At 51.4% G+C, this 57671-nt stretch carries 50 protein-coding genes and 1 pseudogene (2 of these 51 cut by a window edge); 17 read left to right on the top strand and 34 right to left on the bottom strand.

Features of this window, described 5'->3' with window-relative positions; genetic code table 11:
* Positions 1-635, top strand: the 3' portion of a protein-coding gene (gene istB, locus NSQ24_RS06670) for an IS21-like element helper ATPase IstB (protein ID WP_024985201.1). The gene continues 145 nt to the left of window position 1, outside the view; the window shows 635 of its 780 coding nt (coding positions 146-780); the start codon falls outside the window, past its left edge; its stop codon occupies positions 633-635.
* 188 nt (positions 636-823) lie between these two features.
* On the opposite strand, the gene NSQ24_RS06665 is transcribed toward istB (NSQ24_RS06670), so the two are convergent.
* The 5 genes from NSQ24_RS06665 to NSQ24_RS06645 form a co-directional block, all read right to left on the bottom strand.
* Positions 824-1507, bottom strand: coding sequence for a hypothetical protein (locus NSQ24_RS06665; protein ID WP_171505784.1), 684 nt, complete (start codon positions 1505-1507; stop codon positions 824-826).
* A 26-nt stretch (positions 1508-1533) separates the two neighbouring features.
* Complete coding sequence (locus NSQ24_RS06660) at positions 1534-2136, bottom strand: hypothetical protein (protein ID WP_172920417.1); 603 nt, start codon at positions 2134-2136, stop codon at positions 1534-1536.
* A 382-nt stretch (positions 2137-2518) separates the two neighbouring features.
* Positions 2519-3262, bottom strand: a complete 744-nt coding sequence (gene istB, locus NSQ24_RS06655) for an IS21-like element helper ATPase IstB (protein ID WP_025846873.1) — start codon at positions 3260-3262, stop codon at positions 2519-2521.
* The gene (istA, locus tag NSQ24_RS06650; RefSeq protein ID WP_251256056.1) at positions 3259-4767 is read right to left on the bottom strand and encodes an IS21 family transposase; all 1509 of its coding nucleotides are present in this window, start codon (positions 4765-4767) and stop codon (positions 3259-3261) included. The genes istB (NSQ24_RS06655) and istA overlap by 4 nt, the downstream gene beginning before the upstream one ends.
* A 111-nt stretch (positions 4768-4878) precedes the next feature.
* On the bottom strand, positions 4879-5058 hold the full coding sequence (locus NSQ24_RS06645; RefSeq protein WP_339167483.1) for a hypothetical protein: 180 nt from the start codon (positions 5056-5058) through the stop codon (positions 4879-4881).
* Between the two features lie 199 nt (positions 5059-5257).
* Here NSQ24_RS06645 and NSQ24_RS06640 point away from each other — a divergent pair, with 199 nt between their 5' ends.
* Together NSQ24_RS06640 and NSQ24_RS06635 are read left to right on the top strand one after the other, a co-directional pair.
* Positions 5258-5632 (top strand): DUF423 domain-containing protein, encoded by a 375-nt coding sequence (locus tag NSQ24_RS06640; protein ID WP_024983513.1) that lies wholly within the window; start codon positions 5258-5260, stop codon positions 5630-5632.
* Positions 5633-5845: 213 nt separating this feature from the next.
* On the top strand, positions 5846-6466 hold the full coding sequence (locus NSQ24_RS06635; protein ID WP_003388177.1) for a DUF6143 family protein: 621 nt from the start codon (positions 5846-5848) through the stop codon (positions 6464-6466).
* Between the two features lie 112 nt (positions 6467-6578).
* Here NSQ24_RS06635 and NSQ24_RS06630 read toward each other — a convergent pair whose 3' ends face one another.
* The 3 genes from NSQ24_RS06630 to NSQ24_RS06620 form a co-directional block, all read right to left on the bottom strand.
* Positions 6579-7007 carry a DoxX family protein gene (locus NSQ24_RS06630; protein ID WP_339167481.1) on the bottom strand — a complete coding sequence of 143 codons (429 nt, stop codon included), beginning with the start codon at positions 7005-7007 and terminating at the stop codon, positions 6579-6581.
* Between the two features lie 217 nt (positions 7008-7224).
* On the bottom strand, positions 7225-8454 hold the full coding sequence (locus NSQ24_RS06625) for an MFS transporter (RefSeq protein WP_339167479.1): 1230 nt from the start codon (positions 8452-8454) through the stop codon (positions 7225-7227).
* Entirely contained in the window at positions 8451-9380 is a 930-nt protein-coding gene (locus NSQ24_RS06620) for a winged helix-turn-helix domain-containing protein (RefSeq protein WP_339167477.1), read from the bottom strand. The genes NSQ24_RS06625 and NSQ24_RS06620 overlap by 4 nt, the downstream gene beginning before the upstream one ends.
* Before the next feature lie 255 nt (positions 9381-9635).
* Here NSQ24_RS06620 and NSQ24_RS06615 point away from each other — a divergent pair, with 255 nt between their 5' ends.
* Positions 9636-10817, top strand: a complete 1182-nt coding sequence (locus NSQ24_RS06615; RefSeq protein WP_339167476.1) for a TolC family protein — start codon at positions 9636-9638, stop codon at positions 10815-10817.
* Positions 10818-10981: 164 nt separating this feature from the next.
* On the opposite strand, the gene NSQ24_RS06610 is transcribed toward NSQ24_RS06615, so the two are convergent.
* The 11 genes from NSQ24_RS06610 to NSQ24_RS06560 all read right to left on the bottom strand — a co-directional run bounded on the left by NSQ24_RS06610 (position 10982) and on the right by NSQ24_RS06560 (position 23098).
* Positions 10982-11944 (bottom strand): metal-dependent hydrolase, encoded by a 963-nt coding sequence (locus NSQ24_RS06610; protein ID WP_172920419.1) that lies wholly within the window; start codon positions 11942-11944, stop codon positions 10982-10984.
* 214 nt (positions 11945-12158) lie between these two features.
* A complete protein-coding gene (locus NSQ24_RS06605; protein ID WP_003388183.1) occupies positions 12159-12596 on the bottom strand; it encodes a DUF350 domain-containing protein in 438 nt (145 codons plus the stop codon).
* 20 nt (positions 12597-12616) lie between these two features.
* Positions 12617-13858 (bottom strand): glutathionylspermidine synthase family protein, encoded by a 1242-nt coding sequence (locus NSQ24_RS06600; RefSeq protein ID WP_031932163.1) that lies wholly within the window; start codon positions 13856-13858, stop codon positions 12617-12619.
* A 3-nt stretch (positions 13859-13861) separates the two neighbouring features.
* Positions 13862-14125, bottom strand: a complete 264-nt coding sequence (locus NSQ24_RS06595) for a hypothetical protein (protein ID WP_003388186.1) — start codon at positions 14123-14125, stop codon at positions 13862-13864.
* An 11-nt stretch (positions 14126-14136) separates the two neighbouring features.
* A complete protein-coding gene (locus tag NSQ24_RS06590) occupies positions 14137-14586 on the bottom strand; it encodes a hypothetical protein (protein WP_003388187.1) in 450 nt (149 codons plus the stop codon).
* Positions 14587-14791: 205 nt separating this feature from the next.
* Positions 14792-16588 carry a M3 family oligoendopeptidase gene (locus NSQ24_RS06585; protein ID WP_024983519.1) on the bottom strand — a complete coding sequence of 599 codons (1797 nt, stop codon included), beginning with the start codon at positions 16586-16588 and terminating at the stop codon, positions 14792-14794.
* Between the two features lie 395 nt (positions 16589-16983).
* Complete coding sequence (gene mobB / locus NSQ24_RS06580) at positions 16984-17502, bottom strand: molybdopterin-guanine dinucleotide biosynthesis protein B (protein ID WP_339167473.1); 519 nt, start codon at positions 17500-17502, stop codon at positions 16984-16986.
* 3 nt (positions 17503-17505) lie between these two features.
* Positions 17506-18765, bottom strand: a complete 1260-nt coding sequence (gene glp, locus NSQ24_RS06575; RefSeq protein WP_171505776.1) for a gephyrin-like molybdotransferase Glp — start codon at positions 18763-18765, stop codon at positions 17506-17508.
* A 50-nt stretch (positions 18766-18815) separates the two neighbouring features.
* Entirely contained in the window at positions 18816-21164 is a 2349-nt protein-coding gene (locus NSQ24_RS06570; protein ID WP_003388191.1) for an FdhF/YdeP family oxidoreductase, read from the bottom strand.
* 242 nt (positions 21165-21406) lie between these two features.
* Positions 21407-21772 carry a DUF2294 domain-containing protein gene (locus tag NSQ24_RS06565; RefSeq protein ID WP_003388192.1) on the bottom strand — a complete coding sequence of 122 codons (366 nt, stop codon included), beginning with the start codon at positions 21770-21772 and terminating at the stop codon, positions 21407-21409.
* 51 nt (positions 21773-21823) lie between these two features.
* Positions 21824-23098, bottom strand: coding sequence for an OFA family MFS transporter (locus NSQ24_RS06560; protein ID WP_003388193.1), 1275 nt, complete (start codon positions 23096-23098; stop codon positions 21824-21826).
* A 382-nt stretch (positions 23099-23480) separates the two neighbouring features.
* Here NSQ24_RS06560 and fdhD point away from each other — a divergent pair, with 382 nt between their 5' ends.
* Entirely contained in the window at positions 23481-24284 is an 804-nt protein-coding gene (gene fdhD / locus NSQ24_RS06555) for a formate dehydrogenase accessory sulfurtransferase FdhD (protein ID WP_339167472.1), read from the top strand.
* Between the two features lie 28 nt (positions 24285-24312).
* On the opposite strand, the gene NSQ24_RS06550 is transcribed toward fdhD, so the two are convergent.
* On the bottom strand, positions 24313-24981 hold the full coding sequence (locus NSQ24_RS06550; RefSeq protein WP_339167471.1) for a molybdenum cofactor guanylyltransferase: 669 nt from the start codon (positions 24979-24981) through the stop codon (positions 24313-24315).
* A 108-nt stretch (positions 24982-25089) separates the two neighbouring features.
* Between NSQ24_RS06550 and NSQ24_RS06545 the strand changes: the two genes are divergently transcribed.
* From NSQ24_RS06545 to NSQ24_RS06520, 6 genes are all read left to right on the top strand, one after another.
* Positions 25090-26790, top strand: a complete 1701-nt coding sequence (locus NSQ24_RS06545) for a methyl-accepting chemotaxis protein (protein ID WP_339167469.1) — start codon at positions 25090-25092, stop codon at positions 26788-26790.
* A gap of 193 nt (positions 26791-26983) precedes the next feature.
* Entirely contained in the window at positions 26984-28804 is a 1821-nt protein-coding gene (locus NSQ24_RS06540; RefSeq protein WP_339167467.1) for a sigma 54-interacting transcriptional regulator, read from the top strand.
* A 143-nt stretch (positions 28805-28947) separates the two neighbouring features.
* Positions 28948-30030, top strand: coding sequence for an ABC transporter ATP-binding protein (locus NSQ24_RS06535; protein WP_003388199.1), 1083 nt, complete (start codon positions 28948-28950; stop codon positions 30028-30030).
* A gap of 110 nt (positions 30031-30140) precedes the next feature.
* Positions 30141-30941: an ABC transporter permease gene (locus NSQ24_RS06530; RefSeq protein ID WP_141334252.1), complete on the top strand. Its 801-nt coding sequence runs from the start codon at positions 30141-30143 to the stop codon at positions 30939-30941.
* Between the two features lies 1 nt (position 30942).
* A complete protein-coding gene (locus tag NSQ24_RS06525) occupies positions 30943-31722 on the top strand; it encodes an ABC transporter permease subunit (RefSeq protein ID WP_024983525.1) in 780 nt (259 codons plus the stop codon).
* Between the two features lie 51 nt (positions 31723-31773).
* Positions 31774-32847: a spermidine/putrescine ABC transporter substrate-binding protein gene (locus tag NSQ24_RS06520; protein WP_024983526.1), complete on the top strand. Its 1074-nt coding sequence runs from the start codon at positions 31774-31776 to the stop codon at positions 32845-32847.
* 298 nt (positions 32848-33145) lie between these two features.
* On the opposite strand, the gene NSQ24_RS06515 is transcribed toward NSQ24_RS06520, so the two are convergent.
* Together NSQ24_RS06515 and NSQ24_RS06510 are read right to left on the bottom strand one after the other, a co-directional pair.
* Positions 33146-33616 carry an NUDIX domain-containing protein gene (locus tag NSQ24_RS06515; protein ID WP_003388201.1) on the bottom strand — a complete coding sequence of 157 codons (471 nt, stop codon included), beginning with the start codon at positions 33614-33616 and terminating at the stop codon, positions 33146-33148.
* A gap of 154 nt (positions 33617-33770) precedes the next feature.
* Positions 33771-35135, bottom strand: coding sequence for a putrescine aminotransferase (locus tag NSQ24_RS06510; RefSeq protein ID WP_327926048.1), 1365 nt, complete (start codon positions 35133-35135; stop codon positions 33771-33773).
* Positions 35136-35441: 306 nt separating this feature from the next.
* Between NSQ24_RS06510 and NSQ24_RS06505 the strand changes: the two genes are divergently transcribed.
* Entirely contained in the window at positions 35442-35876 is a 435-nt protein-coding gene (locus NSQ24_RS06505; protein WP_003388203.1) for a DNA starvation/stationary phase protection protein, read from the top strand.
* A gap of 109 nt (positions 35877-35985) precedes the next feature.
* Here the strand turns inward: NSQ24_RS06505 and NSQ24_RS06500 are convergent, their stop codons facing one another.
* The gene (locus tag NSQ24_RS06500) at positions 35986-36666 is read right to left on the bottom strand and encodes a hypothetical protein (RefSeq protein WP_243014821.1); all 681 of its coding nucleotides are present in this window, start codon (positions 36664-36666) and stop codon (positions 35986-35988) included.
* Between NSQ24_RS06500 and NSQ24_RS06495 the strand changes: the two genes are divergently transcribed.
* Positions 36655-37428 carry a sulfite exporter TauE/SafE family protein gene (locus NSQ24_RS06495; RefSeq protein WP_003388205.1) on the top strand — a complete coding sequence of 258 codons (774 nt, stop codon included), beginning with the start codon at positions 36655-36657 and terminating at the stop codon, positions 37426-37428. The two genes, NSQ24_RS06500 and NSQ24_RS06495, sit on opposite strands and share 12 nt — an antisense overlap.
* Positions 37429-37482: 54 nt before the next feature.
* Here the strand turns inward: NSQ24_RS06495 and NSQ24_RS06490 are convergent, their stop codons facing one another.
* Both NSQ24_RS06490 and NSQ24_RS06485 read right to left on the bottom strand, forming a co-directional pair.
* The gene (locus NSQ24_RS06490; RefSeq protein ID WP_339167463.1) at positions 37483-39423 is read right to left on the bottom strand and encodes an ABC-F family ATP-binding cassette domain-containing protein; all 1941 of its coding nucleotides are present in this window, start codon (positions 39421-39423) and stop codon (positions 37483-37485) included.
* Between the two features lie 280 nt (positions 39424-39703).
* Positions 39704-40735: a LacI family DNA-binding transcriptional regulator gene (locus NSQ24_RS06485; RefSeq protein WP_122958367.1), complete on the bottom strand. Its 1032-nt coding sequence runs from the start codon at positions 40733-40735 to the stop codon at positions 39704-39706.
* A 325-nt stretch (positions 40736-41060) separates the two neighbouring features.
* Between NSQ24_RS06485 and NSQ24_RS06480 the strand changes: the two genes are divergently transcribed.
* Positions 41061-42113 carry a 2,3-butanediol dehydrogenase gene (locus tag NSQ24_RS06480; protein ID WP_024983531.1) on the top strand — a complete coding sequence of 351 codons (1053 nt, stop codon included), beginning with the start codon at positions 41061-41063 and terminating at the stop codon, positions 42111-42113.
* A 420-nt stretch (positions 42114-42533) separates the two neighbouring features.
* Here the strand turns inward: NSQ24_RS06480 and NSQ24_RS06475 are convergent.
* From NSQ24_RS06475 to NSQ24_RS06440, 8 genes and pseudogenes are all read right to left on the bottom strand, one after another.
* Positions 42534-42944, bottom strand: a pseudogene (locus NSQ24_RS06475) (chromosome condensation regulator); the annotation flags it as partial.
* A 789-nt stretch (positions 42945-43733) separates the two neighbouring features.
* Positions 43734-44948: an IS256 family transposase gene (locus NSQ24_RS06470; RefSeq protein ID WP_251247396.1), complete on the bottom strand. Its 1215-nt coding sequence runs from the start codon at positions 44946-44948 to the stop codon at positions 43734-43736.
* Between the two features lie 179 nt (positions 44949-45127).
* On the bottom strand, positions 45128-45586 hold the full coding sequence (locus NSQ24_RS06465) for a hypothetical protein (RefSeq protein WP_243014611.1): 459 nt from the start codon (positions 45584-45586) through the stop codon (positions 45128-45130).
* A 152-nt stretch (positions 45587-45738) separates the two neighbouring features.
* Positions 45739-46239: a hypothetical protein gene (locus NSQ24_RS06460; protein ID WP_172920234.1), complete on the bottom strand. Its 501-nt coding sequence runs from the start codon at positions 46237-46239 to the stop codon at positions 45739-45741.
* Positions 46240-46261: 22 nt separating this feature from the next.
* Positions 46262-51772: an RHS repeat-associated core domain-containing protein gene (locus NSQ24_RS06455; protein ID WP_279041794.1), complete on the bottom strand. Its 5511-nt coding sequence runs from the start codon at positions 51770-51772 to the stop codon at positions 46262-46264.
* Positions 51773-51794: 22 nt separating this feature from the next.
* Positions 51795-53516 carry a hypothetical protein gene (locus tag NSQ24_RS06450; protein ID WP_172920236.1) on the bottom strand — a complete coding sequence of 574 codons (1722 nt, stop codon included), beginning with the start codon at positions 53514-53516 and terminating at the stop codon, positions 51795-51797.
* 1 nt (position 53517) lies between these two features.
* A complete protein-coding gene (locus NSQ24_RS06445) occupies positions 53518-53712 on the bottom strand; it encodes a BhlA/UviB family holin-like peptide (RefSeq protein WP_003392110.1) in 195 nt (64 codons plus the stop codon).
* Between the two features lie 87 nt (positions 53713-53799).
* Entirely contained in the window at positions 53800-54258 is a 459-nt protein-coding gene (locus NSQ24_RS06440) for an ArpU family phage packaging/lysis transcriptional regulator (RefSeq protein ID WP_024985526.1), read from the bottom strand.
* A 185-nt stretch (positions 54259-54443) separates the two neighbouring features.
* Between NSQ24_RS06440 and NSQ24_RS06435 the strand changes: the two genes are divergently transcribed.
* Positions 54444-54893, top strand: coding sequence for a helix-turn-helix transcriptional regulator (locus tag NSQ24_RS06435; protein ID WP_003392113.1), 450 nt, complete (start codon positions 54444-54446; stop codon positions 54891-54893).
* 116 nt (positions 54894-55009) lie between these two features.
* Here the strand turns inward: NSQ24_RS06435 and NSQ24_RS06430 are convergent, their stop codons facing one another.
* Positions 55010-56470 carry an IS1182 family transposase gene (locus NSQ24_RS06430; protein WP_327927883.1) on the bottom strand — a complete coding sequence of 487 codons (1461 nt, stop codon included), beginning with the start codon at positions 56468-56470 and terminating at the stop codon, positions 55010-55012.
* A 478-nt stretch (positions 56471-56948) separates the two neighbouring features.
* On the opposite strand from NSQ24_RS06430, the gene NSQ24_RS06425 reads away from it, so the two are divergent.
* Together NSQ24_RS06425 and NSQ24_RS06420 are read left to right on the top strand one after the other, a co-directional pair.
* Positions 56949-57470 (top strand): ImmA/IrrE family metallo-endopeptidase, encoded by a 522-nt coding sequence (locus NSQ24_RS06425; RefSeq protein ID WP_003392115.1) that lies wholly within the window; start codon positions 56949-56951, stop codon positions 57468-57470.
* A 31-nt stretch (positions 57471-57501) separates the two neighbouring features.
* A protein-coding gene (locus tag NSQ24_RS06420; protein WP_031933486.1) for a hypothetical protein crosses the window boundary here: on the top strand, positions 57502-57671 show its 5' portion. The gene runs 244 nt beyond the window's last position; only the first 170 of its 414 coding nucleotides appear in the window; the start codon lies at positions 57502-57504; the stop codon falls past the right edge of the window.

Below are 57671 nucleotides of genomic sequence, written 5' to 3'. Positions count from 1 at the left end.
TCATGGCCAAGAGGGATCGGTTTATCCGCATGAAAACGCGATTGGCTCATTTACCCTACCATAAAACGTTGGAGCAATTCGATTTCAGTTTCCAGCCCTCCATTGATGAAAGACGGATTCGTGATTTGGCAACCCTCCGGTTTGTACAACAACAAGAGAATCTCATTTTACTTGGTCCGCCAGGGGTCGGCAAGACTCACTTGTCTGTTGCTTTGGCTCTCGAAGCTATCAAACAAGGGTTGACGGTTTACTTTACAACTGCTCATGATTTGGTTCAGACGCTCCAGATTGCTCATCAAAACAATAGCATCAAACAAAAAATGCGAGCATTTATAAAACCGAATGTACTCATCATTGATGAAATTGGATATCGCAAAATGGATGAAACCGCAGCTCACTTTTTCTTTCAAATTGTATCAGAACGTTATGAATCCGGCTCAATTATCCTTACTTCGAACAAATCCTATGGTTCGTGGGGAGAGATATTTGGGGATACAGTACTTGCTACAGCCATCCTTGATCGATTATTGCATCACTCCCACACGATCAACATTAAAGGGGAAAGTTATCGCATAAAGGAGAAGAAAAAAGCAGGTTTCTTTCGACCCGAGTCAACCGAAGATAAAACAGAATAAACGGAATTTTGGTCGCCACCCGCCCCCCTCAGAGGGGGCATCATTCAGACAAACCTATTGCCTATAATGGGGAAAATTCGAGTGCAGATAATGGGGAATTTTCATTTGCAGTTGACATACGGGTTATATACGAAGCTGGATCTATTAAAATGTTAGAAAAAAATTTTACGTAATTATCGTTTCATTACTCATCTATTCTTTTTTGCCCTAATCGTTTCATAAGTTGTAGCTTCATAAACTTCACCAACATATCGGTCTAATGGTCGCTCAGTACGATCATCTATTGTATAACCCAACCACTTTCCATAAACATCATATCTTTTAGCTTGAGCATAAAAATAAATAGTATAATCACCTACTTCGTCTACTGAAACACTTGTTTCCGTACCTTTAGTGTATTCAATTGTTTCCGAGGTCACATAGTTGTAGTCAAAGTGCCCCTCTATTTCAGTAAGAAACTTGTATCCTCCTTGTACTCTTGCTCCTGTATCTATTGAATGCGAAGTTTCATTGATCTTCTTTATAGTTTGGAGGAATTTATAATTTATCTTTGTCCCTCTTGCCACTTCTACGTCAGCTTTATGAACTAAAAAATACTCCCTATCATAACCATTTTGTTTAGCTCTTATTGAACCGCGTACAAATCCATCTTGCTTATATACTATAGTCGAGGAAGCAGGTTGTACCGAATTTGATTTTTCAAAACTTGGAAGCTTACTTCCTGAATCGTAGTTTAGATGTCCTACTGAGTAGGACCCAACTTCACGATCAATATCTTTTGCGAATACGTTTGTACCAGAAGCGAAAATACCCAAGGCAAAAGTAACAGACAATAAACTACTGAGAACTGCTTTTTTCTTTACTTTAAACAATTGAATTCTCCCTTTCTCTCTAATATTTAGAAACTTCCATTTAAGAAAGTATCTAACTGAGTTACAAAATCTACTAAAGAGTTGGAACCTTCATCAAAGTCAGCATTAGCAAAAAGTGTACAGCTTATGCTATATCCTTTTTTTTCAAAACTATATTGATATACATTAATAGAGGGATAAATATCGGAATAATATTCCTTAAGTTCATTATCAAGCGAATTATATCTGGCATTGCTATAGTAGATACTATGCTGCCACTGTTGGTGCTGAGATCCAAGGCGGGAACTAATGCTTAGAAGTACAATAGTTCCATTTGTTTTGTTTTTATAAATATAGTTTTTTTGTCTTCCAAAAATAGATTTAGTGATATCCTCTTGCTGTGGACCTAGAATAGTATCTGGAACAGTTAATATGTTATCGTTTCCTTTTAATAGTTCTTCATAATTGTCTGGTTTGAAATTCTCTTCCATTTCCTTTGTCATACTTTGGAATTTTTCCCTGCTTTCCTCTGTCAAAACATCCCCAGCATTAACCATTTGGGCTTTTGTAACAATTCCATAAGTATATCCACCTATAATAAATGCTGATATATATCCACCTATCAACAATACCAACTTATATTTCCTCATATATAGCCACCTCTGACTTGGTAAGCGTAACCGCGGCCTACCTAGGAATCTTTCTTTTTCAATTATAAAAACGGAAAATATTGTGATCATAACCTGTTTTTATTATATATTCCTATTAAATCCAATTATCTATTTTTTGTTAAGTTTTGTCAATCGTAAGAATAAAAAAATTAGAAAACTCCTCCCCATCCCCCACAGAAAAAAGGCGTCCCTTCCCCGGACGCCGCCATCGTCACTGAAATCCGTATCCTATTTTGTTGCATTTACTTCTGGATCATGTCGCGTGTGAATGTCAATCAAAATGTTGACCACCGTGCTCATCAAAAAATTGACCACCATGGCAAAAATCAATCCACCCGTCGGGTGGGTAACTTTTTCATGATCACGATCTTTGAATGCTCTGCTTAAAGCGATAGCTGTCTCCATTCATTGCAAAGATATGGGCACGATGGGTAAGCCGATCAACCAGGGCTGACGTCATTTGCTCATCTTTGAAAATCTGTGTCCATTCCGTAAATTCCAGATTACTGGTAATGATCATGCTTCCTTTCTCATAGCGGGCCGCACAAAATTGGAATAATAACTCCGCCCCGGTCCGACTCAGAGGGACAAACCCGACTTCATCCAAAATAATCAAATCTGTTTTCAACCATTGCCTCTCTAGCTGGAGGATTCGCTTTTGGGACTGAGCTTCCATAAGCTCGTTACATATTTTAGCGGCAGTCCAAAACTGAACGGAATAGCCATGATGGCAAGCTTCCTTCCCGAGTGCAATGGAGAGATGAGTTTTGCCAGTGCCAGAGTTTCCGATAAACATGATGTTCTCTGCCTTTTCGATGTACTCACAACGAGCCAGTTGAAGCAATTTGGGCTTATTGAGGGACGGAATCGCCGAGAATTCAAATTGATCGAGCGTTTTCATAGAAGGGAATTTGGCGTGCTTGATGCGACTCGCGATTTGGTTAGCATCCCTTTGCTGAACTTCTTGCTCTAGTAGGGCTAAGAGGAACTCCTCGTAGGGAATTTGCCGTTCAGCAGCATCATGGGCGATTTCCTTATAGACACGTTTAATCGCAGGTAAGCGAAGGCGTTTCGCGTAGGTTTCAAGCAGGAAACTCGTACTCAATGAACCACACTCCTTTTCTGTAACAAACGATTGTACTGGCTAAGATCTGGGGCCTTTACCTGAATACGTGGAACAGAGCTATCCTCCGCCAACGAGAGTTGGGGCAAACGGTGTTCCGGCAATGTTCGCTGAAACAATAATTGCCTTACGGCATCATACTGGAACATCCCTTTTTGGCAGGCCTCCCCCAGTGCTTCTTCGACGAGAGAAGTATCGAATTCACGGTGCAAAAGCAAGAGTCGAACGAACTCCTTCATCCCTCCTGGTCGGTTACGGCACTTGTCCAAGAACTTTTGGTAAATGGCGGGTAATCCTGCCTGATGCAATGGTCTAGCATAAAGAACTGCTCCTGGGCGAATAAGAAGTAAATCCAGATAATGATCGTATTGCAAAATCTCCTTTCCTTTTTCCAAGCACCGCTCATGCGTCGCAATCAGGCTTTTTCCGTGATACACCTCAATTTTTTCAGCAAATACTCGGCAAATAAGTTGGGTCGATGCATAGGAAACCGGGACGGAATAGGCATTTTTTTCAATGTGGATCATGGATAGCGTATTGCTTTTCACGGGTACAACACGGAAACAATCCAATGGCCGTGGAGGCAATGGAAGCATGATGGGCAACTCTTGAACAAATGCTTCTCCAACCGTTAGGGAAGACCGGGGAACGGTTGTATTCTCGTAAGAGATACATTTTTCGAGGAGGATTTGATTTAGCTCCTCCAGAGAAGAAACACTAGGAACAGGTGCAAAAAATTGCCTCTGGGCAAACTGTACGAGGTTTTCCACTTGGCCTTTTTGATGCCCTTTTCCCGGATCACAGAAATAGCTTTCAAACAGGTAGTGGGCACGTAGCTGAATAAATCGCTCTTGTTCCTCGCGATTTTTGCCTTCCAATACCTTCTTAACGGCTGTTGTCAGGTTGTCGTATGTGATGACTTGGGGAACAGCACCGAAAAATTCAAAAGCATCTACATGACCTTGGAGAAGAGCCTCTTGCTTCTGATGAGCAAATGTCTTGATGAAAATCTTTCTGCTGTATGTGCAACGCATACAAAAGACTTGAACCTTCACTTGTTTCCCTTGTAAATGAACCGTAACCTCACCCCAGTCAAATTGGGCAAATCGCCCTGGCGGGAAATCAAGAGGGACAAATGCTTTAGGAGGAGAAACCCGCAACTCTCTGACGTAGCGTCGTACAGTAGATTCACCGCCGGTGAATCCATGTTCGTCAACGAGTCTCTGGTAAATACGTTTGGCAGTATGACGCTGCTTCGGGGGAGCCTGTTCATCTTGACGCAGCCATTCCAAGATGATGGGCTTGACAAAATCAATGACTGGCTTCGGCTTCGGTTTTGAAAGCTGGTATACAGGGATTTCCGTTGATGTCAAGGCTTTTCGTATCACTTGACGCGAGTAGCCAGTTTCGCGAGAAATTTGACGAATCGACTTCCCTAGCAGAAAGTGTTGTTTCCTGATAAACTCATAATTAGCCATCTGAAGCATTTCCTTTCCTCCTATATCTTGTTGTCTAGACAACTACAAGATACAGGAAAGAGGTGCTCAGGTGGTCAACTTTTTTATGAGCGATGTACCACTAGGTGGTCAATTATTAGATTAGCATTCACAGTCGCGTACACCCGTATAAATAAGTGCAGCGGAAAATACCAGCATCGTGATAATCCCCAGACCATCCACGACGGGATCCAGGCCGGAGAGGAAGGAACCTTCCAGAGGCGTTTTCAGAAAAGCATAGCCTCCGACCAAGCCGCCAAGAAGCGAGAGCCATTTGTTCATCTGTGCGTCACCTCCCGTTCACCCAGCTCTAACTTCTGCTGGATTTACTACACCCTATGCGAGAGGTGGCCAAGCGGTTTAGACAGAAGTACAAGGCGTGTTCATCAATTTGCAATTGGGCATTGCTCTTCCTGTAAGGTACAATAGAAGCAGCGAGTCAGTTGAATTGACCATTTCCTCTTCAAAGGAGCGATATACGTTGCGTACCTTCTTATTGCTTGGCGCGATCAACGGTTTTTTGTCCGTTGCACTCGGCGCGTTTGCAGCCCATGGCTTGAAGCAAAAGCTGGATGAGTATTTGCTGGGCGTCTTTCAGACCGGCGTTACCTACCAGGCCACACATGCTCTCGCCTTGATCGCGGTTGCCTTGCTCATCAAGTTTTTCCCCGGTTCCTCCACATTGACCTGGGCAGGCTGGTGCTTCTTTTTCGGCATTGTCCTGTTTTCCGGCAGTCTCTATGCCCTCAGCTTGACCAACATCAAGGTGCTGGGTGCGATTACCCCGTTCGGGGGCGTGCTTTTCCTGGTCGGCTGGGCGCTGCTTGCCATCCAGGCGTGGAAAACAGCTTCTTAACCTACTCATTGTCTTTACACCATGCGGCTTCTTCTTCGACGGAGAAGCCGTTTTCCATTCTGCAACAGAATTCGGACTGCCGCGCCTCCCTGTTCGCCAGGCTGCCGCGATTTTGAGCAGACGCGGAATTGACATCTTCAGCGAAAATGCCTAGCACGGCACCCGGGCCTTTGCCATATCCTGTAGGTGAGTTTCCCCGAAGGAGCGAACCGGATGGCAAAACACCCGTTTTCTCATCAGCCGCCTTACTTTTACGGCATGACAGATATGTACATGCAAATGGGCTTTTACCCCTATCCAGGACAGACAGCCGAAGAACATCCCGATGCGAACGTTGGCATCCCTTTGCCCATGGCCATGGCCATGCAATGCAAATACTACCTCGGCCAGACCGAACCATTGACAGCGGGGGGCGGCACTTCTGCCTGGGCGGCGCTGGTCAATCCGCTCCGCTCTGAAGTCCATCTGTTCGTAAATGAGTATGTAATCACGAACCGCTCTGCCGCCTATCCGGCTGAAGCACAGCTTTGGTTCGGCAAAGCCGCTTCTCTCGGCAATCCTACCGTATCCCAGTTCGTCACACCCGGATTTGTGCAGCTCTCCCCCTGTCCACAGCCCCAAGGTCAGATCGTCTACGATACCGGCCCGCTTCCCATGAACGGCACTGCCTCGGCTACGCGGGTCGTCTCTCCCAGCTCATCCGTCGCCGCCGAAAAAACCGGCCATTGGATACTGGGTCCCGGTACAGCTCTGCTATTTTATTTTCCCGGGGAGGGAGAAGCTGTCGATTTGATCGTTTCGCTCGGATGGTGGGAGCAGCCGATGTACCGATAAAAACCGCTACACGTTGGCGGTTTTTTCGCGTCTTCATGCACATCCCAATCCAAGTCGCAGAACAGTCGGGAGGCCTTTGAAACGATAAAAGCTGTTGCCAGAAAACGACTCATTAGTCCGTTGCTATCCGCGGCTTCTGCCTTCGACCACCCAGGTAGAGAGTTGACGCCAGCAGCACCAGATCAAGCTCATACCCGCTTTTGCCTCCGCTTCCTATCAAGCCGTTTTGCCATTTTACCGTAACAATGGCACCGATCATGATGGCTGCCAGCGCCCATGCCGCATAGCGGGTGGCGATACCGAGGATCAACGCCATTCCTCCGAGCAGTTCCACGGCCAGAACAGGATAAGCCAGCCATTCCGGCAAACCGTAGCTGACAAACGATTCTCCGACCGGCTCCATCCCCTTTTTCAGCTTCGCAAGGCCATGCGCCCAGAATATCAGTCCGGTTACGAACCGCAAAAATAGAAACGACGCCTGCTCGATCCCCTTTCCCCAAGAAACGGCTGCTGTGTCGTCTTCCTCCATCCGTTTCTGCATCTTTGCGACCTCCTTTTCTCTTTTTCTACTACTCTATGCTCCCTGTCGGACAAACAGGAAAAACCCGAACAGAAAAAGTCCGGGCTTTCGTAACGGATTCGGTGCTGCATATGGCTCTGATTCGGCTTCGACTCTGCATACCGTACTGCGTTCGTAATCTATTTGGCACTGCATACGATATTACACCAATATCTCACGTTGGCATCGTTCGTCCGGCTCAGCCTGCAGATACTGGACTGGCCAACCTGCGTTGCTTCTTTTCGTAAAGACTGCGCCCCACTCCGTAAAACACGAGACTGATGACGGCGAGTGCCGCCATGACGAGGAACATGACCGGTCCCCCATAAGAGGATAAAATCATGCCGCCGGCCCACGGGCCCAAAAAATTGCCCAACTCACTAAAGCTTTGCGCTCCATAATAGGTTCCCCTCATGTGTGCGGGAGAAATCTGATCGATCTGGGCGTATTCTGCTGGAACGATCAGTATTTCACCAAGAGTAAATACAATCATCGCAATGATGAATGAGCTCCATTCCTGGGAAAAGGCAAAGCCAACCTCGCCTGCAGCCATCAAGAGCACTCCCCCGACCATCCGGCGAAACAGCGTTAAGCGCTCTGCCCATCTGGTCAAAGGGGCCTGCAGCAGCAGAACAGTCACTCCGTTGACGCTCATCATCACGCTGAATAAAGCCACGCCCTCCTTGATGTTCTGCTGCAGATACTGAGAGAGTGTGACGGACATCTGGCCATGTACCGTAACCAAGAGTACGCCTCCGAGCACAAACATCAGCAGGACGACATCGCGGCCAAGCACCTGCCACATCTTTGCAACTTGCGGTTTTTCCGCCAACTGGCCGGGCGCGTCCCCTACCCGGTACTTTTTGCAAACATACGAGAGCAATATGGCGAACAGCAAATAGGTCATGGCAGTCAGCACAAACGTGAAGCCGCTGCCCGCGATTCCGAGAAAAGCCCCCAGCATCGGCCCGATGGAGAAGCCCAGGTTGATCGCCAAATACCGGTTGGCGAAGACGCGAAACCGCTTGTCCTCCGGTGTCAAATCTCCCATCAGCGCTTTGGATACGGTACCGAAGAAGGCGCTGGCCAATCCCCTCAAAATACTGTTGAGAAGGAGTATGAACGGGTCGTTGGTGACGACAAATCCGGCGAAAGCGACTGCCATCAAAAGCATGGACAGAAGCATCAGCTTTCTGCGACCGAACAAGTCGGACAGCAGGCCGCCCAGAAATCCTCCGACCATTCCGGCCAAGGGACCGGCACCGATAATCACGCCGATCTCTGCAGGCGACAGCGACGTCGTCTCGCTCAGCATAATCGCCAAAAACGGCATGCTCATCGACTGCGTCAGCATGACGAATACGGTGCCTGCCATCAGCAGATGGACAACGGGATGTTGGGCGGCCCACGCTTCTTTCAGCCTGTTCATCGCTCGCTTCCTCCATCGTAGAAGTATTGCGACAACATGTCAGGCAGTTTGGCAAAGATCGCGTCCCGTATGCTATAGCCCTGCACCGTTGTACTGTCAGCGTAGTGGGCGCGGATCAGGCCTGCCCTGCGCAAAGCCGTGACATGGTGATGAACGGTGCTTTTGGCGAGCCCGACTGCTGCCTGCAATTCGCTCAATGTGCATGTTTTCTGGGCAAGCGTACGAAGGATGAGGAGGCGCTTCTCGTCAGCCAGGCATTGGGTAGTCGCCAATAGCTGCCTCACTGGGTTTTGTTTCACAATTTCTCCGTCAATGACCGGGTACAAGACCGTCGCCATGCCGCGATAAAAGTCAAGAATCGTGGTCGGTGTACAGTGAGCCTGAGGAACAAGCACGACGCGTTTGAGACTCTCTGTCGGCTCGATCCAGATGCCATTTGTCGCTTCATCGATCAAGAACGGCGCCTCGATGCTCTTTGCCCGCTCCCGCAAGTATCCCGCGCTTTCTTTCAAAGAAGCCAAAACAGCCTGCTCCTGACGGGAAAAGTAATGCTCATTCCAGCTAGACAAAAGCCTCAAGGAGCGATCACGAATTTCTCCCAAATTGAGTGGAATAGAGTCGACCCACGGTGCCATCCGCTCATACATCTCTCCGGCAGGCAGCGAGCCCAGCCAGTCAAGGAATTCGCCGACCGTCTCCTTTCGGGGTGACTGTGCAGCCAAAAGAACGATCCGGTGGAGCACCTCCCAGCGCTCATCCTCCAGTTCTGCAGCAAAGGACGCTGGCAGCAGTTGTTTTGTTTTTTCTCTCCAGGCAGGTTCGAGAAAATAGCTTTTCACTTCCTTTTGATGGGTGTATGCATAAAAGCTGGTTATACATTCGTACACAGGAGAGAATTCGATATCTATAGAATACATATTTTTCATTCGATCACCATCGAATATTTATTTGATGATTCAACTTTACCCCTCCTGTTTGTTTTTTGTCAATAGGAGCACTGGATCCCTGGCGTCCTTCCCGTTTTGCATCTGGCATTACAAGGACGTGATGCGACTGGTTATCTGCTAATTTTTAAAATGTGAGTGCGTTTTTCATGTTGACGAATGTGAACAGGAAAATATATACTAAACACGATATTGATAATGATAATCGTTATCATATATTTACTTTGGAGGTCTCATATGAAATCTACAGTTATCAAACGTCTTTACAGTACAACCTTGATCACCGCTTTCCTGTCGGGATCGCACATCGCTCTTGGTGTTCCGTTTGCTGCACATGCCGAACAAGCTAGCGCAGACAAAGCAGCGCTTAGCGAGGTTAAACAGACGGATTCAGCGCCGTCAACGGTAAACCAGGCAAAACAGGCTGAGGCAGCGGCATTCACACGAAACCAGACTGAACAGGCAAAAGCAGCAGCATTGACGCTTGCTCAGGCTGAAGACATAGCGCTAAACAACAGCATCGATCTGGCCATGCTGCGGCTTGATGCCGATTCAACCTATTACAAGACACGCCAGACTTTGCAAGAAAAAGGGGCCATCAAGAGCGGCTCGATAAAAACGCTTGATCAGGCAAAAAAGAAGTACGAGGAAATGGCGAAGGCACGCAAGGACCTCGTCCATAGCCAGGCTGCGATGAAAGCACAAGAAAACACTTTGCGCCTGCAAGTGCAAAAAGCTTACCTTGACGCGCTGTTTGGCAAAGCACAGCTCGACTTGCAAAAGAAAAGCATCAAGCGACAATTCTGGTCTTCCGCTCCAAGTGAAGAAACGCAAAAAAACATCGAAAATCTCGAAACCAACCATAAACAAGCTTTAGCCAAGCTAAACGAACTGTTGAATGAGAATCCGTCCAAAGAGTGGAAGCTGGAGGCAGCCGATGACTTGACGAATGACAAACTGCCCGTTCTTGAGGAAATCCAGAAAGCCGCGTACGAAAAACGCCCGGACATCGTAAAAGCGATAGCCGAGAAAACATTTGCCCAGGAAAAAATCGATTACCTCAAAGATTATTCCGCTTTGAGTACATACCTCGGCAAAATGGCTAGAAACGACGGAAAAAAAGCGGAGCTTCTTTTGCAGCGAGCAAAAGCAAAGGCGGATCAGGAAATCGCGGAAAGCTACAAGAAAGCAGTTGCGGCCAGACAAGCTATGGAGGAAAGCGCTGAAAGCAGAAAATCGGCAGAGAAGCGTTATCGCGCCGTTCTGTCAAACTATCACAACGGGAAGGCGGCTCTTTCGGAGTTGGCCCAGCAGGAGAGCGAATTGTTGGAGCTGGAGACAAGGCATGTTGAATCCATCTACCAGTACAACACAGCGGTAGCTACCTTAAAACATTCGATCGGGTATTCATCGTATTAATCGTCCAACCAGCTATAAATACTCCCAACCTTTTTTAACGAACAGGTTGGGAGTTTCACATTCTCCCTCACAAACATCAATCAATGACAAAAAGGCTCCGGCAATTAGCCAAGGAGGATGGAAACAACACGGAAAAAAACACGGGACAGCTCCCGTGCACCAAGTCACACAAACGGCGGATTCCACATTTTCTTCCGCCAGCCCATTTTCAGAGAAACGACGTTTAGCTCCCGGTCCAGACGAACATCCACGCCAAAGGGAAGCTTGCGATCGTACCAGAACCGCACGTCGCTCCAGGTCACTTCATAACCGTCGTGAATCTCTTTCCACGTCACATGGACCCGCTGGGCAAACCCGAGAAAGGCCCTGACCCCGTCGACTCCCATCGTGGCCCGAATAATCTCATTCCTCTGCTCCTTCAGGTAAACCTCCTCTACATATATGTGCTGATACTCCACTTTTCCCGTATAGAAGTGGCGGTCCGTTTCCACGACAAACCTCCAGAAAAACGGATGAAAGCTGGGGATCACATGATACACCCCGTCCAGGCCAAACCGGCCTTTCACACGGCGAATCAGCAGCTGATGCTGGCAAGCCCGGACGGCAATATAGCCAAATGATGCCAGATAGACAATCGCGAAAATCGTTCCCGGCTCTCCGTGAAAGAAAATCCACCATACCAGCCCACCCGCATGCAGCACAAACAGGAACGGCTCGAAAATGGCCAGAATGTCGAGGTGGACCCAGCGCTGTGACAACGGACGCAGGCACTGGACGCCGTACGTATTCAGCATATCGAGAAAAACGTGGAGGATGACCGCAGCCAAAGCCCACCCATACAAGAGCCAGAGATGACCCCACAAACCGTAACCGGCAGACACCAGCAAGGAAATAACAGCCGGCCACAGGAACAATGCCGGGATTGAATGCGTAACCCCCCGGTGATAGCGGATGTAGGTTGTCTGTCCCTTGACCCGGACCACCGTGTCAAAGTCGGGTGCATTTGAACCAATCACAGTCGCAGCCATGACCGCTTGCGCCAATACCGGATCGCTCGCGACGTCCGGACTCAGGTGGGCAAGGCCCCCCAAAGTAACTCCCAGCAACAGATGACTTCCCGTATCCATGACGATCCCTCCCAAACGTTTTTTGCTGTACGCATAGCCTCCTGCAACAGCGCTCTCCTTATTTCCTTTCTCTTTCTCCCTCTCCCTCAACTGTACGGAACATTCGTAACTCCTGAATCAATGCAAGGTAAAGGTTTCTTTAAGAAAGCGAGGGGCTGTCCGATTTACGAGCGACAAAAAAACCGCCGGGGCATATACCCTGACGGTTCCTTTACTAGTAGCTGATCAACGCTGCCAGCAGCAGCCCCGCCGCAATGCTCAAGCGGGAAGCAAAGATGCCGACTGATACGTTTCCGTTTGGAATTTCCGAAACGACTTTAAATGGAGTGAGCCATTCAAACAGGTAAAAGACGAGAACCTGAAAAACGACCCCGACAATCCCCCAGAGCAAAAGGTCCAGCAGGTTTACGGAATGGTAAACCGCAGATCCGAGCACGATCGCAAGCCCGATGATTTTTCCCCCGAGATCATGGGCCGCCGCTTTGGCTGCAGCCATTTTTTTCGGATCGTCTGTCTGCGATCCATTCTTGATCAGTTCAAATTCCTTGTACGGAGTCGTAAAAGTAAATACAAAAATACCTACTCCCAAAATGGGAATGGTGACAGCCAAATAAGAAAGAAAGTTTAATAGATACCCCACTTGTGAGTCCATGTCGCTCTCTTCTCCCTCCTTTATTCTTGTAGGCCTACCGGCAAATAGTAGGACATGTTGTTGGTGATCGGCCCTCCGACACGGGCGATGATCGCGGATGCCTCTCCCCCAATCAAAAACGAGCCCCAGAGCAGCCGCCCTTCGCGTTGTCCTTCAGATGTTCTTACCGTAACGACGGGAAGCTCCACGCGCTTTTGGTAGATCATCTGCTGGTCCCAGTAAAACTCCTCCTGGTCCTTCTCTACGACGCTGCCTTCCGCATCGAACAGCACGACCCCGCCTCCTTCCCGCCCAAAGACAGGCTTGGTGACGTAATCGGCAACGCCCGCGAACCGGTTTTCAAAATAGGTCGGCAGCATATACGTTGCAACAATGTCATGCTCTTCCTGCGAAAAAAACTCGCCCGCTTCATGCAAATTCCAGATCAGGGCCTGAACAGCCTTGGACTGGAGCAAAAAGGCCGAAGGCGGATTGATAATCGCCAGCTTTTTATCTGCGATCAGCTGCAGCACATGCTCGCCGGTCGGGTAGCCGTCCTCGTCTCTCTCCTCTGCGAGCTTTTCCAGGGCATGCAGCCGGTATAGCACGTCAACAGGTGTCAGGTCCTCGCCCTCGAGCACGTACAGCCGGTCCTCGAAGACACGCAGCTGCTCGAGTCCGGCAAAGCGGGCTGGCAACCCGGACTTTTCCAGAAGGTATTGCGTCGTCCCTTTGTCTTCTTCATGCCAGTCAAGCGCGCTGAACCAGATGTGCTTCGTCCGGTACCCCCGTTCTTTGTAAGCTTCCAGTATGTTCTGAAATGACGGAGCAAATCTCTTCTCCATCCCCCGGTTTGGGTTATTTACTCCAAAAGCATGGCAGACGTGCTCATTGACGCAAAAGGCTTCCACAATCCCCGTTGGCGTATCGCTGTTGTACTCCAGCATTTTCAACCCTTCTGCTGTCTGGGCAAAGTCGAAACGGCCTACGACTGTCGCAGGAATCTGCGGGATGGCGGTTCGCACAGCTCGCAGTGCCGGTTGCGGCACACCCAGCTCAAGCAACAGAGAGTCATCTGCCTTTTGCAGCACGGGCACCGTTTTTGCGAAAATTACGGCCAATTGCTTCGTCGCCAAAGCCAATTCCTCGCGAAAGGAGCCTGTGATCAGATGAATGTCGGCCAACGCGTATTCTTCGCCGTACATCCAATCCCATGTAAACACGCCTTCCGTCCTCAGAGGACCGTATAAACGTTCCCGATCAATGTTGTGCGGCGCTGTCATCTCTCACCCCGAACTGGACGTTCCGGAGCTGCCGATGCCGCCCTTGGAACCGCTGCTGATGCCTGATGAGCTGCTCTTGTCTTTACTGCTGCTGGAATGGTAATAGTGAGAGGAGCTCGATCTCGAACCGCCCCCGCCATCATCACAATATCCATCATTGTCCGCGTCATAGCAATCGTCGTCATAGCCCCCCGACGAGCAGCCGCTGATTGTCAATGCCGCAGCCACGAACAGTCCGACTACTTTAGCCGTCTTGGTTTGTGTCATCATCTTTCCTCCTACGCTGACGGCCGTGCGTAATAAACATACACGCGCCGATCTTCATCCACCTCTGCAGATGTCTTTTCCCATTCGCGACCGTTCAAGGTAATATAGTCGCTTTGCAACAGCAATAGAACATCGTCGTCATCCTTGAAGGAGTACGTATGTATAAGCGGGTATACATTGGTTCCTTCCTTGTACTCGCGCAACTCAATCTGAATGCTGCCCCAGCGTGCTGCCGCTGTATCGACGTAGTCCACGGCCTGCTCCTCCGCAGAATACCGGACATAAATGACGTAGCACCCCGGCTCAGTCGCGCAGGACGTCTTTTCAAACACGACGTGACCCTTGACCAGGTAATCGCAGGCAAACCGCAAGGAAATCTCGTCCTTGTCAATCCCGTCGTAATAGTACAAAACCGGATAATCCTTTTCCTCGTCAAGCAGACGGTATTCCAGTCGAGCCATCCTTTTCACCTCCACGTAACAGAATATCAATATTTACGGATATGGAAATGATTTGTTTCTCCTATTTTTGATAAAAAATGGTTTGGCAGCAGGACATTTTTGATGTCTCTGTACGCTCAAGCTGGCCCTTCCCATCGAAGGAAAACGTTCCGCACCAAAAAAGATCCGACCATTCACCGGCCGGATCTTGCTATTGGGACGTTTCCTACACCGTCTCTTTTTCCGTCAACCGCAGGAATTCATCGATGTCGGCTACCGCCAGATCGACGGCTGTCTGCCAGAACTCCACAGTCGTAATGTCCTCGCCCAGGTGGCGCATAGCCAGCTCCTCGACGGTCATCCGCCCCGTATCGCGCAGCAGGGCGTCGTACATGTCGGCAAAGCCGGGCCCTTCCTGCAGCGCGCGTGCATATACGCTCAGGCTGAACAGATAGCCGAAGGTGTACGGGAAATTGTAGAACGGATAGGTGGTGATATAGAAATGCAGCTTGGACGCCCAGAAATGCGGCTCGTACTCGGAGAGCGCATCGCAGTAGGCTTCTTTCTGCGCTTCGACCATCAGGCGATTCAGCTCGCCGACGCTGACCAGTCCTTTTTTCCGCTGCTCGTAAAAACGCGTCTCGAACAGGAAGCGAGCGTGGATGTTCATAAAGAAAGCGACGGTCTGCTGCAGTTTGTCCTCCAAAAGGGAGATGCGTTCCTTGTCGCTGGCAGCGTTTTTCACAGCCGCATCGGCGACGATCATTTCCGCAAAGGTGGACGCCGTCTCCGCCACGTTCATCGCGTAATTTTGCGCCAATTGCGGCAAACCGCTCATGACCTGCTGATGATAAGCATGACCGAGCTCGTGCGCCAGGGTCGATACGTTTTTCGCAGTTCCAGCGTAAGTCATGAATACGCGGGATTGGTTTCTCACCGGGAAGCTGGTGCAGAAACCCCCGGGACGTTTGCCTGCGCGATCCTCTGCCTCGATCCAGCCTTCCTCGAATGCACGGCGGGAAAATTCAGCCATCGCCGGGTGGAAACGGCCGAACTGCTCGAGGATAAAGGCAGCCGCTTCATCATAAGAAACCTGTTTATGTTCTTTGGAGATCGGTGCGGACACATCGTACCAGCTCACTTTTTCCACACCGAGCAGCTTCGCTTTCCGCTCCAGGTACGCAACCAGGCGGTCCTTGCGGTTGTTGATCGCCTGCCACATCGCATCGAGCGTTTTTTCCTGCATTCTGCCGATGTCAAGCGGCTCGCGCAGAACGGATTCCCAGCCGCGATGGCGGTACAGCGCGAGACGGAAGCCTGCCAAATGGTTGATCGCTTTGGCAAACAATTCTGCTTCTTTCGCCCAAGCTTCTTCCCACTTGGCAAATACGAGAGCGCGGACGGAACGATCCGGATGGTTCATCAGATTGGCCGCTTGACCGACTGACAGTTGTTTCGTCTCCCCGTCGATCTCCACTTCAATCGTCATGCGCCCTACGACTGCATTGGACAAATCTTGCCAGGCATGATATCCGTCGACAGCCAGATCGGTAGCCAGCATCTCCTGTTCAGGAGTCAGCTTTTCCTGAGCCCGTCTGCGCCGTTCGTTCAACGGAAAGGCGATCGGCTCCACATCCGGTAGCTGCAGGATCGCATTCCATGATTGCTCGTCAATGTTCAGCAGGTGAACATCCCATGTCGTCAAAACGGAGGCAAACGCAGCGGACAGACTTTTGACCCGTCCCCCGAGAAGCGTAGCCTGCTCGTCCCGGACGTTCTGGGCTGTCAGGCAGGAAATAAACGCCCCCGCTTCTTTCAGGCGAACCGCAATGCTTTGCACAGTAGCGAGTACGGCTTGAAACGGTGACGGCTCAGAAAGGGAAAGTCCTTTCTGTGTTAACTGAGCGCGCAGTGCGGCAACCTCGTCTTCCAGTTGGCCCAAAAATGTACGAAACGCTTCCGAGGCGCTTCCGCCTGGAAAAAACACATCCAAATCCCAACGCTGTGGTAATTGCTTTGTCATTATGTACCCCTCCCCCTGTCATTGTAACCCAATGGTTTCACCATGTGCAGAGTATTTCCAAAATTTTGTAGAAGCAAGGATGTCTTCATTTGCTGTCTCTATATTATAGGAAGAAAATATTTTGGGATGGAAGAAAAAATTTGATAAGAGAGCAAACATATCCGCCTGACGTCAGAATGTGCCTCCGGATGCGCAAGCTGTATCCATTAGTAAACGCTCACCACTGGATACGGGGAGACAGGGATCGGGCGGCATGAAACAAAGAAAAGCCGTTTTCCCAAGTAGCAGGACAACGGCTTTTTGAAAACGATTTTTTAAGAACGGCTTTTTAAGTACGCCTTTTTGTACAGCAACCCATTTTCATTCGAAGGATTGCCCGTAGTAAAAGGTAGCAATCAGCCCGTCCCTTTTTTTCTAGCCTCGTAATAATCCAGCACAAACCGGGCGACCCGATCCCGGTCATTCACCGAAAACACAGGCACCTCTGGATGTGCAAAAGCATCCCAGCTGATCACAGCGACCACACCCGATACGAGCGAGAGCAGCTGCTGATCCTCCGGACGGCGCAGGACGACCATTTTCGGGTAGTTCTCCCGCTTGAAGCCTTCGACCAGCACCAGCTCGGCACCTGCTGCTGCCATCCGCTCGATCAGCTCTGACAAAGGCAGCGGCCGCTGCTCCAGCATCGCCGTTTTTGTCCGCGATGTGATCGTCACCAGCGAGGCTCCCGCTTCTCTGTACTTCCACGTATCCTTGCCCGGCTGATCCCATTCAAAGTCATGCCCGCCGTCGTGCTTGATGACGCCTACACGAATGCCAGACTCCTCGATAAGCGAGATCAGCTTGGCCATCAATGTCGTTTTGCCCGAATCGGAGTAGCCCACGATCTGCAGGACGACCGCTTCCCTTGCCATTCGTCACTCCTCCCTCGACCAGCCCGGCATGACATGACAGATGACCTCGACGACCTCTCCGGCCAGCTTGCCTCTGCCTCCTGGCGGAATAATGGCAAAGCATTCGCTTTTTGACATGGTGCAAAGGTTTCCCGCTTTGTCGTTCCAATCAGGCCATACGTACAAGCTTCCCTTTTCCTCCGTCAACTTCCCCCGCAAATACCGGGGATACGGGCAGGGCTTGTCGTACGTCTCGCCCAAAAAGGCTTTGATCCGCTTCGTTTGGACCTTGCCCTCACCCAAAAGCGACCGCAAAACAGGGAGCAGGAAAAGGTGAGCGCCCAGAAAACAAGCGCCCGGGTTGCCCGAAAGCGCGCAGATGAGCTTGTCTTGGTAGAGCAGCGCCGTGGTCGGACTGCCGGGACGGATCGCCACTCTGTTAAACAAAAGGCTCACATCCGGCTCGTCTGTCAGATAAGCCATGACATCGTAATCCCCCACGGAAACGCCTCCGGACGTGACCAACAAATCGACCTGCTCCAGGCACTCTCCGATGCGCTTCTTGGCGAGCGGCAATTCATCGGGAAGCCCTTCGAACAGGACCGGTATCCCGCCTGTCTCCGCGATCATGGCAGACAGCATGATGGCATTGCTGTTGCGAATTTTTCCCGGCACGAGCGGCTCGTCTACCTCCAAAAGTTCCGTGCCGGTCGACAGCAGGCCGACCCGGGGCTTGCGGACCACCGGTACCCGGGCGTAGCCGAATGTAGCCAGGATGGCAAGCGTACCTGCATTGATGCGCTCGCCCGCTTTGGCTACAACGCTGCCCTGCTGCATTTCCTCCCCCTGGCGCGAGAGGTTTTCACCCGGCGCAAGCTGGCGCTTGATTCTGACCTCCCGCGACATTTCACCCGGCTGCTCTGTCTGCTCGAACATGATGACTGCATTGGCCCCGGGCGGCAGCATCGCCCCGGTCATGATCCGGCTCGCCGTCCCCGGTGTCACTTCCTTTGCCGGTACATCGCCGGCCGCAATCGTTTCCACTACCTGCAGCGGGACGGGCTGCTCCACGGTAGCACCTGCTGTATCCTCCGCCCTCACGGCAAATCCGTCCAACGGGGAGCGGTCAAATGGAGGCAGATCGCTCGTAGCCGTAATATCTCTGGCCAAAATGCGTCCGTATGATTCGTATATGTCGACCTGTTCTTCCTCCAGCCTGCCCAGGTCGGTCAGCAGCCTGCCGACCGCTTCCTCCACGCTGATCGTTTGTCGCTGAAAGCGCATGGTTTGTTCCTCCTCCTAGATGTTCCCTGCCTCGCGTATCGCAAGCCCGATTAGCCGACGTCCACTTCCAGATCCTCCACCCGCTTTTCCGCGTACTTCAAATCCTTGCCTGCTGTAAATCGGTCCGCTTTTTCCACTTTCACAGTCGTATTGTATTCGGGAATGCCCGCGTACTTTTCGTAAACGCCTTTGGGAATGAGCACATTCCCCTCTGGCCAATACACCTGGATATTTCCCTGAAGCGTATCTGCATACTTCGCCTTGCCCTGAAACGTTCCAAACTGATTATACACGACGATCGGCTCCCCCTCCCGAATATGCAAGCTTTTGGCATCTTCCGGATGGATCAGAACGTCATAGCGATCCGCGTCGTTAAAGGGGTCTCTCTCACTATATACCATGGAATTGAACTGCTTGCCTCTGCGGGTCGTGACGAAAAATTGACCATTCGGCCTCTGCAGCTCAGGCAGCTCGATCGGAATCAGATTGGCCCGCCCGTCGGGAGTCGGACAGACGCCGTCCTCGCACAACCACGCCCCTCCCCATTGGAAGACATCGCCCCGCTTTTTGAGATGCTGGATGCCGTCGTAATTCGGATTGGCCAGGGCGATCTCCTCCCGTATCTCCTGCGCGCTGGAAAACTGGATCAAGTGCTTGCGCTTGGGGTCTACACGGCAGGCCAGATCGACATAAATCTCCCATTCCGCCCGGGCCTCCCCGATCCGCGGCCCCTCTACCTCGGCGCTGAAATAGACCATCCGCTCCGTACTGGTCGAGGTGCCTCCCCCCGGCTGTTCATAGCGGGTCATCGCCGGCAGGACGATGACCTCCTCCTTGGCGTCCACCAGCGTAGAAGTGTTGAAAATGATGTCCTGATGCACCCGCAGCTCGACGTTCTCCAGACATTTCTTCATATAAGAAGGATCAGGCATCGTCTCGAGAAAGTTTCCTCCGCTGGTGTAAAACAGCCTCGTTTTCCGCTCGTGGCCGTTTGGGAGCAAAGCATTTTCCAGCGAGACGCCGACGATGTCCCCCTGCCACTTCGGAATCGAAAAGCCCCATATCTTCTCGAGCCGGCTCCAGCTTTTTTCATCAAAATCTCCTCCGGGCAGACTGAACGGGTCGGCTCCCATCTCGCCCGAGCCCTGTACCCCGGAATGCCCGCGGATCGGCATCACGCCGCAGTGCTTCCGTCCAATGAAGCCGCGCAGGATTGCCAGATTGGCCACCTGGGAGATGTTGTCCGTGCCGAAACGGTGCTGCGTCAAGCCCATCGACCAGACGAACACTCCTGATTTCGCGCGTGCCAGCAAGACGGCGAACTCCTTCATCCGCTCCCGGCTCGTTCCCGCCGATTTCTCCAGCGCCGCCCAGTCCTGAGCCAAGACATGCGCCTTCAATTCATCCAGTCCGTTTGCATGATGGGCCAAAAAGTCGTGATCGAGCGCCGCTCCCCGCTCGGCCTCCTCCATCTCAAACCAAATCTTCATGACTCCGTTCATGAAGGCGATGTCGCCGCCTATATTGACCTGATAAAAATCGTCGACGATTTTGGTGCCGAACAGAGCGCTGTCAGGGATGGACGGAATCCAGTACTTCTCCATCGCCGGCTCCCGGTACGGGTTGATCAGGATGATCTTCGTCCCCGCTTTCTTGGCCGCATACATATACTTGGTGGATACAGGCTGGTTGTTCGCTGGCACCGAGCCCCAAAAGACGAGCACATCTGTCCCGATCCAGTCCTGATAGTTGCAACTGGACGCTCCGATGCCCAGTGAGCGTTTCAATGCCGTTTTGCTCGGAGAGTGGCAGATTCGGGAGGAATTGTCGATATTGTTCGTTCCGAGGAAACGGGCCACTTTTGCTGCCGTATAGTACACTTCGTTGGTTATGCCGCGGGAGGTCAGAAAAAACGCCAGCTGCTTGGGAGAAATGCCTCTGATCTTGGAGGCGATGCGGTTTAAGGCTTCGTTCCAACTGATGCGGGCAAAGCGATTTTCACCAGGCTTGCGGGAGAGCGGGTAGGGGATGCGGCCCAGCTTGCGCAAATCTGCGCTGGACAGCTTTCTCATTTCTTCTACATTTTCAAGCCATTTCGGATCGATGGCGGGCATCGTATTGAGCCGCAGCACGTTCAGGCGCGTCGTGCACAGATGAGCGCCCTTCAGCGTCTGATCGGACAAGCCTGAGACACCGAGCGCACAGCCGTCGCACACTCCCTGCGTCAGGATGCGGTATGCGTATGCAAGGTTATCCCGATTCTCGTAGATGACCTTCACCGTATCTCGGATGTGATGCGGCTTTACCTTGCCAAGTCCCATTGGAACCAGAGATGCCCACATAGAAGGTTTCCAGGATGTATCAAGCTTGATGGGACCGTTGTGCTTCGTCTTTCCCATGACACTCGCTCCTTTCTTTTTAACGATTATTCCGCCGAAACAATCGTATTCCTTCCTATCCATCATCCGAAAAAAAAGCGTTTTCATTATTTGCAAGAAAATAACCACCGCGAAACAGTCCCATCAAAGCGAAAGGAATGTCCACGGTGGTTCTTCGGCAGGAGCGCTACCAAGTACCTTGCGTGTGTGAGGCGATACTCCGTCTTGTCCAAACGCTCACAGGATCGCTGCTGCGCTCAGGCTTACGGCTCGTTTTTGAACTTTTTTTCGATGTCTTGGTCAAACACGAAGATGGACATCCCAAAATCGCGTTCAATGTCAATATCGACGAATAAATCCACGAGGGCCGCACCTAGAAATGCCTCCATGTCGATCGGACGGTTTTTCCGGTACATTTCCTTTACCATTTCCGTCCGGGCCGCACGGAGCATCTGTTTCCCTTCATCAGCAGTCGCAATGAACTTTTCTACCGGAGAGAGGTTCCCCTCCATCTCGCAAATCGCCCAATTTTTGCAAAACGTCGTGACGATTTTGCTCGGTCCCTTGCCCATGTGTCGCTTTCGGAAGGTTCTGACCAGATTGCTGAACTCAGCTTCATATTTATTCATCGATGCAAGTCACCTTTAACTAATTGATCTTACCTAAAACTTTACCACTTATCAGCTAGCCAGTTCAACAGCGTTTTCTTTGCGCTTCGCTTCTTCTTTCAGCTTTTTGATGTCGAGACGGACGATCAGCGAGATGACGAGAGCTACCACAAACATTGCCACAAATACGCTCAGCGTGCCGGTGTAGCTGCCAGTCTTTTCACGTACCCAGGCTGCAAAGATCGGACCAGCCAGTCCCGCTGCCGCCCATGCTGTCAGGATGTAGCCGTGAATAGCGCCCAATTGCTTCGTGCCGAACAGGTCGCCGATGTAGGCCGGGATCGAGGAGAAGCCGCCGCCATAGCAGGTCATGATGATGAACATCGCGATCATGAACAGCGTCTGGATCGTCAAATTCGGCAAAAGGAAGAACAGGACGATCTGGATCGCGAAGAAGGCGGTGTAGGTATTGGCACGGCCGATATAGTCAGACAGGGATGCCCAGCCGATGCGGCCGGCTCCGTTGAACAAGCCGTTCAAGCCAACCATGGTTGCCGCCATGCCGACAGACATTCCGGCAATCTCTTGCGCCATCGGAGACGCAACCGAGATGATCGCGATACCACAGGTCACGTTGATAAAAAGCATCAGCCACAGCCAGTAGAATCGGCGCGTTTTCACCGCTTCGTTGGCGGTCAGCTGGCACAGGTCCTTCTTAATCTGCTTTTGTCCCTCGCTTGCTTGTGCGGAATATCCTGCCGGCACCCATCCTTGTGGCGGCGGAGCCAGGTATTGAGCGGAAGCAAACATAACGACGAAATAAATGATGCCGAGAATAAAGAATGTATTCGCGATTCCTACGCTTTCGATCAGTGCTTGAATAATCGGTCCCGCAATCATCGATGCAAAGCCAAATCCCATGATCGCCAGTCCTGTTGCCAAACCGCGGCGGTCAGGGAACCATTTGACCAGCGTGGAAACCGGAGTAATATACCCGACGCCCAGTCCGATTCCGCCCAATACGCCGTAGCATATGTACAAAAGCGGCAGGCTTTCCATGCTGATGGCCAGACCCGAACCGGTAATACCTACGCCAAAAAAGATTGAAGAAAGAATGCCTGCCTTGCGCGGTCCGTGCTTCTCCACATAGTGCCCGAGGAATGCCGCGGACAGCCCCAGGAACAAAATTGCGATGCTAAACGTCAGCTGTACACTGGACAGCTCCCAGCCAAATTGGCTGGTGATCGGCTTGGTGAATACGCTCCACGCGTAAACAGAACCGATTGAGAGGTGGATTCCCACCGCAGCCGCTGCAATCAACCAGCGGTTTTTCACTTTCTGCTGCATGCCAATTCATCTCCTTCATCATCAACTTGAGAGGCGATACCGAAGCACGCCCCGAAAACAAGAAAAACTGCCGGTCCATCCTCGCTACTGGAAGCCGGAAACCGGCACATGGGCGAAAAGATGAAACACGACAGTTAATCATCAGCAGGGTCGCTACTTCAGCATCAACAGCTAGTGTTTGGTATTCACTTACAGGCAGTCCGACAAAAGAACCGGCGACAGGTACGCTATCCCGCGTCAATTTGTGAACTGTTTCGTAAAAAGGTGAAAATTCTGTGACAACCAAAACCTCAAATAGTATACTACCATGTGAGCGCTTACTCTACAATACGTTCCTTAAATTTTTTTTGATATAACGGTTCAAAAGGAGGCCAAGGCCAGTATGTCCGATTTGTCCAAAACAATTACGCGCCCTGTCCTGAAGGTACAGGTGGGCAAGTCCGAGTGGGAAGACGACGAGGTTGTCACCGAATACCCGTTGACGATTTTTCTCGGGGACGAGGAGTTTGCCACCATCGTCTGCACGCCCGCCGATCTGGAGGAAATGGTAATCGGCTTTCTTGCCGCAGAAGGCGCGATCCGCTCCTATGCGGACATCAAGCAAGTCACCATCGACGAGGGAAAAGGGTTCGCGTACGTCGACACCCATCAGAAGACCATGCTGTCCCAGAGCTTTTACTCCAAGCGCCGCATCACCTCCTGCTGCGGCAAAAGCAGGCAGTCGTTTTATTTCTTCAGCGACGCGCGTACTGCCAAACCGGCTGAAGACGGCGTCACCGTCACACCGGAGCAATGCTTGCAGCTCATGAATGTGCTGCAAGCCTCGTCCGACATTCACCGCAAGACGGGCGGCGTGCACAACGCCGCGCTGTGCACGCCGGACAAGGTGCTGCTCCAGTATTCCGACATCGGCAGGCACAATGCGCTGGACAAGATCTACGGGTACTGCCTGCGGGAAAATATTTCGACCGCCGATAAAATTCTCACCTTCAGCGGCCGGATCTCCTCAGAGGTTTTGCTGAAGGCGGCAAAGATCGGAGCGGGCATCATTTTGTCCAAATCGGCCCCGACCGACCTCGCCCTGCAACTGGCGGAGGAGCTGAACATTACGGCGATCGGCTTTATCCGCAATGACAGGATGAACGTGTACACGAATCCTCATAGGGTCATCGTACCGACAGCTTGAGCTTTGTGTAAAGAGAAAGACCGGGCCGTTACGGCTGCCCGGTCTCTCTTTTTTGCTTTTCCTGCAGGGCGATGCGGTATTCCTCCGGCGTATTGGCATTAAAAGCCGCCCAAGGGTCGAGCAAGCCGGGCGGAGTCGTCACCACTTGAAGCCCGCAAAGCACCTCCATCAAGCGATGCTGCTTCATTTGCAGCGCCTCCTCCCACCTCGGCTGAGACCTCCTGTGGTACAGCGCAAACAGCGGGTGCAGCCGCTCCTCCTTTACCACAATCGCATCCCATTCGCTTACCTCTCCAGCGTATTGAATCAAACGTTCGAGCTGTGTCCGGTCCGCAAACGGCAAATCGCAAGAAAGCACCAGCAATGCCTCCTCGCTGCGCAAACGAAACGCGCTGACGATCCCGCTGATCGGTCCCGCTGACGGCACCAGGTCGCGTGTGACCTCTACCTCTACCGCTGCTTCCGCTACCTCCGCTCCCTGGCCCTTCTCCCCTTCCCTCTGCAGGGCTTCCGGCGTATTGGACACGATCAGACAGGGCAATCCAGCCGCGTTCACTTCCTGCCGCAAATATTGGATCAGCGTACTCCCCTGCCATGCCAACAGCTCTTTGGGCTGGCCCATTCGGCTGCTTTTTCCTCCTGCCAGAATGACTCCGGCTATCGATTTCTTCCGCACGCGATCAATTCCTTTACCCAAAATATTCAACTCTATTATATTTTCACAGAGAAAAAAAGAATTAACTTTATTGTCGGTTTCTCGATACTATCAATATACTTCGAAGATAGCAAAGAAAGGAGCGGTCACATGCCATTTCTCAACAAATTATCCCTCGGAGCGAAAATGAATTTGCTATTCGTAGCCGCTCTGCTGCTGGTTTCCGCCGTTGTCCTGATAACGGCTCAAACACAGCTGGAGAGCGGCATCAAGACTGCTGCTCTGAATAAGGCCAAGTCGGATTTGGCGCTGGGCTATGGTTACCTGGATCAAAAAATTCCCGGAGCATGGTCGGTGCAGAACGGGGTCCTTTACAAGGGGGAGACGCGGATCAACGACAATTTCGAGCTGGTAGACGAGCTCGGCAAATTGACAGGCGGCGATACGGTCACGATCTTTTTGGGCGATACGCGGGTCACGACCAATGTCATGAAGGACGGACAGCGCGCAGTCGGCACAAAGGCATCGGACGTTGTCATTCAGACCGTCCTGACCAATGGCGAGATCTACCTGGGAGAAGCAAACGTCGTCGGCCATCGCTACCAGTCCGCCTATCAGCCGATTACAGACAGCAGCGGAAAGGTCATCGGCATTTGGTATGTCGGCGCTTCCCAGGAGTTGATCGACAGCACCCAGAAAAAGTTTATGGCGATTTTTGCCGGGGCATTGATCGTCGTGCTGCTCATTGTCCAAGCTGCGTTCTTCTTGTTTACCCGCCGCCTGAAAAAAAGATTCGGCACGATCACGGAAGTCCTGGAAAATGCCGGGAATGGCGATTTTACCCGAAAACTAAGCGACCCATCTGGCGATGAAATCGGCCGGATCGCAGTCTCCTACAATCACATGAGCGCCAAATTGAAAGAATTGCTCGACACCGTCGCGCTGACTTCGCGTGAGGTTGCCGCCTCCTCGGAAAATCTTTCTTCCAGCGCAGCACAGATCAGCGAAGCCTCACGCCAGATTGCGGAGCATGTGTCAGAAGTCGCGATCGGCTCCGAGGAGCAGGTGCAAAAAGTAAATAACCGCCTTCTGGCGATCACGGATATTTCCTCGAATGCCCGGTTGATCGCCGCGCAGTCAGAGGAAATATCCGCCGCGGCCATCCACACCGGCGCAAAGAGCGAAGAAGGCGATATCGCGATCCAGCAAGCTGTAAAGCAGATGGGGAACATCTTCCATACCATGAACCAGCTTTCGCTTGTCGTGCAGGAGCTCGGGCAGCGCTCCCAGGAGATCGGGCAGATTACCGACGTGATTACAGAGCTCGCCGGTCAGACCAACCTGCTTTCCTTGAATGCCGCGATTGAAGCAGCCCGGGCAGGTGAACACGGGCGCGGATTTGCTGTCGTTGCGGACGAGGTGCGCAAGCTTGCCGAACAGTCTGCGCGTTCAGCCGAACAAATCGAGCGATTGATCGTCAGCATTCAGGCTGAAGCGGAGCAGGCCGTACAGACGATGGCCTCCGGCAGCGCCGAGGTCGCCGAGGGAATCGAAACCGTCAACAATGCCGGCGCTTCCTTCGCCGAAATTCGCCAGTCGATCCTCTCGCTGACTGAGATGATTCGGGAAGTGTCAGGACGCGCCCAAAACATGTCGAGCACGACTGAATCCGTTCTCGATGCCGTGTCAGGAATCGCCGAAATTGCCAGCCTTTCTGCGAAAAAGACGCAGGCTGTTTCGGCCGCCTCGGAGGAGCAAACGGCTGCTATGCAGGAGGTGACCGCCTCGGCTCTCACACTAGCGGAGCTGTCGGAACAACTAAAGGTTCTGGTGAACCGTTTTCGCACGTAAATATCAAGCAACCGGGTGCTCGCCCGGTTTTTTATTATAAATATTCCCAAAATTGAGAGGATTCTATCTGCTGTTGTCGAAGTGGGTTTTGCATCTGTTTTTCTGCTTCCGTCTTGTGAATAAAACCCCGTCTACAAGGATTGGGGACCTCGTATTGCAACTGTTTTGCCTGCAGACAGGAGGAGAAATGCAAATGAGTTTATTGCGGGAATTCCAGGAGATCACGCAGCAGGTGGCCGAAGCCATCTCAGCCGCTTTGCAGATCGAGACGGAGATTGTCGATGACACGATGACGATTATCGCCGGGACGGGAAAGTACAAAGACCGCATCAACACCAAGGAGGAGGGCGGCGAAGTGAACGCCGGCTATTTGTACGGCCGGGTTCTGACCACCAACCAGCCGTTCTTCATCGAGGACGCCCGCAGCGATCCCTCCTACGATCCGTCCGTCCTGCAGGGGGTCACCGAAGAGCTGGCGGAGCTGTGCACGCCGATCCATTACAAAGGCGAGGTGATCGGCGTGATCGGCCTGATCGCCTTCACCGAAACCCAGAGGAGGCTGCTCATCCACAATCGGCTGCCGTACCTTACCTTTTTGCAGCGGATGACCGAGCTGCTCACCGGCAAGATCGCCGAGCAGGAAGCCTGGAACGAGTGGAAGAAGACGTTCACCCAGTTGGAAACCTTGATCGAATCCATCCATGAGGGCATTATCGCCATCGACGAGCGCGGATTGATCAGCAATTGCAACAAAACGGCCCAGCAGCTGATTCAAAAGAACAAAAAGGAGCTCATCGGCACTCCCCTGCAAACGATTTGGGCCGACTCGCCGATGCTGCAAGTGCTTGAAACCGGCGTCGGCTATGTCGAGCAGGAGGAGATTTACCGCCTCGGGGAGCATGACATGCACTTCATCGTAACAGCCCGTCCCATCCGCGTGGCCGACCGGGTAGCGGGGGTTGTCGCCTCGTTTCGCCGGATGGCGGACATGCGTCGCCTCGCCTACGTCCTGACCAACGAGCACAAGGACCTGTACTTTTCGGAAATCATCGGCAAAAGCCGCTCCAAGTCGCTCGTGATCAAGCAGGCGGAGCAAGTCGCACGCGGTACCTCCAACATTTTGATCACCGGCGAGAGCGGCACCGGCAAAGGCATGATAGCCGCCGCCATCCACTCCGCAAGCAACCGGCGGGACGGTCCGTTCATTATCGTCAACTGCGGGGCGATTCCCGAGGCGCTGCTGGAAAGCGAGCTGTTCGGCTATGTGGCGGGCGCATTTACCGGAGCCAAGCGGGAAGGCAAGGCGGGCAAGTTCGAGCTGGCCGACGGCGGCACCATTTTTCTCGACGAGATCGGCGATTTGCCGCTGCATCTCCAGGTGAAGCTGCTCCACGTCCTGCAGAGCAAGCAGGTCGAACGGGTCGGGTCCAACCAGCTAATCCCTGTCAACATCCGGGTCATCTCCGCCACGAACAAAAACCTCGAGGAAATGGTGCGAAACCGTGAATTCCGCGAAGATCTCTACTTCCGGCTGAACGTCATCCCCCTGCACATGCCGCCTCTGCGCGAGCGGGTAGAAGACATCCCGCTGCTCATGGATCACTTCCTGGCGAAGTACCGGGAGCTTTTAGGCCACCCGATTCTCGATTTCACCCCGGAGGTTCGGGCACTGTTCATGCATTATCACTGGCCCGGGAATGTCCGCGAGCTGGAAAATGCCATCGAGTACGCCGTCAACATGGAGGTCTCGCCGTACATCGGACTGGACAGCGTTCCGGTGCGCATCCGCCAGCACCACAGCGTCAGCGGCATCACCGGTCCCGGCGAAGCCGATCAGCCGTTGAAGGAGCGACTCCAGCGCCACGAGCGGCAAATCCTGTACAGCATGCTGCAGCAATACGGATATTCTCTGGAAGCCAAAAAGCTGGTGGCAGAAAAACTGGACATCGGCCTGGCGACTCTATACAGAAAACTGGAGGGACATAAACTTCTCAATGATGAGAAAGTATTCTAATTTCTAGGAAGCAACGGGCGATGATTTTCCTGCCTTCTGCTTCTTTTTTCGTGTCTGATCGACCTATATGTTGGAATATTCAAAATTGGCATTATTTTTGCTTGTAACAAGAGGTGCGAAAAGAAAAAACGAGGGGGGTTCCCATGCTAGGTCCTATGGTGGAGCTTCAAAACGTCGTCAAACGCTTTGGTCAACATACAGTCGTACACGATCTGTCCCTCCACATCCAGAAGGGTGAATTTCTCACTTTGCTCGGCCCCAGCGGCTGCGGCAAAACCACTACGCTCAGAATGATTGCCGGATTCGAACATCCGACATCCGGCAAGGTAAAGCTGGATGGCGAGTTCGTACAGGATTTGCCTGCCTACTCCCGCGATGTCAACACCGTCTTTCAAAGCTACGCCCTCTTCCCCCACCTGAACGCTTACGAAAACGTAGCGTTCGGTTTGCGTGTCAAAAAAGTCGCCAGGGAAGAGATCGACCAGCGGGTCAAACAGGCTCTTCGCCTCGTTCAATTGGAAGAGTACGCCAGCCGCAAGCCGGAGCAGCTGAGCGGCGGCCAGCGGCAGCGGATTGCCATCGCCCGGGCGCTGGTAAACAATCCAAAGGTGCTGCTGCTCGACGAGCCGCTGGGCGCCCTGGATCAAAAGCTGCGCAAGCAGATGCAGGTCGAGCTGAAGCATCTGCAAAAGCAGCTCGGGGTCACGTTTGTCTTCGTCACGCACGACCAGGAAGAAGCGTTGACCATGTCTGACCGCATCGCGGTTATGAACAAGGGTGTCCTCGAACAGGTCGGCACCCCTGCCGACATCTACGACCGGCCTGCGACGCGATTTGTCGCGGAATTTATCGGCGAGACCAACCTGTTGACCGGAACAGTCAAACTGCGGGATTCCCGCCGGATGCTGATTGACTGCGGGGGCATGGAGGTAGCCGCGGCTTCTCTGCAGCTTCCCGAGAATGAGAAGGTGACCGTCGCGATCCGCCCGGAAAAATCGGCTCTCAGTCTTGCACCGGTAGAAACCGGGATTGACCAGCTCGTACAGCTTCCCGGCCGATTGACAGAGCGGATCTACTGCGGCGGAATTACGCGGACTGTCGTCACCTTGCCCGGGGGAATTCCCTTTGTCGCCGTGGAAAAAACGGATCAGCTCCTGCCGGTAAACGAAGGCGACGAACTATTCGTCAACTGGCAGCCGGAGCACGGGGTGGTGTTAACCCGATGAAGGCCCCTGTAATCGGCTCCGCCACCTCCAGCAGACCTGCAGCCACGACCCCGAACCGGCCTGTCCGCGATTACGGAAAGACCTGGACAATCGGGCCCATCCTGATCTGGATGAGTGCCCTTTTCCTGCTGCCGCTCATCTTGATTCTCGGCGTCAGCTTCTTTACCCGCAGCTCATTTGGCGGGATTGAACTGCCTTTGACAGTGGAGAACTACGTCCGTTTTTTCGACCCGCTCTACTTTAAAATTTTGTGGATTTCCTGTGTGCTGGCCTTTTTTACGACGGCGATTTGCCTCGTTCTCGGCTATCCGTTCGCCTATATCGTCGCCCGCTCTCCAATCAACTACCGCAACATTCTGATGCTGCTGATCATTGTTCCCTTTTGGACAAACTCGCTCATCCGAACCTACGCCTGGATCGTCCTTTTGCGGACCGAAGGGGTCATCAATACAATCCTCATGCAGCTCGGGATCATCAGTCAGCCCCTGCCGCTTCTGTACAACGAGACTGCCGTTCTGATCGGGCTTGTTTACACCATGCTGCCGTTTATGGTGCTGCCGCTGTACGCCTCGATCGAAAAGCTGGACAAATCGCTGCTGGAGGCGTCCTCGGACTTGGGCGCCAAGCCCGTCCATACCTTCTGGAAGGTGACCCTGCCTCTCACCGCGCCAGGGATCATGGCCGGTTCCCTGCTCGTCTTCATTCCGTCGCTGGGCCTCTTTTTCATCCCGGACCTGATGGGAGGAAGCAAGACCGTCCTGATCGGAAACCTGATCAAAAATCAGTTTCTCACCGCCCGCGACTGGCCATTCGGCTCGGCAAGCTCCATTATCCTGATGGGACTGACGCTGTTGTTTATCACAGCCTACATCCTGATCACCAAAGACAAAGAGGGAAAGGAGCTGCTCTAGGATGCGCTACTCGCTCGGCCGCAAATTCTCCGTTTTCTACGCTTCGCTTATCTACCTGTTTTTGTATATGCCCATTGCCATTTTGATTCTGTATTCCTTTAACCAATCCAAGCTGAATGCGGTCTGGACCGGTTTTACTTTCGACTGGTACGTAAAGCTGATGCAGAACAGCGACGTACTGGAAGCGATGAAGACCTCTCTGATCGTAGCGCTGATCAGCACGCTGGCCGCGACGATGATCGGCACGCTGGCGGCCGTCGGGATGTACCGCTACCACTTCCGCGGAAAAACGGCTCTGGACGCGATGCTGTACCTGCCCATCGTCATCCCGGAAATCGTCATGGGGATCTCGATGCTCGCGCTGTTCGCCCAGTTGAAGGTGCCGCTCGGCTATTTCACCCTGATCGCAGCGCACATCACCTTTTCCGTTCCCTTCGTCGTTGTCGTGGTGCGGGCCCGGTTGGCCGGATTTGACAAAAGCATCGAGGAGGCGGCGATGGATTTGGGGGCTACGCCCTGGCAGACGTTTGTCAAAGTGACGATGCCGGTCATCGCTCCGGGCATTTTAGCCAGCGCGATGCTTGCTTTTACGCTGTCTCTTGACGACGTGATCATCAGCTTTTTCGTGGCAGGGCCTGCGAGCGCGACGCTGCCCCTGAAGATTTTCTCCATGGTCAAATTCGGCGTGACTCCGGAAATCAACGCTCTGTCTACTTTGATGCTCGTCGTCACACTGGCTATTGTCATCTTTGCCGAACGCATCCGGATGCGCAAGGAGTAGTTCAAACGCTCAGCTCTTGAGTTTCCATATTATTACAAAGGGGGATTTGATATGAAGCAAGGCTTTCGGAAAATAGTGGCGGCCGGCTTTCTGACGATCGCACTGACAGCGGCTGGCTGCAGCTCCACGCCGTCATCGCAAGGCGGAGAAAACGGTCTGGACAAAGAACTCAATGTGTTTAACTGGTCTGAGTACCTGCCCGACTCGGTCATCAAAAAATTTGAAGAGAGATACGGGGTAAAAGTAAACTACAGTACGTTTTCCTCCAATGAAGAGATGCTGGCCAAGGTTTCCGCAGGGGGCGGCATTTACGATCTGACGGTAGCGAGCGACTATTTTATCCAGCCGATGGCCAATCAAGGACTGATCGAGCCGCTCGATCTGAACAATATTCCCAATTTCAAGAATCTGGAGCCCGACCTCGTAAACAAAGAGCATGATCCCGGCAACAAATACAGCGTCCCCTACATGGGCAATACGGTCTCGCTCGCCTACAACCCCGACAATATCAAGACGAGCATCACCAGCTTTGCGGACCTGTGGAAACCCGAATTGAAGAGCCAGATCGTGATGGTGGACGATCAGCGGTTCATCCTCGGCATGGTGTTGAAAACGCTGGGCTACTCCGGCAACGACACCGATCCTGCCCACCTCGAGGAGGCCAAGCAAAAAATGCTCCAGCTGATGCCCAATATCAAGGCCTTTGACAGCGACAGCCCGAAGACGCTGATGATCAACGGCGAAGTGAACGTCGCCCTCGTCTGGGGACCGGAAATCGCGCTGGCACAGCGGGAAAAGCCGCAAATCACGACAGTCCTGCCCAAAGAGGGACTGATGATAACATTTGACAACTTCGTCATACCTGCAGGTGCGAAACACAAGAAAACGGCGGAGGCCTTCATCAATTTCTTGCTCGAACCGGAAATCAGCGCGGAAATCGCCAAGGATTTTCCCTATATCAATCCGAATACCGAGGCCCGCAAGCTGATCGACAAGGAGACGCTGGAAAATATCGCCATCTATCCCCCGCCCGAAGAGATGAAGCGGGTGGAAAGCCTGAAGGATATCGGCGATTCGGTTAAACTGTACGACCGCATCTGGTCCGAAGTAAAAAGCTCGCAGTGAGCTGGCGGCAGTGTCGCTATACGAATTGCTCCGCCCTCGCACATTAGTTGCCCGAGGCCGTGGCATATTGCGAAACGTCTCGACCAATTGCCCGAGGCCGTGCCACATAGGCGAAACGTCTCGACCAATTGCCCGAGGCCGTGCCGCATGGCGAAACGTCCCGGCTAATTGCCCCAGACCGTGCCACATAGCGAAACGTCCCGGCCAATTGTCTAAAGGCCGAACCACATTTCAAAACGCCCAGCCTTGATATAACCTTTCCAAGGCTGGGGCGTTTGTTATTTTCCGTGTGTCAACCTCACTCGAAAATCGCTTGCTTTGCTTCTTCTTTTCGGAAGATCTCCCGCGGATAGTAATTGGCGAGGGGAGGAATCCCGTTTTCTTGAAAATACCCGAGCTCGCACATTTCGTCGTTTTCCGGGTGAAGAGCGCCTCCGACAACCGCGCACTCAAAAACAACCGTCAAGTATTCCACCTGATGTCCGTTCGGGTATGTAAATCTGTGCTTTTCCCCGCCAAACACTCCGATGATTCTCTCCGGCTTTACCTCCAAACCGGTCTCCTCCAGCACTTCCCTACGTACGGCCTCCGCTGGTGTTTCTCCGATCTCGATCGCCCCGGCGATCAGGCCCCAATTCTCCTCGTTATGTTTGCGTCCAAACAGAATTTCATCTTTTTCATTGCGGATCATTGCAGCGACGCAAGGCATGAAAATCAGGCCGGGCCCGAACGCTTCTCTCAAATCTTTATAGTATTGAGACATCGCCATAACGGTCAGCTCCTTCTTTATTGGCATCTTTATCGATTGTCTGCCGCTCTAACAGTTCCTTGCGACGCCCCCGCTCTCCTGCCTATAAAGATCCGCCAACCGAATGAAAAAAGGAAGGGAGCATCCATAAACCGCTCCCTTCCTTTTTGCCAAACTACCGCGCCACTTTCATTTCTTTGGAAAGCTGGGCGATCCCCTCTTCAATGCAAGCCAACACGTAATCGATCTGTTCGTACGAAATGACTGCAGGCGGCTCGATGCGAATCACCGTCGCGTTGTTGATCGTACCGCCGACGAGGATTTTCTTGCCGAACAGCATTTTGGCCAGCGTATAGCCAAGGTTGTTGGTGGCGAACTCCATCCCGATCAACAGGCCCCGTCCGCGTACGTCGACCATGACCTCCGGGTACTGCTCCTTGATCTCGTTTAGGCGCAGCATGATGTAATCGCCCTTTTCCTTGGCCATCTGCGGGATGTTGTCGGCAAGAATCGTGTGAATGCCCGCGATAGCCCCCGCGCAGCAGAGCGGGTTGCCGCCGAAGGTGGAGGAGCCCAGCAGGAACGGATTTTCCTCCATTTTTCCCCACCATTTCTTCTTGGCGACCATGGCAGCGATCGGCATGACACCACCGCCGAAAGCTTTGCCCAGTGACATGATATCCGGTACGACATCCCAGTGATCGACGCCAAACAGAGTGCCGGTCCGCCCCATGCCGGTCTGCACCTCGTCAACGATCAACAGACACTCGTATTTGTCACAGATTTGGCGCAGCCGCGGCAGGTAGTCATCCGGCGGAATATTCACGCCGCCCTCTCCCTGGATCGGTTCGACGATCACGCCAGCCACCGTTTCGCCAGTAGCGATCAGCATGCGAATCGCCTGCTCTACCGCGTCCGCATCCCCGAACGGAACGTGCTGAAAACCGGGAACGAGCGGCATGTACGGCTCGCGGAATGTGGATTTCCCCGACGCCGAAAGGGAAAAGAGCGTCTTGCCGTGGAAGCCTCTTTCCGTTGAAATGAAGCATTTTTTCCCCGTGGCCAGCCTCGCCAGCTTCAGGGCCATTTCGTTTGCCTCGGTACCGCAGTTTACGAGGTAGGAGTGCTGCAAATCTCCTGGTGTAATGTACGCCACCAGCTTGGAAAGATAGCCCCGCAGCGGGTCCACCATCTCTTGGCTGTGCAGAGCGTAGCGCTTCAACTGGGCCTCTACCGCCTTGACCACTTTCGGGTGGCGGTGGCCGAGCAGGTATACACCGTAGCCTCCCAGGCAATCAATGTATTCATCCCCCATCGTGTCGCGGAAAATGGCTCCTTCATCTTCCCACTCCACGACCGAATAGTCGGTCGAAACAGACTTGCGGTGCGCAAGTATAGCCTTGGTCACATGGTTGGTAAAGTTCTCGACCGAATCGCTTACAATTTTCTTTTTCTGTTCGACTGTCAGTGTCTCGCTTTCGATGAATGAAAGAATTTCACTGGCAAGCTCAAGAGATTCTTCCCGTGATTTGCGTTCCATGCACCTCATCCTTTCCGGTTTGGTTTTTCACCTTGGAGAAGTTGCAAGAACAATGCCAGCCGAAACAGAGAGAAATGCCCCCGATCTCCCTTCTTTTCATACAGAAATGCACAGTGAAATGAGAAATCGGCTTCTCATATTCAAGAATGACGCGCAATCATTCGCTTGATGATTGGCTCAATCCTTTCTTCGTTTCCTGTTCTTGAGAACTTTCGTGCGGAAAGGAGAAAGGCGGTTGACAATACTGTTTTTTATATTATAATAGGTATCAGATAATAATTATTATAAATAAGGAGCGGATGAACAATGGAAAACCTGTATTCTGTACTAAATAAACAAGTAGCCAACTGGACGATCCTGCGCATGAAGCTGCAAAACTACCACTGGAATGTCAAAGGACCTGCATTCTTTACCCTGCACGACAAATTCGAAGAGCTGTACAACGAAGCTTCCGAACACATCGATACTCTCGCTGAGCGCATCCTGGCCCGTAACGGAAAACCCGTTGCCACATTGGGAGAGTGCATTCGAGACGCCAGCATCGAAGAAGCAAGCGACCGCGAGACTGCTGAAGAAATGGTTCAAACACTGATCGAGGATTTTACCACTGTAATCGATGAATTAAAAGACGGCATCAAGAAAGTGGAGGAACTCGGCGATGAGGGCACCGCAGACATGCTCCTGTCCATCCAGACCAGTCTCGAAAAGCATGTGTGGATGCTGAAAGCCTTCCAAGGCTAATCTTGCTGCAAGTGTGTTTTATTTCCTAATAGAGGAAGTTTATTTCCTGATAAAGGAAAAGAGGGCTTTTGTGCCGGAATGCACAACTGCCCTCTTTTTTGCTGCCCGTCTATGTCGCCAAAGAAAAAACAAGTTTTCTTCCGTCCTTTTGAACCTTGACCTGCGGCAAATGCTTGATCGTCTTGTGAATGCCAATGTACGGGCTGGCAAATTCGACTCCGCTCCGTCTTTTCAACTCATCACAGAGCTCATTCAACGTTAATGCCGACATCTCCCGCAAGATTGTTTCTACATGATTGGCTACAGTTTCATAGTCATGACGGGTATGCGTTTTTCGCCCTTTCAGCCGTTCCATCACTTCCACGTTCATGCCGACGGTTCCGTTCTCTGCTCCTTCCGCCAGCAGCGGTTCTTCATTGCCTTCCGCTTGGTCAAGCTCTCTTACTCGCGCCAAAATCTGCTTGATGTCAAGCCCGAGCTGTTTGTCTTGATCCACATATTGTCGGCGCAGCAAAGCCCGCTGTTCCAATAGCGACTCCAGAGTCATTTGCAAAGCCTTACGTTCCGTGAAATATTCCGCCATAGCCTTCCCCTTTTTCACAATTATTTTGATATCCTTAATAATAATAGAATTATATGTAGTTGAAAACGGGTGATTTGTCAAACAATCAAACAGTGAATTAGGCGCGGCGCTGCCCAATTTAGGCGCACGATATCCGGGCATCTGCTTATCCTGATGATAGGCATGCATACTAGAAATACAGAGGATGGTTGCTTGATGGATTTTCACTTGACAGTCGTCGGCCTCCTGGTGGGATTTCTGGTCGGCCTGACTGGTGTAGGGGGCGCCGCGCTATTGACCCCGATCCTGCTCCTGCTGGGGATACAGCCCGCTATCGCTGTCGGAACTGATCTGGTCTACAACTCCATCACCAAGATTTTCGGGACCTGGCAGCATTGGCGGCAAAAAACCGTTCACTTTCCCATCGTGCTCTACCTTGCGATCGGCAGCATCCCGAGCGGCATTATCGCCGTGAATTTGATGAACTGGGTGCACCAGCATGTCCAAGGGGCAGACCTCATCCTGAAAAAAATACTCGGCTTTGTCCTCATCCTGATCCCCCTGGCCATCCTGGCCAAAAGCTGGCTCAGCCGCAAAAGTCCTTCGTGGAATAAATGGCAAAGCATGAGCACGCGCGAAAAGCGTACCCCGCTCATCATCATCGGCGCTTTTCTCGGCTTTCTGGTCGGCTTGACGTCCATCGGCAGCGGCTCGCTCTTTGCCATCGCACTCATGTATTTCTTTCAGCTCTCCGGCAAAGAAGTAGTCGGCACCGACATCGCCCATGCCTTTTTGCTGACCACGGCCGCTGGTCTGGCGCACATGAGCTTCGGCACTGTTCATTTGGCAACTGTCTTTTGGCTCCTGCTCGGCTCGGTGCCCGGCGTCTTGCTGGGAAGCCGCTTGTCCTGCAAGGTCCCCACCGTTTTCCTGCGCTATGCGATCTCGGTTCTCATCATCATCAGCGGAATCAAAATTATCCAAATATGACAAAAACCCTTCCCATACTGCAATCGGGAAGGGTTTCTTTTCTGTTATCGGCAGTTATTTCCCTTGTTCCAGCTCTTCGATCAAGGCGGACAGTTCGGCCCAGCGCTCGATCGCAGCCTCCAGGTCTGCCGCAACCTGCTGCTCTTCCGCGTACAGCTTCTCCACTTTGCCGTAATCGCTGCCTGCCGAGGCAATCTCCTGCTTGAGCTGCACGCTTCTCGCCTCCAGCGCGGCGATCTTGTCCTCGATTGTCTCCCATTCCTTCTGGTCCTTGTAGGAGAGCTTGCGCGTGCGGTTGTTTCCGCGTCCGGAGGCGCTTTTCTCGTCGGCTGCAGCCGCTTTGGCTTCCGCCTGCGCCTTCCCGGCTTTTCGCTTGTCCGCAGCTTCCTGCTCCAGCTCTCTGCGCCGGACCTCGAGGTACTCCGAGTAGTTTCCGGTAAACTGGCGTATCCGCCCCTCGCCTTCAAACGCAAACAGATGGTCCACGGTCCGGTCGAGGAAATATCGGTCGTGGGACACGGTAATGACAGCCCCCGGGAACTGCTCCAAATAGTCTTCCAAAATGCTCAGCGTCTGGATGTCCAGATCGTTCGTCGGCTCGTCCAAAAAGAGAACGTTGGGCTCTCCCATCAGCGTGCGGAGCAGATAGAGGCGGCGCTTTTCCCCGCCGGACAGGCGAGAGATCGGCGTCCACTGCAAATGCGGCGGAAACAGAAAGCGCTCCAGCATTTGCGAAGCGGTAATCACTTCCCCGTCACTCGTGTGCACGACCTCCGCCGCTTCCTTGATGTACTCGATCACCCGCAGCTTCTCATCCATCTCTACGTTTTCCTGCGTGTAATAGGCCAGCTTCACGGTCTGGCCCGTTTCCACCGTTCCGGCATCAGGGGCAAGCCGGCCGGCCAGAATGTTCAGCAGCGTCGATTTTCCGCTGCCGTTGGGACCGATGATCCCGACACGGTCTTGCGGCAGGACGATGTAGCTGAAATCGTCGATGAGCTGCCTAGGGCCGTAGCCTTTGCGAATGTGCTCAATCTCCAGCACCTTTTTCCCCAGGCGGCTCGCTCCCAACGCCATTTCCAGCTTGTCCGCCGGTCCGTCTACCTGTCTGTCCCGCAGCTCTTCCGCCCGCTGGACGCGAGCCTTCTGCTTGGTCGTGCGGGCCTTGGCCCCCCTGCGCAGCCAGGCCAGCTCCCGTCTGAGCAGATTCTGCCGTTTGCTCTCCGCAGCCGCTTCATTCTCTTCGCGTTCCGCCTTTTTTTCCAAGAAGGTCGCGTAATTGCCCTCGTAGCTGTAAAGCTTGCCGCGGTCAAGCTCAAAGATCCGGTTCGTGACGCGGTCCAGGAAGTAGCGGTCGTGGGTTACAAGCAAAAGGGCTCCCTGGTAGCGGGAAAGGTATTCCTCCAGCCACTCCACCGTTTCGTTGTCGATATGGTTCGTCGGCTCATCCAGGATGAGCAGGTCCGCCGGCTGGATCAGCGCGCGTGCCATCGCCACCCGCTTGCGCTGCCCGCCGGACAGCTCCTGGACCTGCTGGGAAAAATCGTGGATGCCGAGCTGCGTCAGGATCGTTTTTGCGAGCGTGCTCGCCTCCCATGCGTTCGCTGTATCCATCCGGCCTTGCAGGCTGAGCATCCGGGTCTGTTTCTGTTCATCGGCAGGATCTGCCTGCAGCTCCCCCAGCGCCTGCTCATATTCGCGCAGCAGCTGCATCAGCGGCGAGTCGCCGTAAAATACTTGTTCGAGGACGCTGGAGTTTTCCGCAAAGCTCGGGTTTTGCGGCAGGTACTCGACGCGGAAGTGATTGGCGTGGATTACTTTCCCGCTGTCTGCCGTGTCGAGTCCCGCGATTATTTTCAGGAGCGAGGATTTGCCTGTACCGTTAACGCCGATCAGGCCAATCCGCTGGCCTTCCGCGATGTGAAAGGAAATCCCGTCGAACAGGACCTTCTCGCCGTAGCCTTTGGAAAGGTTTTCTACTGATAAGATATGCATATTGTTCACCTGTGCTTTTAATAGGATAGGAGATGAATCGGTCCGAAATGGCTGCCTTCTGCATGTGCATGGCAGGCTGCCATCATTGCTTCGACCTGGCTTCGCCATGTTTTTAGCCTGCTTTTTGCAGGCGCGAATGCCATTCCATTGCGAAAAGCAAAACAGCTAAGCGCGTCAGGATGATGCTACTTGCAAATCGTAACACGTTTTTCGCCGTTGTCCCAGAGACATGCCTGCTCATGCGAAGGCAGTACAGTACAGTACAGCCCCGCCGCTTCGTTTACGAGATCGAAGGAGACTGGCGAATGACAGCCACGCTCGACTCCCTCACGATCAGCCGAGGCTCGAACTGCACGCGTTCATATTCCCCGGCCCCGTTGTCGCGAATCCGCTTCAGCAAAAGCTCGGTTGCCAGGCGAGCCACTTCGCCCCCCATGATCGACACCGAGCTGATTTGCGGGCTTGTGACCGTCGTCCACAGGTTGTTGTCGATGCCCACGACCGCCACATCCTCCGGGACGCGAACTCCCAGCTCCTTGAACCGGTTCACGATCCCGATCGCCACCATGTCGTTTACCGCATAGATCGCATCCGGCATATGTTTCAGGCTGTAAAAGTAATCAGCCGCACGCACGCCTGTTTCAAACGAGAAGTCCTCGCCGAAATAGACGAGGGAAGGATCGACCTGCGGCAAAGACTGTTCATAGGCAAAGTAACGCTCCTCGATTTTGTTCTTGGGAGCACCCGCGTAAGCGATCCGGGTCCGCCCGATTTTGATCAGATGCTCCATGACCAGGCGGCCTTCCTGACTGGCCAGACCGACAACATCCGCTTTCACATTGTCGTCGAGCTTTTTTCCGTAGTTGATGATCGAGACAGGTACGGTTGTTTTATTGATCAAGTCGACCAGCGTTTTGGGATAAGCCAGCGGCATGATAATCAGCCCGTCCACATGCAGCTTTTTCACCTCGCGCACGATCTCCAGCTCGGCCCGGGCGTTCCCGGAGGTATTGATCTGCACGACACGGTAACCGTGCTGCTTGGCAGTCTGCTCCACAGACCAGGCGATATCAGGAATGATTGCATTGCGGATATCCGGCACGGCCAAAGCAATTTGATTCGTTTGCCGCACCTTCAGGCTTTGCGCTGACGTATTCGGAATAAAGCCCATTTCTTCGATTATTTGCAGGATCAGCGCCTTTGTTTTCGGGCTGATCCCGCCGCTATTGTTAATGGCCCGGGATACGGTGGCAATCCCTACCCCTGCCTTCTTTGCTACATCTTCAATCGTTACTTTTTTCTTTGTGGCCAAGAGAGATGTCCCTTCCTTATTGGAATCGTTTTCTGCGATACGAACCAACGTCAGTCGCCTCGTTCTATTATATCATAGGAGGCGATGCTATGACGGGAGGCGGGCTGCACACCGGGGCCTCGGACCCTGCTGCCGCAAAAAAGATCGACGCACGCAAAAGCATCCGTGATCAAGCTTTTCAGGAAGGTATTTTATTCCAACACTTTCATTCAAAAAGCACTTTGACAATGTATCAAACTTATGACATATTAATTTTCGGAAACGTTTCCTATTTTTCTTGCTGGACTCTATTTTTATGATCCGAACTGACAAGGAGATGGAAGATATGAAAGCGTTGCGCTGGCATGGCGTAAAAGACTTGCGTTTGGAAACGATTACGGAACCTCAAGCGCTCAAAGGGAAAGTCAAAATCAGAGTGGAATGGTGCGGCATTTGCGGAAGCGACCTGCACGAATATGTGGCAGGCCCGATTTTCATCCCGGAAGGCACCGCCCACCCGCTGACAAACGAAAAAGCCCCTATTGTAATGGGACATGAATTTTCCGGACAAGTCGTAGAGGTCGGAGAAGGTGTCACCTCCATCAAAGCAGGCGACCGCGTCGTCGTCGAGCCCGTCTTCGCGTGCGGGACATGCCCGGCGTGCAAGCAAGGCAAATACAACCTTTGCGACAAAATGGGCTTCCTCGGCCTCGCCGGCGGTGGCGGCGGGTTTTCGGAATACGTAGCCGTCGATGAGCACATGGTCCATAAAATTCCCGACAGCGTCTCTTATGAGCAAGGCGCTCTGGTCGAACCGTCCGCTGTCGCGCTTTACGCTGTCCGCTCCAGCCAGTTGAAGGTCGGAGACAAGGCTGTCGTGTTCGGTACCGGACCGATCGGCTTGCTCGTCATCGAAGCACTGAAGGCTTCCGGGGCCTCGGACATTTACGCCGTCGAGCTGTCGCCGGAACGCAAGCTCAAAGCAGCAGAGCTGGGCGCGATCGTCCTCGATCCGAAAGAGTGCGATGTCGTCCAAGAAATTCACAAACGGACAGGCGGCGGAGCCGACGTCGCCTTCGAGGTGACCGGCGTTCCTCCTGTTCTCACCCAGGCGATCGAGTCGACCAAAATCGGCGGACAGATCATGATTGTCAGCATTTTCGAAAGAGAAGCGCCTATCAAACCGAACCACATCGTCATGAAGGAGCGGACCATGACAGGCATCATCGGGTACCGCGATGTATTCCCGGCCGTCATCAGCTTGATGGAAAAAGGGTTCTTCCCTGCCGAGAAGCTGGTTACCCAGCGAATCAAGCTGGATGATGTCGTGGAGCAAGGCTTTGAGGCTTTGTTGAAAGAGAAAAATCAGGTGAAGATTCTGGTGAGTCCTAGGTTGTAGGTGCAGGTGTTTTCGGGAAAGGTGCCCTTGGGTCGGACTCAGGGGCACTTTATCCTGCTACATAGAAGCTTGTTAGCAAAAAAGGAGTTTCTTGATGTATGACGACCAGCAGAAGAAATTTTACAATTGAGGAAAAATGTTGAACCGTATTGAAAATTCCGAAAGAAGAAAATCCAATGAAGGTCGGCTGGATGTATCTGTACGCCGTTATGGACTGGCATTCCCCCTATATCATCGATTGCAGCTATACCAGAGTCTGGGTTGGTTTCGTTGGGAGACCGTGAAACGGGCCTTATCGAGACGCAAGGCCGAAATTATCCGCAGTGATCAAAAACCATACCCGGTTGTTGTGTATAACCGAGATGCAATTCTGCAATCCACCAGACAATATGTAAAAGAAAACTAATTGCCGGGCAGTCGGATGTCACGCCAACCGCTTACATCACATTGACCGTATTCATTACTACCCACAGCAACTACCGTGCCATCCGTTTTAAGACCGATTGTATGAGCGCAACCCGCCGCTACCGCCACAATATCGCGCCAGCCGCTTACATTGCATTGGCCATGCTCATTTCACCCCACAGCCGCCACCGTGCCGTCCGCTTTCAGCCCGATTGTATGAGCATTGCCCGTATGAGCATTACCCGCCGCAACCGCCACCATGTCGCACCAGCCGCTTACATCGCATTGGCCATATCTATTATCACCCACAGCCGTCACCGTGCCGTCCGCTTTAAGGACGACGGTATGACGATAACCCGCCGCTATGGTATCTTTAGGCAACCGTTTCACCTTTAACGCCGCTTCTTTCGGTAAAATTTTATCCATGTTTTACCTCCTTGAAAACAAGAGCTATAAACGGCTCTACTTCGAGCGGATGCCGTGAAATTCGGCTTCTCGGCGATCCACGCCTCCACCGCGGGCATTGCATCTCCTCCTTTCCTTGATCATAGCGATTCGGACACGGGCTTTCAACACACTAGCGATTTTGCATGGAGGTATTTCAATGGGGGAGATCTCTATTTCAACACGGTGCTACGAGTACCCAAAAGAAAAGCTTTCTCTGTGCTTACTCTTTGGCTACGTCCTCCATATGTGGACATTAACAAAGTGGTAGTATATGTGATATGCCATTAATTCCGCTTCATTTTATCAACAACTGATCAATTTCAATTAGGGGTAACAAAAAAGAGCGATGTGCAATACTTCACACCTAATATTTAAAAAACTGTCTTCACCTCTTGTAGCACTTTTCTTTTTTTCGCGAGGTCAAATAAAGAAAACCCCAGACGAGCGCGGATTACTCGTTTGGGGTAATAATCAATTAATTTCCCCTTTCCCTGTTTGGATCCGAAGAAATAAGGGACTAACTCCTCATAGACTGTTTTTTAGAACTACACAAATGCCCTAACATCTACATTCTCATCCCATTTTTAAAGGGAGACCTTTAAATAATTCGGGTCTGTCAAACTCAATCAACCAATATATGAAAAGGTTTCATCCCCCTAATTGGGCCATTTTTCGAAACCAATAGAGTCAAGGGCGAAAGGCGAAGCGAACCCTTGACGCGTTGGTGGAGAGAAAGATAATCCCTTCGGGGATGAAGCCTTTCATTTGTTAACGGATGTACGGCTGTACCCGATCTTCAAAGAAAACGGATAGCTGTAAGAGAATCTGGCCCCAGTTCTGAACTCGTCCCGTCCACTTTCGTAGAACATCCATGGTTACGAGATATAACATCTTCAAAAGGGCATCATCTGTGGGAAACATGGCTTTTCCTTTTGTCACCTTTCGAAGCTGTCGATGATAACTCTCGATCACGTTAGTTGTATAAATCAGCTTTCGAATCTCTGGAGGATATTTAAAGAAAGTGGCAATCTCGTCCCAGTTATTCCGCCAGGAACGAACCATCAAGGGATATCTACTGCCCCAGGTTTGTTCAAACTGATCGAGTTCTTCCAACGCGGCTTGCTCCGTTGGAGCCTTGTAGATAGGTTTTAGCTCGGACGTGATCTTTTTGAGATCCTTATAGGAAACATACTTGATGGAATTTCGGATTTGATGGATAACACATTTCTGAATCTCCGTCTTCGGATAACATGCAGAGATGGCTTCTGTAAAGCCACGAAGATTATCGACGCTTGTAATGAGAATATCCTGGACTCCACGATTTTTCAGTTCGTTGAGGACATGCAGCCAGAATTTTGCCGATTCATTCTCCCCAATCCAGATCCCAAGCACATCTTTATGACCGTCAAGGTCAATACCAATGACCATATAGGCGGCTTTATTGACGATAGCTCCGTCCTGTTTTACCTTAAAGTGAATGGCGTCAAGGAAAACAACAGCATAAACCGCTTGCAAGGGGCGATTTTGCCACTCTTTGATCATCGGTACAATCTTATTCGTTACATTTGATATGAGCGTTGGTGAGACTTCGATGCCATAGAGCTGCTGCAGATGGTCTTGGATATCGCGTGTGGATACGCCTTTGGCATAGAGAGCAAGAATTTGATCTTCGATCCCTGTAACATTGGATTGATGTTTCTTTACAATGTTTGGTTCAAAATCACCCTCTCGATCTCGAGGGACTTGGATGTCGACATCCCCGTACTCAGAACGGACGGTTTTCTTGCTATACCCATTGCGACTGTTGGTTGTCCGCTTGTTTTTCATGTCATGCTTGGCGTATCCAAGAGAGGACTCGATTTCAGCTTCCAGCATTTCTTGGATTGTGTCTGCGAATAGATCCTTTAACGCTGACTGTACGTCGTCCACTGACTTCATGTTTTTCTCTTTGATCCACTGCTTGATCTGCTCTTTTGACATCATAAAAATCTCCCAACCTTTCTACTCCTAATTGTAGTTTAGAGGTTGAGAGTTTACACAAAATATTTTACAGACTCTATTTAAAGAAAGTGCCTCAATAACTTCTCCCCTTCGTAGGCGGCTACAAGGGCAAAAAAGAAACCCCAGACGAGTTTGGATTACTCGTTTGGGGTTAAAAGTTGTTATTTTGCTTTGTAGTTTAACTCAATTCCTATTTTAGATAATACTCCCGATTCCACTAAATCAAATACAAAACGAACACCTTTTTCCGAAATATAATTTTCTTGATATTCATCTGACATAATACTATCGAGAGTCCACTTTACACCTTTATCTACTAATATCTTCCTGATAAAGTCCGTCTTTAGCATTTGCCTCTCAGGTATATTTTCTATTACCATTCTATTTGGTAGATTTAACTCTTCTTCATTAAAAGTGATTACAACTGTCTCTAATTTATTCTCTCGGAGACGAAATTCTAAACATCCATAAATCATAAATGTTGGGTAGGATTTTCTCTCGAGAGTATAGATTTCTGGTTCGCCTAGTAATTCGATAATTTTTTCTTCTGATTCACTTCCCTTAAAAATCCTCTCTATTCCAATTGTAACTAACTCCCAAAAATCAATTGTTATTTTCATTTCATCTTCTCCAGCGCTTTTATTAAGATTTTAAATTCTGCTCCCTTCATCCGTATGGAGAGTCTAGTAACGCCGACTTTTACATAGAATCTTAAATAAACCGCAAAAATTCCCCAGACGAATATCAAAATTATTCGTCTGGGGTTCCAATACTAGTCTTCAATTCCGCTACCCTTTACAACAAAATGCGAGTTCAGTTCTCCAGGGACAAAGAATCTCCAGAACTCCTCCTCTGATGAACTATCAGGGAATAATTCTAACAAATATCGATCACTAAAATAAACTTTTATACCACCAAGATCATCAGCTTCAATTTTATCCACTAATATATTTAAAGCCTTGAATTTTATAATTCGCTCATCATACCGATTCATCCCCGGTTTATCCCATACAAATTCTTCATCCTTTCCCACCCATTCCTTGTTGGGTATATATATGTCTTTCGAAGCAACAATTATTTCATGTTCTTTTGTGATCCTCCATGAGCATTGAACATTTAGGGTATGCTCTCCCACTCTTTTTTCAATACCTCTTAGAGAGGTTATTTTTTTTGTTTTACCGAAACTAAACCACGTTAGGTTCCCCGATCTTCCTGCATTCTCAACCGGTAATCCAATCAAAACCTGTAATTTTTTCTCAATTATTTTTTTCATTTTACACCTTTCTTTCAAAAATTTAAAATCTCCCTGCTTTTATTTCTTTTGCAATTTCTTCAATAGTATGGAAATCATAATTTTGTCCTGAAATTTCATCGTGTAATTTTCTTTGTTGATCTTTATTTAATTTATATTTGGTGACAATGTCTCTTACCTGTTTATTTTGAGCTTGATTATTTCTAGGGGTACCTTTGTATTGCTTCCCTATATTTCCTCCTTTTTTTGCAAAACTTAAGACGATTCCTGATCCAGATCTAACATTTTTTGCAAAATCAAGACCTGCTATAAAATCAGGAAACCCCATTTCAATCTGTTCTTTCATATAGCCTGACAGTAGCTTGTACTTGAGTCTCTGCTGTGTAGAACTTTCTAGACTATAGTAATAATCATTGTCACCACTTACCCATCTAACATAGCTGTAATCATCTTTGTAAGTAGACCAATAATCCGCTGAACCATTTCCTGGTCCAGATACGCCAATATATCCTTTGATCTTACCATTATCCAAAATTGGTCGACCTACAAAGTCCCTGTCTTCACCTAAATATATACTGCTGTCTGAATTACAATCTCCTCCGTGAGCATTTTTACCATTTGCGGAAACACAGTAGTTACCGGTTGGGTCAATATTAACTAACGGATTATTATGCACATACGTATACCGATTCAGTGTGAGCGGATTATCCACTTGCCCTTTATACGTATCCTCCGAAATAAACCGCCCCACCGTCGGGTCGTAGTACCTCGCCCGCAGATAGTAGAACCCGGTCTCGCCATCCAAGATCTCCCCGCTATAGGTAAACGGGTTGGACATCCCCTCCGTTTTCGCCGTGAGATTCCCCCACGTATCATACTCGTAGCGGTTTAGTTCCTCGCCGTTCTCCCCAACGACCTTCACGACATCCCCGTGGCTGTTGTACAGATAGTAGCCGCGCTTGTTCGCCGCAACGTCCTTTCGGGAGAGCAGCTCATTCCCCCAAATATTCTGGGCTTTCAGCTGGCCGTTTTTGTCCAGCTCCTCGATGACTCTGCCGTTCAGGTAGACGTAACGGGTTTCGCTGCCATCTGCTGTCTTCGTCGCACGGAGGCCGTCCGGATAGTACGTATATTCCGCTTTGGCTCCCGTCTTTTCATTGGTGACGCCTCTCAGGCGGTTGCGCTCGTCAAAGGTGTAAGTGGCTGTGCTTGGCATCGCCGGCAGCGTGCCTTCAAAGGTCATTCGGCTTCCTCGGCCGTTATACGAATAACGATTCTCCCCCGCTGGCACATTTTCCTTCGTCAAGCGGTCCACTTTGTCGTACTCGTAGCGGTAGGTCGTGCCGTTTCGCTCAATGCTTGTCACGTTGCCAAAAGAGTAGTTGTTCTTCTCTTGCCATACAGACGTGCCGCTCTTGAAGTGCTTCAGCGTGTCGACCTGGCCGAACGAATCCCGCTTGCGTACCAGGCTCACGCCGTTTGGATAGGTCAGGGTGTAGGTGTCTCCCGCGTCGCTGAGCTGGTAGTCATAGCGGACAGTTTGAGAGGAACCATTCGATCCCGGAATCGTCACCTCTTTTACCCGCATCGCGTCATCGTAGACGTAGGAAACCGCTGTATTTCCAGGGTAGATCAACTGATCCATCTGGTCGTCGGCGTCCGTATGGCGAATCTGATAGAGTCTGCCAAACGCCGTGAAGCTGTTCATCCGCAGGAACGGATCATAGGTGTAGAACAACTCGCGATATAGCGGGCTGCTGGACTGGATGTTTGGTCCGTTGCTGTTGGTTTCTTTCTTTACCAAAGACGTATTCGGGTAATACTCTTTGGTTTCCCGGTTTTTCACCGTACCGGCCTTGTCTTTCGTCGTCAGCTCGGACAGCTCGTAAAACGGCGTGTACGCGTACTCGTGGCGGTTGCCCGCTTTGTCCGTGAACACCGATACTTTGCCGTTCGGGGTGTAGCCGAATGTCTCCGTCGCCCCGGATGGAACGTCCGTTTCGCTGATTTTCCAGGAAAGCGCATTGTAGTGGTACTTGGTCGTCAGGGTGTTGTTTTCCGTTACCTGCACGAGATTGCCATATGGGTCGTAGCCGTAGCGGTATTCGTTCTTTTCAGGGTCGAGCAAATAGACGAGCTTGTCGCTTGGATTGTAGCGGTATGACCAGGAGCGCGACGCTCCGCTCTGTTCCTGCTCTGTCTTGCGCGAGGGCTGTCCGAATGCGTTATAGCTATAGGCGGTGGTGCGTTTTTGCCCGCTTACCCACGCCTCATTCACTTCTTTTTCCAGCTGGCCGTGCCTGTCGTAAAACTGGATCGTTTCCAGGCCGTTTGGACCCAGGGTTTTGATCGTCTCTACCGGCAGATATTGGTTATTGAGCGAATCGACGAACGTGTTTGCCCGCAGGTAGATCGTCGTGCCGATGGGCTCCTGTTTTTGCCAAAGCGTGCCGTCTTTATTGTAGACATACGTGGTCGCCCGGTTGTCCATGGCGTAGGGGGCACTGGACAGCAAGCGCTCTCCATCCGGCGAATACGTGTTGTACTGCAGTGGACGGATTTGGCCGTTGGTCCCGATCTGTCCTTCGTATTCGACTTCGCCGCCCGGGGTAAAATGGGTGAACCTCTTCGTGCCGTCCGGCAGGGTCATTGTCACCTTGCGTTGGTCGTCGTCGTAGCTGTAGGTGATCGCGCGGGTTTCTCCTTTATTGGCAAACTGTTCACGCTTCAGCCGTCCGAGGAAGTCGTATTCGTAAGTGGCCTGGCTTTGATCCGGATAGGTTCGCTGTGTGACTCTGCCCAGCTCGTCGTAGGCGAAGCGGTACGTCAGCCTTGTTTTGACGCCGGGGGAAGTTTCGACTTGCATGTTGATTTCGGTTGGTTTCAGGTCGTACCGGTCGTAGGCTGGAAAATTTTGGACCATGTTTTTATTGTCCAAACCGATCGTCATATGCTGAATAGAGGATATCCGCTTGTTCTCGTAGGTGTAAAAACGTCCGATTGCCTCGGTTTTGATGTCGGCACCATCCGGGTACGAATCGAGGATCGATTCTCCCTCAAGCAGCTTGTCGCTGTTGTACGTAAACGATTCTTTGTGAAAATGCTTCGGGTTGTCTGCGGCGGTGCGGCTCATCTCCGAAAGCAGGCGCAAGTAATATGTTGTGGGCGGCAAATACGTCCAGCTGGTCGTATTTCCTTTCGGATCGACGAGCTTTACCAGATCGCCGTAACTGTTGTATCTGTATTCCGTCACCTGAGCGTAGTCGGCCAGTCTGTTTTTCACCTGTTCCAGATTCTTCGCTTCCGGCGCGAGCAGGTACTGATACACGTCGGCGTCTTTCGTCATGGAAGCGGGCCTTCCCAAAAATTCGTAGGAGTAGCTGGGCTTGGTTTCCCTGCCGCGATACATGTGGCTTACGTACGATACCGGGTGGTAGCTGTACTTGTTCCCGTCTGCGGTCAAGTTGAGGCGGCCTTCGATTCTGTCTGTGTCTGCACCCGTCCCGATATAGGTTTCGACCGAACGGAGCAAGAAGTTTTTATCCGAATTGACGGCAAACGTCTTTTCCTGGCTGGGCAAGCCATCCTGTTCGATCCGGGAGACTGCGACCGTTCCGTCTCGTATCGTCTGATTTTTCAATCGAACAGAGGTGTCTTTCTTCGTTTTCCAAATCTCTTTACTGGTCATTGGATAGTAGATCGTTTTCAAATACGTTTCTGTGGACGGACGGTCTGGGTGTGGTGTCTTGGCAAAACGGATATTTACCGAAGTGACCGGATGGTATGTGACATAGGTCAGCTTTTCCTCATCGTAATAATTCCGAACAACGCCTCGGTTCAGAAAATCAGTTGCGCTAGAGAAATAGGGGCTGTAGGCATAGGTCATGGTCAAGCCTTCCACCGGATACTTCACCTGATGGAGAAGCTCGTAATTGACGTACCCCCGCTCATTCCAGTCCATATCCAGATACTCGGAACTCTCTATACCTTTATAGTCCAGTGGAATCTCTTTATTCTGCGCGGAAAAATAGTAGTTGGGACGAAGGTTAAACTCAGCTTTCCCAAAGACTTCGGAATCAAGGTAAGAGTATTCGGCAATGACCTTGCTTCCCCCTCTGTTGACATCGTGCTCGATGACACGGTCTGGAGTCGTGCCTGTTCCCCATGCGTACTCGATATGCTTCAGCAGCTTGCTTTTGGAGGTATCGGCATACACCTTCAGGCTTTTTCTCGTTAACTCGATATACCGTCCGACGCTATCGGTAATCTGTATCGGATCATTGTTATACGGAATTTTGTAGACAATGGTATCGCCGTATGCATTCCTTTTGGTGATGACATCAACAGGGGAAGGATCGTAAACGCCCTCCCTGGTGAAGCTGTAGTGGTAGCCGTTGTAATCGACCCAAGCGATCGACTTGACGCCATTTGTTGGATTTTGGTCTTTGGAATAGAAATGCATCGACGCTCCTTTGTAGGGATAATTCACCCAATCTTCACCGGAGCGTGAGGAAGATTCAAGCACCGTGCCATCATCCAGGGTGAAAACATAACGAAATTTCCCGGATGTTCTTCCGCATACGTAAGGTGGATTATTCTTATCAACGTAGTTGCACGCGATTCCATCTTCGTACATTTCTTCAGCCATCGGGATGTTCAGTCTCCAACCGAGCGGCATGTTGTACTTTTCCCAATGATTGTTGTTATAACTGGTCTTGTTGCCGCGTGTGCTGTAGTAGAAACGCTGTTCAATGGAATCAAACTGCGAATAGGTCCTCTCCAGCCTCAGATCCATCCCGTGCTTGCCTTCGAGAACCAGGTCCGTCTCCGTGATAGTAGACGTTCGGTAGACATCATCTACCGGCGAATCAATCGAACGCTTGTATTGATAGGTCAGCCCTGTCGGATCGTACACGGCATCCGGCAGGTCGGAGCTGAGCAGCCCGGCGTTTGCCGCTTTCGTTGTCGATGTCTCGCTTTCTTGCTTTGAAACGGCCATTTTTTCTTTCGGCTGTTTCGGTTCGGCCTGCTTTGCCTGCACGCTTTTCCACTTGCTGTAGTGCTCTGCGATAACCGGAACTTCCTTTGCCAGCCGGTTGTACGCATCAGCCGGAAGCTTCGCGATCTTGGCCATCACATCCCGATCGGTCCAGCCGTACTTCTCTACCTTTTCATTGTGGGACAGCAGCCGGTCCACCTGGGGATAAAACCAGGCGGCTACCTGCAGGCTGGTGCGATCCAGCTCAGCCTTCATGCGGATGATCGCGTCGGCGGCAAACGGGTCCCACTCCATTGCCCTGATCTCCTCGTCCTTATAGGAAGGAATTTCTGCCGGTTCGAGCGTCGTTTCGGCTGTCTCCTGGGCAGCCTTGGTGAATTGCGCCAGCCATTCCTTTGTGCTCGGCAGCTTCGTTGCGTCAGGGGCTGCATTCGCCTTGCCGCTATGGAGCAGCCCGTTTTGCACCGCCCCCTGGGCCTGAACGACGCTTGGAATCAGCAAAGCCGCCGACAAAAGCAGCTTGAAGCCGATGCCGATTGACTTGTTTCGTCTCATAGTTTGCCTCCTTTTCGTTCTTCTAGCGAACGACTTTTCGTATCAAATTTCCGTTATTGTCGTAGTAGAAATCGACGAGGACTTTGCCGTCCTGCTTCATCTGGACAAGCAGCCCTTTTTCGTTGTACACGTACTCGACGCCGAGGTAGCGGACAGCGAGCCTGGCGTGAACTGCTTTCCCGTTCCAGCCTGACACGCTGAGGAAGTAGTTCTGTCCTCCGTTCAGAAGCAGGGTGACACTGGAAAAGGGCGGCTTCTTGCCGTCGTCATTGGTCGCCAGATGGCGGGTCCGCTCGTAGTCCTCGTAGACCGAGAGGATCGTATCGCTGGTGCCCTCCGCGGGATTTCCCAGAAAATAGTCGGTGTAAATCTCATAGGTACCCGTCGCGGGCGGGGTAAATTTTATGAGCTGATACTGCGAGGCAGCGACGTCCAGATCCCTGGGTGCCTGCAGGGTGACAGCAGGCGTGTCGGTAAACGCAAAGGAGAACGGATTCGTCGTCACATCCTCCAGAGCCCCGACAATCGCCTCCTTGTAGATAGTCACGGATGCTTCGCCGGAATCCTTGTTTTCATGCGAGAGCGCTTTTCCGCTGAAACGGATTGCCAGCTGTTTATCGTTCAGTCTGACCACCTGGGTCTCCAAGCCTTCCGGAAGGTTGTTGAAGCTGACCCGGCGCGAGGAGACAGTTGGAGCAAATACGCTTCCCTCCAGTGTGATGATCTGCTGCTCCGCCACGCTGCCGTCGTTGGCTTCGGTTTCGTGCAGAATCGGGACTTCTGCGGACACATTCGGCTTGGATGCAGCCGTCAGCCTGGCGTGGACCTGGCCGTCGTTTGCCGAAGGAGCCACGTACAGGTAATAGGTCAAGCCTTTGGTCAGATTGACGTCAAGCTCTGAAAAGACGGTATCTTCTGACGCATTGTCATTTCCGCCCAACAGTTTTTGCATAAGCTCATCCTCGAAAAGCAAAAGCAGCGTGTCGTTGGGCAATCCCGTCCCCGCATAAGGAGATGTGAAAAAGCGGAAATTTCCCGTCGCCGGAGCCGTAATCCGATAACCCGGCACCACGCCTTCCGGAACATCGATATCTACCGGCGTTCCCCATGCGAGCTCGGACGGGTTGCCGACTATGAGGTTGTATCGGTCCGTCGTGCTGAAGTGCTGATCCATGCTGAAGACGACAAAATAATACGTTGTCCCGGCTTTAGCCTCGAAGGCAACCTTCTCCGCCGCCCCCGGTTCGCGCCCGAGACTTGAGCCGACGTTTTTGCTGGTCCCTTCCATGACGATCAGGTCGTAGTTCTTGTCTTTCGGGACGGTAAGCTTGACCGTCAACATGCCGGAGTAGGTTCCGGAGTCATAGCGGTAATAATCGAAATCGGACTCTGTCGAAAGCAATGACAAGTAAGAATACCCGTTTTTTGCCGGGTAGGCTTCCGGATAGTCGTCATTCGGTTCAAACGTATCGCGGACCGCAGCCGCACCAGCTTGAGGCTGCCGTGCCGCACTAGCGCTTGTGTGTGACATCCTGTCCTTTTTTCTCTTGGAAATGTAATCAAGCGCTTGTTGCGTCCTTTCGGGGCTTTCCGGCTCAGGATTCGGATTGTAGCTCCTCTGAAACAATTCAATGATTTCATGCGCGTGGGCCGTCTGGCTAAAGCCGGGCATCGTCATGACCACCAGGATCAGGCACCCCCAAACAGCCAGACGCCTCCACTTTCCTATGCGTGTTGGTTTCACGTTACTCACCTACCTTTTCTTTGATATCGCGCAGCTCGCCGATAATCACGTCGTATTTTTCGCTGAACTTGTCCAGCAGGTCTTGCAAGCGGTTTTCCCGCTCCCGGTTGGCTCTCATCACATAAAACAAGAGCCAAACAAAAAGAGCCGCGAACGGCCCCTGCTGCAAGATCGACTCCAGATGCAATTCCTCCATCACTCATCCCTCCTTTCACACAATGTCACACTGCCATCGTAACAAGCAGAGGAAAAACATGTGTGCCGCATCCGTTTCGAAATCGTTTCACGCGGGACTCTCCTCTTCGTGATATACTTCCATGCCAAGCCCCCCGGCCAGCTTGCGAAACGCACTGCTGCGGGTCCGGTAGTACGATGAATGCGTCATATTCAGCATGATGTAGGCCTCTATATCCGTCCGGTCCTCGCCGTCAAACCAGCGCGTCCAGATCAGCTCCCGTTCCCGGGAAGACAGGCGATTGACCGCTGCGAGGATTCGCTCGACGTACTCCCGCCGCTCCTGTTCGATCGTCGCGTTGCGGACGGCTGCGTCCTCTGTGCTGCTGCGAAACTTGTTCGTGACCGTAGAGGGTGTTGAGTGCCAGCCCGCTGTCGTCCGTGCCTCGATCCCCGGATGAAATCCCATGCGAATAAAATCGCGCGCCAGATCGAGCGCTTTTTTCACTCTCCGCTGTGTAGCCGGCCAATTTACTTTTGCTGTAGAAAATGCAAACCATGTTTCCATCATCTCACTCCTCACTTACAGGATATTTGTACTTTTTCCACATTCATACAGGACAATCCGATCATAAAGTACAAGTATCTTGTTAGTCAATACATTTATCACAATTTTTTCATACACACTTCCCTAAATATCTCCAATCATGTACAATATAGTTGTACTCACTAACAGGAAGGACTGGTTCGTTCATGCTCTCCCAGCGCTTACGAACAGCCCGCAAGGCAAAAGGACTGACGCAGGAAGAACTGGCGGAAAAAGTCCAGACAACCAAAGGCACGATCAGCAACTACGAAAACAACCACAGTTCACCGCCAAATGAGATGCTGGCGCAGTTGGCAGACATCCTTCAGGTCTCCACAGACTGGCTGCTTGGCCGCGTGGACGATGAGCTTGCTTCCTCCTCTGCTGCCGCGGTGCAGAGCCACAACCGATCATTGGAGGATTTGCTGCAGGAAAAAATCGACGACCCGGATGACTATTATTTTCTCGACGGTTATCTGGAAGCGTCCGAAGAAGAGAAAAAAGAGATTCGCCGATACTGGTATGATTTGAAAAAACAGATGCGGGTTCATCAGGTGAAAGAATCCCGCACTCCATCCCTGTATGCGATTACGGAAAAAATAAAAAGAGAAAAATAAAAATAGCCCCTCTTAAGAGAGGCCTGCAAAATACCTCTTTTGAGGTTTGCGGATCGGGTAACCCACACTATTTTTTACAAAAAAGGACTTTAACGAAAAATGCAGCCCATTCTCCTTTAAGAGGCGGGCTGCATTTTTTCTGCCAATTTTATCATCCGTTTTACATTTACGACGAAAGTCGTAAGTATTGCCTGTATTCGCATACGAAAGAGACCACGGTACTTGGCCTTGGTCATCCCATGATACCTTTTTAATTCAGCATTTTTGTGCTCAATAATCGATCTGCGACGAATACGTTCTTTGAACGTATCGCTGTTTTCAAACTCGATTTGCGCCTTGTAGGTTTCCGCCACGATCCGGATGGAGTAGGTCTTGCTCTTCGCTCCTGGTTTGAAACAGCCTTCCCTAAGTGGGCATGTCTTACATTTCTCCGTATCGAAGTAGAAAACGAGAGAACGACTTTTGCCACTCTTGCTTCCTTGGACAGCCTTTCGGATACTATGTTGTCCTGCCGGACAAATAACAAAGTCTGCATCCTTGTTGTACTCAAAACCTTCTTGCCTTAGCCCTCCGTTATGTACGATTGGGTTTAGTGGGACGACGGGTTGAATCTTCTTGGCTTTCATCTCGTCCAAGTTATCTTTACCCGAATATGCGGTGTCAGCAATCACTTCTTGTACTTCTATTCCTACGTCAAGCGATTGGTTCAAAAGTTGTTTGAATTGTTTTCCGTCATCCGTACTTCCTCCGGTGACCTCCACAGCCGTAATGATTTCTTCTTCGGTCATGGCAATATGCTCTTTGTAGCCAAAAAAGGATTTCGTATTACTCTTCCATCCAAAGCGTGCATCTGGATCAATGGCCGACATAATACCTTTATTGGCGAGGAGACGTTCGTCTTCCACGATGGCCTTGGCGATCTTGACCTTCTCCGAGATGGAACCCTCATGATCGGGTAACAAAGTCTCGACAGTCTCTCCAAGTTCCGCCAAGTAGTGAAGCATGATCTTCTCAGCATCCTCTTGATCTTTCTTCAACTCCGGTAACCGTGGGAGTTTCTTTTCGAGTTTTGGATGCTTTTTCACCACAACACGGAATAAGCGCTTCGCCGCATCCCGCAGTACTTCAAGCGGCTTTTGTTTTTGTGAAGCTGCCAGTGTATGGGTGGAATCCATGATGATCGTCTTTGACTTCACAAGTCCTTTTTCGATGCACTGACGTACAACTGATTTAAGCACCTCATCCACGGCTCCGGCCCCTAACCGATGATTACGAAAGCGGGATAATTGAGAGGGGTCAGGAAGGGGATCTTCTGGATTTAAACCTAAAAACCACTTATAAGCGAGGTTTACCTGCGTTTCCTGAATGATGCGTTCATCCGAAAGATTGTAGAGAACTTGTAAAAACAATAGACGAAACAGGAGTTCGGGTTCGTTAGCAGGTCTTCCGTAATGCTCACAATAAGAGGAACGAACCAACTCATGAATGAATGTGAAATCTACGATTTCATTGATTTTACGTAAAGGGTGATCCGCGGGAATTAGTTTATATAATTCGGCATGGAAGGATGCCGTGATTTGTTTAGAGGGCTGTAGCAATGGTTCCAACTCTTTCGTTTTCTTTTCATTGTACAACAAACCCAGTGTCGAAGGGGCATTGGGTTTCAGCCTGTTGAAAACCTACTGTTTCGGAGGAGAAGCATGTTTCCAGGCGGAGCGACTGGCGGAGTCCAGCCAAGCGGAACAGCGAGCCCGGGGAAACAGAAGCGCAATCTATGAGTAAACCCCGGAGCTGCGCGCCGTTTTGCGCTTCCCCCGGGATCGCTGTGGAGCGGACAGTTTCACATCCTTGCAGGACGTAGACCGGAGCGCAGATCGGAAACATGCTTCTCCCCACTACAGCTACATTCTCGATACTTAAAACCCCAGTACCTAAGGGCACTAGGGTTACGGTTTACAGATATTAGGTGGACTTTTGCAGGACTCTCTCTTAACAGGGGCATTCTTTCCGCCACAAAAACGAACAAACGTTCCCTAATCAAGGAGGTCGTCACTCATGTTCTCACTAGTCTCCGACGTCTTCGAGCCGCAGACCTGGCTAGAATCGCGCGTCTATGATTTATTGGAGCTTCATGACATCAAGCAGCCGGAAGAGATTCACCTGACCGAGCTTTGTGCAGCGTACGGGATCGAGCTGTGGAACATCACCGGACGCAGTCGGGCGCATCCGCATCCCTATCTGCCCAACCGCTACGTGATCGCTGTAGACGAGCGCCTCCCTCTGCCTTCGAGACGGGAAAAAATCGCCCATGAGCTTGGACATCTGCTGCTGCATGAAGGAATCCAGCCGATAGGGAGCACATCGATGATCCATTGGCAGGAAGCGCAAGCGAATCACTTTGCCGAGCATCTGCTCATGCCGTTTCCGATGTTTGTGCCACTGCTGGAAAACTGCAACCGCTATGAGGCTCCCTTTTTGCTGGCCCGAATCTTTCGCGTTCCTCTCGCCCTGGCCCAAAAAAGATTCGACCGCTTGCTGGGCAGGCTTTACGCAAAAGGCCACCCCATCAATTGGTAATAAACCGATAAAAAGGAAAAAGGAGTTCGGAATGAAAAAAGTATTTTTGGCCGGAGACGCTTACAGCTCCCGCTTTTTTGACTTGTCTTTGGATGACGAAGAGCTTTCCTTGATGCCCTGGATTGCCGCAGCGAGCTATCATGTAGCCCGCTTTGCCTTGCTGATGCAGGACGACGGTCTTGCCGGACTCGGCATTTCCAG

The sequence above is a fragment of the Brevibacillus sp. FSL L8-0520 genome, assembly GCF_037963895.1.
GTDB lineage: Bacteria > Bacillota > Bacilli > Brevibacillales > Brevibacillaceae > Brevibacillus > Brevibacillus borstelensis.
Note: the sequence above shows the minus strand (reverse complement) of the source record. Positions and strands in the feature narration are given on the sequence as shown.

What these genes read in the sequence shown, in the direction of transcription:
- NSQ24_RS06505 (WP_003388203.1), top strand. Translation starts at nt 35,442, where the DNA reads ATGGAAAACCTGTATTCTGTACTAAATAAACAAGTAGCCAACTGGACG.
- NSQ24_RS06590 (WP_003388187.1), bottom strand. Translation starts at nt 14,586, where the DNA reads ATGGCTCGACTGGAATACCGTCTGCTTGACGAGGAAAAGGATTATCCG.
- NSQ24_RS06625 (WP_339167479.1), bottom strand. Translation starts at nt 8,454, where the DNA reads ATGAACAGGCTGAAAGAAGCGTGGGCCGCCCAACATCCCGTTGTCCAT.
- fdhD (WP_339167472.1), top strand. Translation starts at nt 23,481, where the DNA reads ATGTCCGATTTGTCCAAAACAATTACGCGCCCTGTCCTGAAGGTACAG.
- NSQ24_RS06610 (WP_172920419.1), bottom strand. Translation starts at nt 11,944, where the DNA reads ATGGATACGGGAAGTCATCTGTTGCTGGGAGTTACTTTGGGGGGCCTT.
- NSQ24_RS06545 (WP_339167469.1), top strand. Translation starts at nt 25,090, where the DNA reads ATGCCATTTCTCAACAAATTATCCCTCGGAGCGAAAATGAATTTGCTA.
- NSQ24_RS06465 (WP_243014611.1), bottom strand. Translation starts at nt 45,586, where the DNA reads ATGAAAATAACAATTGATTTTTGGGAGTTAGTTACAATTGGAATAGAG.
- NSQ24_RS06460 (WP_172920234.1), bottom strand. Translation starts at nt 46,239, where the DNA reads ATGAAAAAAATAATTGAGAAAAAATTACAGGTTTTGATTGGATTACCG.
- NSQ24_RS06510 (WP_327926048.1), bottom strand. Translation starts at nt 35,135, where the DNA reads ATGGAACGCAAATCACGGGAAGAATCTCTTGAGCTTGCCAGTGAAATT.
- NSQ24_RS06470 (WP_251247396.1), bottom strand. Translation starts at nt 44,948, where the DNA reads ATGATGTCAAAAGAGCAGATCAAGCAGTGGATCAAAGAGAAAAACATG.
- mobB (WP_339167473.1), bottom strand. Translation starts at nt 17,502, where the DNA reads ATGGCAAGGGAAGCGGTCGTCCTGCAGATCGTGGGCTACTCCGATTCG.
- NSQ24_RS06660 (WP_172920417.1), bottom strand. Translation starts at nt 2,136, where the DNA reads ATGAGGAAATATAAGTTGGTATTGTTGATAGGTGGATATATATCAGCA.
- NSQ24_RS06560 (WP_003388193.1), bottom strand. Translation starts at nt 23,098, where the DNA reads ATGCAGCAGAAAGTGAAAAACCGCTGGTTGATTGCAGCGGCTGCGGTG.
- NSQ24_RS06570 (WP_003388191.1), bottom strand. Translation starts at nt 21,164, where the DNA reads ATGGGAAAGACGAAGCACAACGGTCCCATCAAGCTTGATACATCCTGG.
- NSQ24_RS06530 (WP_141334252.1), top strand. Translation starts at nt 30,141, where the DNA reads ATGAGTGCCCTTTTCCTGCTGCCGCTCATCTTGATTCTCGGCGTCAGC.
- NSQ24_RS06535 (WP_003388199.1), top strand. Translation starts at nt 28,948, where the DNA reads ATGCTAGGTCCTATGGTGGAGCTTCAAAACGTCGTCAAACGCTTTGGT.
- NSQ24_RS06645 (WP_339167483.1), bottom strand. Translation starts at nt 5,058, where the DNA reads ATGAACAAATGGCTCTCGCTTCTTGGCGGCTTGGTCGGAGGCTATGCT.
- NSQ24_RS06540 (WP_339167467.1), top strand. Translation starts at nt 26,984, where the DNA reads ATGAGTTTATTGCGGGAATTCCAGGAGATCACGCAGCAGGTGGCCGAA.
- NSQ24_RS06585 (WP_024983519.1), bottom strand. Translation starts at nt 16,588, where the DNA reads ATGACAAAGCAATTACCACAGCGTTGGGATTTGGATGTGTTTTTTCCA.
- NSQ24_RS06600 (WP_031932163.1), bottom strand. Translation starts at nt 13,858, where the DNA reads ATGACAGCGCCGCACAACATTGATCGGGAACGTTTATACGGTCCTCTG.
- istA (WP_251256056.1), bottom strand. Translation starts at nt 4,767, where the DNA reads ATGCTTCAGATGGCTAATTATGAGTTTATCAGGAAACAACACTTTCTG.
- glp (WP_171505776.1), bottom strand. Translation starts at nt 18,765, where the DNA reads ATGCGCTTTCAGCGACAAACGATCAGCGTGGAGGAAGCGGTCGGCAGG.
- NSQ24_RS06620 (WP_339167477.1), bottom strand. Translation starts at nt 9,380, where the DNA reads ATGAAAAATATGTATTCTATAGATATCGAATTCTCTCCTGTGTACGAA.
- NSQ24_RS06595 (WP_003388186.1), bottom strand. Translation starts at nt 14,125, where the DNA reads ATGACACAAACCAAGACGGCTAAAGTAGTCGGACTGTTCGTGGCTGCG.
- NSQ24_RS06565 (WP_003388192.1), bottom strand. Translation starts at nt 21,772, where the DNA reads ATGAATAAATATGAAGCTGAGTTCAGCAATCTGGTCAGAACCTTCCGA.
- NSQ24_RS06425 (WP_003392115.1), top strand. Translation starts at nt 56,949, where the DNA reads ATGTTCTCACTAGTCTCCGACGTCTTCGAGCCGCAGACCTGGCTAGAA.
- NSQ24_RS06445 (WP_003392110.1), bottom strand. Translation starts at nt 53,712, where the DNA reads ATGGAGGAATTGCATCTGGAGTCGATCTTGCAGCAGGGGCCGTTCGCG.
- NSQ24_RS06495 (WP_003388205.1), top strand. Translation starts at nt 36,655, where the DNA reads ATGGATTTTCACTTGACAGTCGTCGGCCTCCTGGTGGGATTTCTGGTC.
- NSQ24_RS06440 (WP_024985526.1), bottom strand. Translation starts at nt 54,258, where the DNA reads ATGGAAACATGGTTTGCATTTTCTACAGCAAAAGTAAATTGGCCGGCT.
- NSQ24_RS06515 (WP_003388201.1), bottom strand. Translation starts at nt 33,616, where the DNA reads ATGGCGATGTCTCAATACTATAAAGATTTGAGAGAAGCGTTCGGGCCC.
- NSQ24_RS06490 (WP_339167463.1), bottom strand. Translation starts at nt 39,423, where the DNA reads ATGCATATCTTATCAGTAGAAAACCTTTCCAAAGGCTACGGCGAGAAG.
- NSQ24_RS06435 (WP_003392113.1), top strand. Translation starts at nt 54,444, where the DNA reads ATGCTCTCCCAGCGCTTACGAACAGCCCGCAAGGCAAAAGGACTGACG.
- NSQ24_RS06615 (WP_339167476.1), top strand. Translation starts at nt 9,636, where the DNA reads ATGAAATCTACAGTTATCAAACGTCTTTACAGTACAACCTTGATCACC.
- NSQ24_RS06480 (WP_024983531.1), top strand. Translation starts at nt 41,061, where the DNA reads ATGAAAGCGTTGCGCTGGCATGGCGTAAAAGACTTGCGTTTGGAAACG.
- NSQ24_RS06635 (WP_003388177.1), top strand. Translation starts at nt 5,846, where the DNA reads ATGGCAAAACACCCGTTTTCTCATCAGCCGCCTTACTTTTACGGCATG.
- NSQ24_RS06520 (WP_024983526.1), top strand. Translation starts at nt 31,774, where the DNA reads ATGAAGCAAGGCTTTCGGAAAATAGTGGCGGCCGGCTTTCTGACGATC.
- NSQ24_RS06455 (WP_279041794.1), bottom strand. Translation starts at nt 51,772, where the DNA reads ATGAGACGAAACAAGTCAATCGGCATCGGCTTCAAGCTGCTTTTGTCG.
- NSQ24_RS06630 (WP_339167481.1), bottom strand. Translation starts at nt 7,007, where the DNA reads ATGCAGAAACGGATGGAGGAAGACGACACAGCAGCCGTTTCTTGGGGA.
- NSQ24_RS06525 (WP_024983525.1), top strand. Translation starts at nt 30,943, where the DNA reads ATGCGCTACTCGCTCGGCCGCAAATTCTCCGTTTTCTACGCTTCGCTT.
- NSQ24_RS06605 (WP_003388183.1), bottom strand. Translation starts at nt 12,596, where the DNA reads ATGGACTCACAAGTGGGGTATCTATTAAACTTTCTTTCTTATTTGGCT.